This window comes from Bittarella massiliensis (ex Durand et al. 2017), from assembly GCF_009876955.1.
GTDB classification, from domain to species: domain Bacteria; phylum Bacillota; class Clostridia; order Oscillospirales; family Ruminococcaceae; genus Bittarella; species Bittarella massiliensis.
Genome location: NZ_WWVY01000002.1, coordinates 302,584 through 359,877 on the forward strand (window position 1 = coordinate 302,584; position 57,294 = coordinate 359,877).

Annotated in this window: 51 protein-coding genes (2 of these 51 cut by a window edge); 19 read left to right on the forward strand and 32 right to left on the reverse strand. The window is 64.3% G+C overall.

Annotation, left to right across the window (positions count from 1 at the left end; all coding sequences use genetic code 11):
• The 3 genes from GT748_RS02500 to GT748_RS02510 all read right to left on the reverse strand — a co-directional run.
• A protein-coding gene (locus GT748_RS02500; RefSeq protein WP_021660441.1) for a YjdF family protein crosses the window boundary here: on the reverse strand, positions 1-286 show its 5' portion. The gene continues 137 nt to the left of window position 1, outside the view; 286 of the gene's 423 nt are visible here — the first part of the coding sequence; its start codon is at positions 284-286; its stop codon lies off the left edge, out of view.
• A gap of 239 nt (positions 287-525) precedes the next feature.
• Positions 526-1,965 (reverse strand): MATE family efflux transporter, encoded by a 1,440-nt coding sequence (locus tag GT748_RS02505; RefSeq protein ID WP_021660442.1) that lies wholly within the window; start codon positions 1,963-1,965, stop codon positions 526-528.
• A 159-nt stretch (positions 1,966-2,124) separates the two neighbouring features.
• On the reverse strand, positions 2,125-3,879 hold the full coding sequence (locus GT748_RS02510) for a hypothetical protein (protein WP_161213272.1): 1,755 nt from the start codon (positions 3,877-3,879) through the stop codon (positions 2,125-2,127).
• Between the two features lie 376 nt (positions 3,880-4,255).
• Here GT748_RS02510 and GT748_RS02515 point away from each other — a divergent pair, with 376 nt between their 5' ends.
• The 5 genes from GT748_RS02515 (at position 4,256) to GT748_RS02535 (ending at position 9,740) form a co-directional block, all read left to right on the forward strand.
• A complete protein-coding gene (locus GT748_RS02515) occupies positions 4,256-4,531 on the forward strand; it encodes a DUF1294 domain-containing protein (protein WP_021660446.1) in 276 nt (91 codons plus the stop codon).
• Between the two features lie 111 nt (positions 4,532-4,642).
• A complete protein-coding gene (locus tag GT748_RS02520) occupies positions 4,643-7,015 on the forward strand; it encodes an ABC transporter permease (RefSeq protein WP_021660447.1) in 2,373 nt (790 codons plus the stop codon).
• A gap of 15 nt (positions 7,016-7,030) precedes the next feature.
• Complete coding sequence (locus GT748_RS02525) at positions 7,031-7,786, forward strand: ABC transporter ATP-binding protein (RefSeq protein ID WP_044993023.1); 756 nt, start codon at positions 7,031-7,033, stop codon at positions 7,784-7,786.
• 28 nt (positions 7,787-7,814) lie between these two features.
• Entirely contained in the window at positions 7,815-8,498 is a 684-nt protein-coding gene (locus GT748_RS02530; protein ID WP_021660449.1) for a response regulator transcription factor, read from the forward strand.
• Positions 8,499-8,606: 108 nt separating this feature from the next.
• Entirely contained in the window at positions 8,607-9,740 is a 1,134-nt protein-coding gene (locus GT748_RS02535; protein WP_021660450.1) for a sensor histidine kinase, read from the forward strand.
• A gap of 128 nt (positions 9,741-9,868) precedes the next feature.
• On the opposite strand, the gene GT748_RS02540 is transcribed toward GT748_RS02535, so the two are convergent.
• The 28 genes from GT748_RS02540 to recJ all read right to left on the reverse strand — a co-directional run bounded on the left by GT748_RS02540 (position 9,869) and on the right by recJ (position 42,764).
• Positions 9,869-11,098: a DUF1015 domain-containing protein gene (locus GT748_RS02540; protein ID WP_044993185.1), complete on the reverse strand. Its 1,230-nt coding sequence runs from the start codon at positions 11,096-11,098 to the stop codon at positions 9,869-9,871.
• A gap of 24 nt (positions 11,099-11,122) precedes the next feature.
• Positions 11,123-12,115 carry a biotin--[acetyl-CoA-carboxylase] ligase gene (locus GT748_RS02545; protein WP_021660884.1) on the reverse strand — a complete coding sequence of 331 codons (993 nt, stop codon included), beginning with the start codon at positions 12,113-12,115 and terminating at the stop codon, positions 11,123-11,125.
• Positions 12,116-12,211: 96 nt separating this feature from the next.
• On the reverse strand, positions 12,212-12,925 hold the full coding sequence (gene sigK, locus GT748_RS02550; RefSeq protein ID WP_021660885.1) for an RNA polymerase sporulation sigma factor SigK: 714 nt from the start codon (positions 12,923-12,925) through the stop codon (positions 12,212-12,214).
• A 155-nt stretch (positions 12,926-13,080) separates the two neighbouring features.
• Entirely contained in the window at positions 13,081-13,410 is a 330-nt protein-coding gene (locus GT748_RS02555) for a hypothetical protein (protein ID WP_021660886.1), read from the reverse strand.
• 37 nt (positions 13,411-13,447) lie between these two features.
• Entirely contained in the window at positions 13,448-13,936 is a 489-nt protein-coding gene (locus tag GT748_RS02560) for a GNAT family N-acetyltransferase (RefSeq protein ID WP_044993189.1), read from the reverse strand.
• A 199-nt stretch (positions 13,937-14,135) separates the two neighbouring features.
• The gene (locus tag GT748_RS02565) at positions 14,136-15,038 is read right to left on the reverse strand and encodes a ribokinase (RefSeq protein ID WP_021660888.1); all 903 of its coding nucleotides are present in this window, start codon (positions 15,036-15,038) and stop codon (positions 14,136-14,138) included.
• A 105-nt stretch (positions 15,039-15,143) separates the two neighbouring features.
• On the reverse strand, positions 15,144-16,094 hold the full coding sequence (locus GT748_RS02570; RefSeq protein ID WP_021660889.1) for a zinc dependent phospholipase C family protein: 951 nt from the start codon (positions 16,092-16,094) through the stop codon (positions 15,144-15,146).
• Positions 16,095-16,665: 571 nt separating this feature from the next.
• The gene (locus GT748_RS02575) at positions 16,666-18,324 is read right to left on the reverse strand and encodes a hypothetical protein (protein WP_021660891.1); all 1,659 of its coding nucleotides are present in this window, start codon (positions 18,322-18,324) and stop codon (positions 16,666-16,668) included.
• A gap of 135 nt (positions 18,325-18,459) precedes the next feature.
• Positions 18,460-19,572: a THUMP domain-containing class I SAM-dependent RNA methyltransferase gene (locus GT748_RS02580; protein WP_021660893.1), complete on the reverse strand. Its 1,113-nt coding sequence runs from the start codon at positions 19,570-19,572 to the stop codon at positions 18,460-18,462.
• 105 nt (positions 19,573-19,677) lie between these two features.
• Positions 19,678-20,193, reverse strand: coding sequence for a ribosome hibernation-promoting factor, HPF/YfiA family (hpf, locus tag GT748_RS02585; RefSeq protein WP_021660894.1), 516 nt, complete (start codon positions 20,191-20,193; stop codon positions 19,678-19,680).
• A 98-nt stretch (positions 20,194-20,291) separates the two neighbouring features.
• Positions 20,292-21,455: an amidohydrolase gene (locus GT748_RS02590; protein WP_021660895.1), complete on the reverse strand. Its 1,164-nt coding sequence runs from the start codon at positions 21,453-21,455 to the stop codon at positions 20,292-20,294.
• Between the two features lie 87 nt (positions 21,456-21,542).
• Complete coding sequence (locus GT748_RS02595) at positions 21,543-22,073, reverse strand: S1 RNA-binding domain-containing protein (RefSeq protein WP_073260993.1); 531 nt, start codon at positions 22,071-22,073, stop codon at positions 21,543-21,545.
• Between the two features lie 129 nt (positions 22,074-22,202).
• Positions 22,203-22,439, reverse strand: coding sequence for an FtsB family cell division protein (locus GT748_RS02600; RefSeq protein WP_021659067.1), 237 nt, complete (start codon positions 22,437-22,439; stop codon positions 22,203-22,205).
• 37 nt (positions 22,440-22,476) lie between these two features.
• The gene (gene yabQ, locus GT748_RS02605; protein ID WP_021659068.1) at positions 22,477-23,073 is read right to left on the reverse strand and encodes a spore cortex biosynthesis protein YabQ; all 597 of its coding nucleotides are present in this window, start codon (positions 23,071-23,073) and stop codon (positions 22,477-22,479) included.
• Positions 23,074-23,370 carry a sporulation protein YabP gene (gene yabP / locus GT748_RS02610; RefSeq protein WP_021659069.1) on the reverse strand — a complete coding sequence of 99 codons (297 nt, stop codon included), beginning with the start codon at positions 23,368-23,370 and terminating at the stop codon, positions 23,074-23,076.
• A gap of 140 nt (positions 23,371-23,510) precedes the next feature.
• Positions 23,511-23,750 carry an RNA-binding S4 domain-containing protein gene (locus GT748_RS02615; protein ID WP_021659071.1) on the reverse strand — a complete coding sequence of 80 codons (240 nt, stop codon included), beginning with the start codon at positions 23,748-23,750 and terminating at the stop codon, positions 23,511-23,513.
• Between the two features lie 96 nt (positions 23,751-23,846).
• Positions 23,847-24,149, reverse strand: coding sequence for an HU family DNA-binding protein (locus GT748_RS02620; RefSeq protein WP_021659072.1), 303 nt, complete (start codon positions 24,147-24,149; stop codon positions 23,847-23,849).
• Positions 24,150-24,236: 87 nt separating this feature from the next.
• Positions 24,237-24,923: a MazG family protein gene (locus GT748_RS02625; protein WP_052537626.1), complete on the reverse strand. Its 687-nt coding sequence runs from the start codon at positions 24,921-24,923 to the stop codon at positions 24,237-24,239.
• Between the two features lie 116 nt (positions 24,924-25,039).
• Complete coding sequence (locus GT748_RS02630) at positions 25,040-26,770, reverse strand: putative polysaccharide biosynthesis protein (RefSeq protein ID WP_044992316.1); 1,731 nt, start codon at positions 26,768-26,770, stop codon at positions 25,040-25,042.
• A gap of 1,131 nt (positions 26,771-27,901) precedes the next feature.
• Positions 27,902-31,084, reverse strand: coding sequence for a UvrD-helicase domain-containing protein (locus GT748_RS02635; RefSeq protein ID WP_073260995.1), 3,183 nt, complete (start codon positions 31,082-31,084; stop codon positions 27,902-27,904).
• 972 nt (positions 31,085-32,056) lie between these two features.
• Positions 32,057-34,177 carry a glutamine synthetase III family protein gene (locus GT748_RS02640; RefSeq protein WP_243147930.1) on the reverse strand — a complete coding sequence of 707 codons (2,121 nt, stop codon included), beginning with the start codon at positions 34,175-34,177 and terminating at the stop codon, positions 32,057-32,059.
• Between the two features lie 52 nt (positions 34,178-34,229).
• Positions 34,230-34,634: a zinc ribbon domain-containing protein gene (locus GT748_RS02645; RefSeq protein ID WP_021660512.1), complete on the reverse strand. Its 405-nt coding sequence runs from the start codon at positions 34,632-34,634 to the stop codon at positions 34,230-34,232.
• 289 nt (positions 34,635-34,923) lie between these two features.
• A complete protein-coding gene (locus GT748_RS02650) occupies positions 34,924-35,844 on the reverse strand; it encodes a uridine kinase family protein (protein WP_021660511.1) in 921 nt (306 codons plus the stop codon).
• A complete protein-coding gene (gene hemZ, locus GT748_RS02655) occupies positions 35,807-37,309 on the reverse strand; it encodes a coproporphyrinogen dehydrogenase HemZ (protein WP_021660510.1) in 1,503 nt (500 codons plus the stop codon). Before hemZ ends, GT748_RS02650 begins: the two co-directional genes overlap by 38 nt.
• A gap of 10 nt (positions 37,310-37,319) precedes the next feature.
• Positions 37,320-37,937 carry an MBL fold metallo-hydrolase gene (locus GT748_RS02660; RefSeq protein WP_021660509.1) on the reverse strand — a complete coding sequence of 206 codons (618 nt, stop codon included), beginning with the start codon at positions 37,935-37,937 and terminating at the stop codon, positions 37,320-37,322.
• A gap of 34 nt (positions 37,938-37,971) precedes the next feature.
• Positions 37,972-38,430: a D-aminoacyl-tRNA deacylase gene (dtd, locus tag GT748_RS02665; RefSeq protein ID WP_021660508.1), complete on the reverse strand. Its 459-nt coding sequence runs from the start codon at positions 38,428-38,430 to the stop codon at positions 37,972-37,974.
• A gap of 96 nt (positions 38,431-38,526) precedes the next feature.
• Positions 38,527-40,707, reverse strand: a complete 2,181-nt coding sequence (locus GT748_RS02670; RefSeq protein ID WP_021660506.1) for a RelA/SpoT family protein — start codon at positions 40,705-40,707, stop codon at positions 38,527-38,529.
• Positions 40,698-42,764: a single-stranded-DNA-specific exonuclease RecJ gene (gene recJ / locus GT748_RS02675; RefSeq protein WP_021660505.1), complete on the reverse strand. Its 2,067-nt coding sequence runs from the start codon at positions 42,762-42,764 to the stop codon at positions 40,698-40,700. Before recJ ends, GT748_RS02670 begins: the two co-directional genes overlap by 10 nt.
• Positions 42,765-43,268: 504 nt before the next feature.
• Between recJ and GT748_RS02680 the strand changes: the two genes are divergently transcribed.
• The 9 genes from GT748_RS02680 (at position 43,269) to GT748_RS02720 (ending at position 52,053) form a co-directional block, all read left to right on the forward strand.
• On the forward strand, positions 43,269-43,583 hold the full coding sequence (locus GT748_RS02680) for a hypothetical protein (RefSeq protein ID WP_021660503.1): 315 nt from the start codon (positions 43,269-43,271) through the stop codon (positions 43,581-43,583).
• 3 nt (positions 43,584-43,586) lie between these two features.
• On the forward strand, positions 43,587-44,633 hold the full coding sequence (locus tag GT748_RS02685; protein WP_021660502.1) for a V0D/AC39 family V-type ATPase subunit: 1,047 nt from the start codon (positions 43,587-43,589) through the stop codon (positions 44,631-44,633).
• Positions 44,634-44,684: 51 nt separating this feature from the next.
• Complete coding sequence (locus GT748_RS02690; protein ID WP_059004817.1) at positions 44,685-46,715, forward strand: V-type ATP synthase subunit I; 2,031 nt, start codon at positions 44,685-44,687, stop codon at positions 46,713-46,715.
• A 108-nt stretch (positions 46,716-46,823) separates the two neighbouring features.
• Complete coding sequence (locus GT748_RS02695; RefSeq protein ID WP_021660500.1) at positions 46,824-47,240, forward strand: ATP synthase subunit C; 417 nt, start codon at positions 46,824-46,826, stop codon at positions 47,238-47,240.
• Positions 47,241-47,259: 19 nt separating this feature from the next.
• Complete coding sequence (locus GT748_RS02700; protein WP_021660499.1) at positions 47,260-47,568, forward strand: V-type ATP synthase subunit F; 309 nt, start codon at positions 47,260-47,262, stop codon at positions 47,566-47,568.
• 10 nt (positions 47,569-47,578) lie between these two features.
• Positions 47,579-48,181 (forward strand): V-type ATP synthase subunit E, encoded by a 603-nt coding sequence (locus GT748_RS02705; RefSeq protein WP_021660498.1) that lies wholly within the window; start codon positions 47,579-47,581, stop codon positions 48,179-48,181.
• Positions 48,182-48,246: 65 nt separating this feature from the next.
• The gene (locus GT748_RS02710) at positions 48,247-49,995 is read left to right on the forward strand and encodes a V-type ATP synthase subunit A (RefSeq protein ID WP_073261001.1); all 1,749 of its coding nucleotides are present in this window, start codon (positions 48,247-48,249) and stop codon (positions 49,993-49,995) included.
• Positions 49,996-50,011: 16 nt separating this feature from the next.
• On the forward strand, positions 50,012-51,412 hold the full coding sequence (locus GT748_RS02715; protein WP_021660495.1) for a V-type ATP synthase subunit B: 1,401 nt from the start codon (positions 50,012-50,014) through the stop codon (positions 51,410-51,412).
• Positions 51,412-52,053, forward strand: coding sequence for a V-type ATP synthase subunit D (locus GT748_RS02720; RefSeq protein ID WP_021660494.1), 642 nt, complete (start codon positions 51,412-51,414; stop codon positions 52,051-52,053). The genes GT748_RS02715 and GT748_RS02720 overlap by 1 nt, the downstream gene beginning before the upstream one ends.
• 69 nt (positions 52,054-52,122) lie before the next feature.
• Here GT748_RS02720 and GT748_RS02725 read toward each other — a convergent pair whose 3' ends face one another.
• Positions 52,123-52,650 (reverse strand): AAA family ATPase, encoded by a 528-nt coding sequence (locus GT748_RS02725; protein WP_044993032.1) that lies wholly within the window; start codon positions 52,648-52,650, stop codon positions 52,123-52,125.
• 189 nt (positions 52,651-52,839) lie between these two features.
• Between GT748_RS02725 and mutM the strand changes: the two genes are divergently transcribed.
• The 5 genes from mutM to GT748_RS02750 all read left to right on the forward strand — a co-directional run.
• The gene (gene mutM / locus GT748_RS02730; protein ID WP_021660492.1) at positions 52,840-53,682 is read left to right on the forward strand and encodes a bifunctional DNA-formamidopyrimidine glycosylase/DNA-(apurinic or apyrimidinic site) lyase; all 843 of its coding nucleotides are present in this window, start codon (positions 52,840-52,842) and stop codon (positions 53,680-53,682) included.
• A gap of 5 nt (positions 53,683-53,687) precedes the next feature.
• Positions 53,688-54,416 (forward strand): class I SAM-dependent methyltransferase, encoded by a 729-nt coding sequence (locus tag GT748_RS02735; RefSeq protein WP_052537694.1) that lies wholly within the window; start codon positions 53,688-53,690, stop codon positions 54,414-54,416.
• Positions 54,417-55,184: 768 nt separating this feature from the next.
• Positions 55,185-55,532 (forward strand): PadR family transcriptional regulator, encoded by a 348-nt coding sequence (locus GT748_RS02740; protein ID WP_021660489.1) that lies wholly within the window; start codon positions 55,185-55,187, stop codon positions 55,530-55,532.
• A gap of 123 nt (positions 55,533-55,655) precedes the next feature.
• A complete protein-coding gene (locus GT748_RS02745) occupies positions 55,656-56,513 on the forward strand; it encodes a hypothetical protein (RefSeq protein WP_143161567.1) in 858 nt (285 codons plus the stop codon).
• Between the two features lie 192 nt (positions 56,514-56,705).
• A protein-coding gene (locus GT748_RS02750; RefSeq protein ID WP_161213270.1) for a helix-turn-helix transcriptional regulator crosses the window boundary here: on the forward strand, positions 56,706-57,294 show its 5' portion. The gene runs 14 nt beyond the window's last position; 589 of the gene's 603 nt are visible here — the first part of the coding sequence; the start codon lies at positions 56,706-56,708; its stop codon lies off the right edge, out of view.

The window sequence follows — 57,294 nt, forward strand, 5'->3', positions numbered from 1 at the left end:
GGGCCTTGGTGCCGTTCCCCCGCCCTTCCAGCGCGCGGCGGATGACCCGCTGCATCCGCTTGGGGTTCACCCGTCTGTCACCCGCTGGGTCCTCCCCCGCGACCGGGGGGCTGAAGCGCAGCCGGTCCCACCCCGCGAGCATCCGCTCGTAGACCTGGTAGTCTTTGGGCTCGGCGCCGAAGGTGATCTTGCAGACCTCCACCCGGCCGTCCTCCCACCGCTCGTAGAGCCCGACCCAGAACGGGTCCTCAAAGTACACGGTCAGTTTCGCCCTTGTCTGTACCACAGACGATCCCTCCTTTAAAGAGAATATCCTGCGGGGCGCCTGTCGGCGCACCCAGCGGAGAAGGGACAACCAAAGGAGGCAGGTTACTGACGGCTTGCGCCGCGCCTGGACTACCCGACCAGGCCGTGTTTTTATCCCCGCAAGGCCATTCTACACCCTTTTAGGGGGGAGTCAAGGGCAAACAGGAGCGCCCCGACTGCTATCCGTCGGGGCGCTCCTGTTTGTTTTCGTGTGGCGGGTCAATCGGCCTTCTGGGGCTGGGGTGCGGGCTCTCCCTGCGGAGAAGCCGCCCCCTCTCGGGGCATGGCGGCGATCTGCGCGTTTAACTGCCGGAAGAAGAGGAGGACGATCGGCACGCAGGCCAGGGCGGTCACCAGGTCGGCGATGGGCTGGCTGCACTGCACCCCCAGCACCCCGATGAGGGAGGGCAGGGTGTAGATGAGGGGGAGGAAGAACAGCCCCTGCCGGGCCACCGAGATGAAGGTGGCCTGCCGGGGTTTGCCCAGGGACTGAAAGAGCATGTTGCTGATGACGATGAAGGAGTGCAGGGGCAGGCTGCAGCACTGCAGGCGAAAGGCCAGGGCGCCGATGGCGATGACCACGGGGTCGTCCCGGCGGAAGACGGCCATGATTTTGGGGGCGAGGGCAAAGCCCGCTGCCGAGAGGACCAGCAGCCCGCAGAAGCCCACCTTCAGGCAGAAGAGGTAGGCCTTTTTCACCCGGTCATAGCGGCCTGCGCCGTAGTTGTAGCCGCAGACCGGCTGAAAGCCCTGCCCAAAGCCCAGCATGGCCGAGAGGATGAACATGAACACCCGCCCCACCACCGACATGGCGGCCACCGCCGGGTCGCCGTAGGCCCGCGCCGCCACATTCAGGGAGATGGAGGCAAAGGAGGCCAGCGCCTGCCGGAAGAAAGAGGGCATGCCGGTGACCACGATTTTTGGGTAGAGGTCCCAGCGCAGGCTCACCTTGCGGATATGGATGCGCACGGTGCTGCGGCGAAAGAGGTAGTTGGAGAGAAGGATGCAAAAGCTGATGCACTGGCTGAGCAGGGTGGCGATGGCCGCCCCCGAGATGCCCATGTCGAAGACAAAGATGAAGAGGGGGTCCAGGGCGATGTTGAGCACCCCGCCGGTGGCGATCCCCACCATCGAGAGGACCGCCTTCCCCTCGGAGCGCAGGTCGTTGTTCATCACAAAGGAGGCGCACATGATGGGCGCGCCGAAGAGGATGTAGCGGGCGTAGTCCTGCGCGTAGGGCAGAATGGTCTCGGTGGCGCCCAGCAGCCGCATCAGGTTTTTCATGGACAGAAGGCCGATGACCGTGATGCAGAGCCCCAGGAGCAGGGCGGTAAAAAAGGCGGTGGAGGCCACCCGGTCGGCCTCGTCCTTCTTCTCCTGCCCCAGCAGGCGGGAGATGTTGCTCCCCGAGCCCATGCCCAGAGTAAAGCCCACTGCCTGGATGATCGCCATCAGGGAGAACACCACCCCGACGGCGCCGGTGGCGCTGGTGCCCAGTTGGCTGACAAAAAAGGTGTCCGCCATGTTGTAGATGGAGGTCACCAGCATGCTGATGATGGTGGGGACGGCCAGTTTGCCGATGAGCCGTCCCACCGGTTCGGTGGTCATCTTGAGGAGTTGGGCGCGGTCCTCGGTCGCGCCGGAAGGTTCGCTTGCCATGGGTCCATCACCTGTCTTTCTCGCTGTAACGTATTGTTCACATGTATTATAAGACCCCGTTTTTCAAATGTAAAGCGCCCTCCTCCCCTGTTTTTGCGCAAAAAGAGAAGGGGGACGGCCGTCCCCCTTCTCTCTTTTGGCTCTCTGTCTGTCCGCTCCCTAGCGGGCGCTGGCCTTCCGCTTCTTCAGCACCACCAGGGCCGCCGCGCCGAGGGCGGCTGCCAGGCCGGCCCCCAGCAGGATAGCGCTGTCGCCGGTGGTGGGGGTGTCGGCCTTCTCCCCCTCGCCGGGCTGCTCCTCCGGGGTGTCGCCGGGCTCCTCCTCGTCCGGCGGGGTGGTCTGGGAACCGGTGGCGGGGATCTCCACCGCCGCCCGGGCATAGCCGCAGACGCTGCACACCTCGTGCTTGTTGCCGGCCTCGGTCTCGGTGGCCTCTTTGTCGAGCACCCAGACAAAGGTGTGGGCGGCGCGCTCGCTCTCGGCGCCGCACTCGCAGCTCTTCCAGTGCTCGGCCTCATCGCTCTGCCAACTGCCGTACTGGTGGCTGTGCTCTACAAACTGGCCGTTCTCGGGGTCCAGCAGCAGGCCGCCGTTTTCCGGGTTGACAATGGCCTCGCTGGGCTTGGTGGTGGCCAGTTCCAGGTAGACAAAGGGCTTTTCCTCCGCCGCCTTGCTCTCGTAGCTGACCGCCGCGCCCTCGGCGAAGGTGAGGGTGGCTTTGCCGTATCTGTCGTCCAGGTTCACGCCGTACCAGGAGTGTTCCCCGGTCACGGCCCGGAAGGTCCCCTCAATGGTCACGTTGGAACTGTTGTTGACCAGCGGCGCCCCCGTCTTGGCGGCGCTGTGGTCCAGCTCCACATTGCGCAGGGTCACCCCGTCGGCGCCCCAGATGTCCAGGGCGTGTTTGTTGGCCGCGGTGGCCACCAGCTGCAGATCCTCCAGGGTCACGCCGTCGGCCTCCACCTTCACGAGGTTGATCTGGCCGTGGCTCCCCATCTGGAAATTGTCGGCCGCGGTGATGGTGTGACCGCTGCCGCGGATGCTCACCCCGTCGGCACGGAGGTAGACCATCTCGCTCACGGCGATGTCCTCAGTCAGCTCCACGGTGGTGCCGGGGCGCAGGTTGTCCGAAATCTGCTTGACAAAGTTCGACTTGTTGTCGACCTTGATGGTCAGCCCCTCCAGGGACACCTTGTCCCCGCTCACGCCGGGGTTCCAGGCGTAGCCGTACACCTCGTCGGAATAGCCCGCATAGGTGTTGTCGGCAAAGTCCTGGGTCACGTTTTTCACCGTCACCGAGCCCGAGGTGACCGACTTGGCGCTGATCCAGGAAGCCATCTCCACCCCTTCGATGACGGTGTTGCCCGCATCGGCGCTGCTGATGTAGATGGAGCCGCTGCTGACAGAGCCGTCGGAGGCTTGGAGCGTGCCCAACACAATGTCTTTCAGGGTCAGGTCCTTGCCGCCCATCAGCTCGATGGCCTTGTTGCACTGGCCGTCGTAAAAGCTGTTGGGGTTCCCCTTGAGGGTCAGGTTCTCCAGGGTGACGCCGTCGCCGCCGACGGTGACGAAGTTCTGCCCGGCCCAGTTGCCGGTGGCGGGGTCGTACGAGCTGATGATCGAGACCTCGCCCTCGCCGCGGATGCTCAAATCATTGGCAAAGAGGGGGAACACAAACCCCTTCTCCACCCCATTGATGTTTGCCACAACGTCCAGACAGTCGTCTCCCAGGTCGTAAAGACCCGCTTCCAGCACCCAGGTCTGCCCGTCTTTCTGGTTGTGGATGGCCTCCACCAGCTCCTGCGAGCTGGAGATGCGGACCGTCTCCTCCCCTTTGGCCAGGGTCTGGGCGGGGACCGCTGCCACCACCAGTCCCAGGCTCAACAGGACCGACAGCACTCTCTTCATCTTCATGGTTTCCCTCCTGTAAAATGAGTTTGTTGGCGGGGGCAGCCGCAGTGGCCGCTCCCTGCTAAAAAGGTGTAGGTTGTCGTTCGCCCCGCCGTTTTGGCTGAAACAAACAAAAAAACCAACCTGTGACGAACACAAGTTGGCATACAAAAATAAACAAAATACATTTATATTCAGAACGAAAACTTACACTTTTGCACAATCACCATACCTCTTTTTGAAGATTTTGTCAAGATAAATGGACAAATATTCCTCTATCACCAAATGGTTCCTTCCCCGTCCCTCCGTGCGCCGCTGCCGGTATTTCCCCCTTGTCCCCCTCTCCCCCCTCTGGTATACTTGTAAAAAACCATCTCTTTTATAAAGGAGGGCGAGCGCCGTGCCGGTCTTTTTTTGGTGGTATCTGGCCGCCGTCAATCTGGCGGCCCTCTTTGCCTGCCTGGCGGACAAGCGCGCCGCCGTCAAGGGCCGCTGGCGCATCTCCGAGCGGTCGCTGCTCACCCTCTGCGCGCTGGGGGGCGGGCCCGGCTTCTATTTGGGGATGCACTGGTTTCACCACAAGACCCGCCACAGAAAGTTCACCTGGGGGGTCCCGGCCCTCTGTCTGCTCTGGCTGGCGGGGATGGCCGCCTGGCTGTGGCTGGGCCGGGCGTAAAGGGGGGAGGGCGATGCCGCCCTCTTTTTTTCTGTCCTTTTTGGATTTAAGGATTCTTTAATATCTTTTGCCCTATACTCGGTCTTACCGAGAGCAGAAAGGGGCTTTTTCATGTACCTGCACATCTTAAAAAAGGACCTGCGGCGCAAAAAGACCATGAACGCCATCCTCCTCGTCTTCATCGCCCTGGCGGCGACCTTCATCGCCAGCAGCGCCGGCAACTTGATCGCCATCTCCACCGCCCTGGACAGCTATTTTGACAGGGCCGGTCTGGGGGATTTTACAGTCGTCACCGCCAACAACGGCGGGAATGACGGCGAGTTGATCGACTTTTTAAACGAGAGCGAACTGGTGGAGAGCTGGGGCCGCAGCGAGCACCTCTACCTGGGGCAAAACCTCTGGCGAAACGGCGAGGCGCTGGAACTGCAAAACACCGGCTTCCTCAGCTCCCTCGACGCCCAGCTGACCTTTTTCGACAGCGGCGATCGCCCCCTCACCGCCATCGAGGACGGGACCATCTACCTCCCCCTCAAGGTGATGGAGGACGCCGGTCTGGTCCGGGGCGACACCATCACCCTGCGCACCGGGGCGCTGGAGATGGATTTCACCGTCGCCGGCAACGTCAAAGACGCCTTTCTCGGCTCTTCCATGATGGGTTCCTCCCGGCTGCTCATCAGCCAGGGCGACTACCAGACCCTTGCCCGGGAGGGCGACTGGGACAACCAGACCGGCGCCATCTACTCGGTCAAAACCGGCGACGCCCCGGCGCTGCAGCGGGCGTACAACCGCCTGGGCTTTCCCGCGGTGGTGGCCTGCGACCGCTCCCTGGTGGCCACCACCTATGTCATGGACACGGTGGTCGCCGCGGCCCTCTTGGCCGTCAGCGCCTGCCTCATCCTCATCTCCCTGGTCATCCTCCGCTTCACCATCACCTTCACCCTGGAGGAGGAGTACCGCGAAATCGGCATCATGAAGGCCATCGGCATCCCCGCCCGCAAGATCCGCGGCCTCTACCTGGTCAAATATCTGGCCATCGCCCTGGCGGGGGCGACCGCCGGCTTCTTCGCCAGCATCCCCTTCGGCAACCTCTTTTTGGAGCGGGTGGGCAAAAACATCGTCCTTCCCGCCGCCGGGGGCGGCAGGGTCCTCCTCCACCTGCTCTGCTGTGTCCTCATTGTGGCGGTGGTCGTCTCCTTCTGCTCCCTCTGCACCCGGCGCATCGGCTCCCTCTCCCCCATCGACGCCATCCGCAGCGGGAAGAGCGGCGAGCGGTTCCACCGCAAGGGGGCGCTGCGCCTCTCCCGCGGGCGGATGCCGGTCCTCCCCTTTCTGGCTCTGGGAGACATCCTCAGCGGCTTTCGCCGCTTTGCGGCCCTGCTGGTCACCTTCACCATCGGCATCGTCCTCATCATCGTGCCGGTGAACACCGTCAACACGCTGGGCAGCGGCCATCTCATCGACCTGTTCGGGATGGTCGAGAGCGACCTCTACCTAAACAGCGACGAGCGCACCATGGAGTTTTTGGTCCCCGGCGGACGGGAGAAGCTGCGCGCCCACCTGCGCCAGACCGAGGAGACGCTGGCCCAGGAGGGGATGTCCGCCGACTGCTGGGCCGAGACCATCTTTCGCTTTCGCATCTCCCTGGGGGAGGAGAGCACCTCCGCCTTTGCCATTCAGGGCACCGGCGTCGACGCCGGCCGCTACACCTATTCCAGTGGCAGCGCCCCCGCCGGGCCCGGCGAGGTGGCCCTCACCCACATCACTGCCGACGCCGTCGGCGCCCAGATCGGCGACCGGGTCAAAATCAAGATCGGCGGGGAGGAGAAGTCCTTCCTGGTCACCGCCATCTACCAGTCGATGAACAATCTGGGCGAGGGCATCCGCTTCTCGGAAAAGGAGGATCTCGACTACCACTACGGGTTCGGCGGCTTTGCCACCCAGGTGGCCTTTCGCGACCACCCCGGCGAGGGGGAGATCGCCGCGCGGGCCCAGCGGCTGAAAGAGCTCTTCCCGCGCGAGCGCATCTACACCGGGGCCGGATACGTCAGCTATATGATCGGGGACACCGCCGAGCAGGTCGACCAGGTCAAGCAGCTGATCGTGGCGGTCATCCTCGCCATCAACGCCCTGGTGGCCCTGCTGATGATGAAGAGCTTTCTCACCCGGGAAAAGGGCGAGATCGGGATGCTCAAGAGCATCGGCTTTCGGGACGAGGCCATCCTCGCCTGGCAGGTGCTGCGCATCGGCATCATCCTGGCGGCGGCCACCCTGTTGGGGGCGGCCCTCTCGGGGCCCATTGCCCAGCTCTCGGCGGCCAAGGCCTTTGAGATGATGGGGGCCAGCCACATCGAGTTCGTCGTCCACCCGCTGGAGGTCTACCTGCTCTACCCTCTGCTGGTGCTGGCCGTCACCCTGACCGTCAGCGCCCTGGCGGCCCTCCCCATCCGCCGCATCTCCCCCCGCGAGACCAACAACATTGAATAAAAGGAGCGAATGACCATGGCTACTGCGCTGCAAACCAAAGACCTCTGCAAGACCTATATTGTCAACAAGCGGCAGAACAACGTCCTCAAAAACGTCGACCTCACCGTGGAGGAAGGGGAGATGGTGGCAGTGATGGGCCCCTCGGGCTCGGGCAAGTCCACCCTCCTCTACGCCGTCTCGGGGATGGACCGGATCACCGCCGGCAGCGTCTCCTTTTTCGGGCGGGAGCTGGCGGGGATGCGCCCCCGGGAGCTGGCCGACACCCGGCTCGAGGAGATGGGCTTCATCTTCCAGCAGATGTACATGCTCAAAAATCTGACGGTGCTGGACAACATCATCCTCCCCGCCTGCCAGTCCAAGGAGCAGCGGGCCCCCCGGCGGGAGATCGTGGCCCGCGGGGAGGGGCTGATGCGCAAACTGGGCATTGTCGAGACCGCCGACAGCGACATCAGCGAGGTCTCGGGGGGGCAGTTGCAGCGCGCCTGCATCTGCCGCAGCCTCATCAACCGGCCGAAGATGATCTTTGCCGACGAGCCCACCGGCGCCCTCAACCGCGCCGCCTCGGACGGGGTGATGGAGAAGTTGGAGGAGATCAACCGGGAGGGGACCACCCTCCTGCTGGTGACCCACGACGTGAAGGTGGCCTCCCGCTGCGGCCGAGTGGTCTACCTCGTTGATGGAAACATCAAAGGGGAGTATACTTTTGAGGAGAGCCTGCCCCGCGCCAGAGAGCGGGCGCTGAGCAACTGGCTCATCGAGATGGGCTGGTAAAACCCCGCAGAAGAGAGGAGGGCGCGCCGTGATCGACGTGTTGGTGGTGGAGGACAACCGGGAGCTGGGGGAACTGCTCTGCGACTTTTTAAAGGCCGAGGGCTACCAAACCGCCCTCGCCTCCACCGGGGAGGAGGGGCTGGCCCTGGCCCACCGGGAGGGGGCCAGGCTGGTGGTGCTGGACGTCATGCTCCCGGGGATGGACGGCCTTGCCGTCTGCCGCGCCCTGCGACAGGAGGGGGACCTGCCCATCCTGGTGGTGAGCGCCCGGTCGGAAAAGGAGGACAAACTGGCCGGGCTGCGCCTGGGGGCGGACGACTACATCGAAAAGCCCTACGACGTGGACATCCTCCTGGCCAAGATCCGGGGCATCTTTCAGCGGCGGTACGAGCGCACCGCCCTGCGCGACGGCGACCTCGCCCTGGACCGGCAGCGCCGCGCCGCCACCCTGGCGGGAAGGCCCCTGGCCCTCACCGCCAAGGAGTTCGACCTCCTCTGGCTGCTGGTGGAGCACCGCGGCAAATCCCTGCGCAAGGAGTGGATCTTTGACCGCATCTGGGGAACAGACAGCTTCAGCGAGCCCCAGACCCTGACGGTGCACATCCAGTGGCCGCGCCAAAAAATCGAGCGCGACCCCAAACACCCCGCCCGCATCCTGACGGTCTGGGGGGTGGGCTACCGCTTTGAGGGGGAAGCCGATGAAGCGCTTTAGCCGCCTGTTTTTCGCCGTTGCCCTGGGGTTGGCCGCCCTCATTCTGGGCGTCAACCTGGTCTTCCTCCTCCCCGCCCGGGAGGGGGCGGCGGGGCGCGCCCCCACCAGGTGGAGATCAGCCGGCTGGCGCGGGCGATCACCGCCGGGGGCGAGGGGGCCATCGACCTCACAGACTGCCGCTACGTCACCCGGGTGACCCCCCTGCTGCCCGGAGAGGACGCGTCCGCCTTCTTTGCCGGCGAAAACCTGGACGCGGCCGTCCGCCAGATCGGCGACACCTGCTACCGCTTCGACTACCGCCTCCCCACTGGCGGCGACAGCACCCTCTTTTGGGCCGCCAACGGGGGGATGATCGCCATGGCGGTCCTGGTGCTGTCCCTCCTTTTTGTCGTCTGGCGGCTCGTTTTGCGGCCCTTTGAGCGGCTGCGCGAACTGCCCTTTGAGCTGGCCAAGGGCAATCTGTCGGCCCCCCTGCCCGAGAGCCGGGGCCGCCTCTTCGGGCGCTTTCTCTGGGGGCTGGACCTGCTGCGGGAGGAGCTGGAGCGGCGGCGGGCGGCGGAACTCTCCCTGCAGCGGGAGAAAAAGTCCCTCCTCCTCTCCCTCTCCCACGACATCAAGACCCCTTTGAGCGCCATCAAGCTCTACGCCAAGGCCCTGCGCCAGGACCTCTACGGGCCGGAGCGGCGGGGGGAAATCGCCGGGCGCATCGGCCAAAAGGCGGACGAGATCGAGTCCTTTGTCTCCCAGCTAGTCACCGCCTCCAGCGAAAACCTGCTGCAGTTGGAGGTGCGTTCAGGCGAGTTCTACCTCCGCCAACTCGTCGGCGCGCTCACCGCCTACTACCCGGACAAGCTGGCCCTGCAAAAGACCGACTTTCGGGTGGGCCCCTGGAGCGACTGCCTTTTGAAAGGGGACCTGGACCGGGCGGTGGAGGTGGTGCAGAACCTGCTGGAAAACGCCATCAAGTACGGGGACGGCGGTTGGGTCGCCCTCTCCTTTGATTGGGAGGAGGACTGTCTCCTTCTCACCGTAAAAAACAGCGGCTCCCCCCTGCCCGAGGGGGAGTTGCCCTATCTCTTCGACAGCTTCTGGCGGGGCTCCAACGCCGCAGACCAGCCCGGCAGCGGGCTGGGGCTGGCCATCTGCCGCCAGCTGATGGCGAAGATGGACGGCGAGCTCTTCGCCCAGGTGGGGGAGGGGGAGATGGCCTTTACCGCCGTCTTTCGCAAGCCTGGCGGGTAAGTCCCCCTCCCGGCCCGATTAGCTCCCCTCTCCCCTTCGCGGCAAAAGACTTCTGCGCAAACAAAGCCAGGGGGCGAGACCCGGTGCACCGGGTCTCGCCCCCTGGCTTTGTCCCTTCGATCTGCCATCTACCCCGCGGCGATGGGGCGGCACTCCAGGTAAAACCGCTTGTCCCACGCCTCGCCCATGGAAAAGGTCTTGCGGGGAAGGGCGCCGTCCGCCGCCACGGCGGGGAAGAGCGACTCCTTCTCCATCCCCTCCAGCAAAAAGCCGACACACCCCTCGTCTCGGGCCAGACGGCGGACCACCTCCGCCCCGTGGATGTAGTCCACCCGGCCCCCCTCTCGGGCCAGATACCCGTCCAAAAAGGCCTGCAGGGTGCCCACCGACAGGTTGGCCAGCTGTCTGCCAAAGGCAAAGCGCTCCTCCCGCTCTCCCAGGCAGAGGGTGACGCCCTGGCCCCCATCGCCGGGGGCGGCGGCTAGCTCTTCCCGCAGGGCGGCCAGCAGTTTTTCGTCGTCGACATCGAACACCACCCGGTGGATGGGCTCAAAATCCAGGGCCGGGTCGTGGAGGTTGACCACCTCCGCCAGGGCGTAGCGGGCCGGATGCATCGCCGCCTCCCCGGCGGGCAGGGACCGTTTGATCTCCTCGTAATGGGCCTTGGCAGCCGCCAGAGAGTGGTTGCCGTCCCCCACGGCAAAGAGGAAGGGGGATTTCAGCGACAGGGCCCGCAGGGCGCCCATCACCCGCACCGCCTCGTCGTCATCGCAGAGGAAACCCTGCAGGTGGCCGCTGTCCTCCATCAAATCGAAGTCGTAGACCTGGCTCAAGTCCCCCAGCCGCCGGGCCGTGGGCTCGATCACCGTCCCCTCCGGGTCGTCCACCAGCAGCATGATGTGGGGACATTCCAGCAGGGCTTGCCGCCGCACCGCCACCCGCGGGGGGATGCGCTCGAGCACCGTGCCCTCGGTGGCCCGCACCGGGCACTGTGCGCCGGGGCGGTAGTCGTACTGCTCCAGATCCAAAAGCCCCACCAGTCCCTGGCGCACCCGGCCGGAGCGCAGGGTGCGGCGCAGGTAGACAAAGCCGGTGGCGGCCCGAAAGACCCCCTCCTCCACGTACCGGCGCATGGCGGCGGCCGTGGCGGCCACCCGCTCCCCCTCCTGCGGGGTGCCCAGGTAGCACTCGGGGACGATCATCCGCAGGGCCGAGGGGGCATCCCCCACCCGCTTTTCCACCCGCTGCCAGTAGTCGGGCTGGGCGGTGTACTGGTCACAGGCCACCACGCTCCACTTCTCCATCTCCTCCACAAGGGGGAAATAGATGTCCCCCGGGTAAAATCCCAATCCAGCCACAGCTGCCGCTCCTCTCTCTTTCTTCTATCTCTTTTTGAGGCGGATCTCCCCGCTGGAGAGCGCCTGCACCTCCCCGCCCGTTTGCAGCAGGGCGCGGCCCTCGCCGTCGACCCCCCCAAAGACCGCCCGGTACCGCTCGCTCCCCCGCGCGACCTCCACCGTCTCCCCGACCCAGAGGAGCCGGGCGCGGTACTCTTCCAGTAGCGACTGGCTCCCCTCCCCTTGCAGCAGCTGGTCAAAGGCCCCTTCCAGCCGCTGCAAAAGGGCGGCCAGCAGGGCCGCCCGCGCCGGAGAGGGGCCGCCCAGCGCCTCTTCCAGGGAGACGATTTCCCCCCGGAGCTCCGACGGGCAGGGGGTGGCGGCGCAGTTGAGCCCCGCGCCGCAGACGGCGTATTCCAGTTCGCCGCTCTCCCCCACCAGGGAGCACTCGGTGAGGATGCCGCCCAGCTTCCTTCCCCCCCAGTAGAGGTCGTTGGGCCACTTGATGTCCACCTGCAGACCGCAGCAGTCGGCGATCCCCTCGCAGATGGCCACCGCAGACGCCAGGGTCAACAGCCGCAGCGCCGAGAGGGGGAGGGGCTGTTGCAGGGCCGCCGAGAAGTAGAGGCCGCCCGGGGGCGAATAGAAACTGCGCCCGCCCCGGCCCCGGCCGCCGGCCTGTTCCCCCGCCACCGCCACCAGCCCGTGGCAGCGTTCGCCCCCAGCAGCCAGCGCCTTGAGGTGGGCACTGGTGGACTCCATTTGGGGCTGGCAACAGAAGGTGCGCCCCAGCCAGCGGGTGGCAAGGTGACGGGCGATCTCCCGCTCGGACAGCACGTCCGGCTCCCCCTCCAGGGCGTAGCCCTCCCCCGTGACCGAGCGGATGGGGTAGCCCTCCTCTTTCAGGGCGACCACCGCCTTCCAGATGGCGGCCCGGGTGACCCCCAATTCCTCGGTGAGGGCGGTGCTGGAGAGAAACTCCCCGCCCTGCCGGCGCAGGGCCTCCAACACCACATAGCGCGTCTGCCTTTTGGCCATCGGCCGCCCCTCCCCTCTCTTTTCAGTCTGTGACGATGATACCATATTTCCGGGGGAATGGAAAGGGAGGGCCGGACCGGCCCTCCCTTTTTCCCTTTACCCCTCTTCCCTCTCCCCCCGTTTTTTGAGGGCCCGCTCCAACTTGCCGAGGGCCTTTTTTTCGATGCGGGAGACGTAGGAGCGGGAGATGCCCAGCAGCTTGGCGACCTCCTTCTGGGTTTTGGGGCGCTGGTTGTTCAGCCCGTAGCGAAGCTTGACGATGATGCGCTCCCGGGGGGTGAGGGCGGTGTTGACCCCCTCGATGAGGGCGGCCGAGCGCAGCCCCAGGTCGATGGTGTCCACAATGTCGGTGGAGTCGGCCACCACGTCCAGGTAGGTCAGGGAGCTGCCGTCCCCGTCGGACTCGATGGTGTCGTTGATGTAGAGGGTCCCCGCCGTCTTCTTCTGGGAGCGAAAATTCATCAGGATCTCGTTCTCGATGCACTTGGCGGCATAGGTGGCAAAACGGATGCCCTTGTCGCAATTGAAGGTGCTCACCGCCTTGATCAGCCCAATGGTGCCGATGGAGACCAGGTCGTCCTGGTCCACCTGCCCGGCGGCATAGTACTTTTTGCAGATGTGGGCCACCAGCCGCAGGTTGTGCTCGATGATGGTGTTGCGCGCCTCCAGGTCGCCGGTGGCGGCAAACTTGTGAAACAGCTCGGTCTCCTCCTCCTTGTCCAGGGGCTTGGGAAAAGTCCCCTGTGAGGAGATGTGGAGCGCAAAGTACAAGAGGTTTGCCAAAACCAGACAAACCAGTGCAGTATACATGAAAAAGCCCCCTCCTGTTCGATGAGATGGCGGCAAACGGGCCGCTTTTCCATCTATATGCGGGGGCGGATTGTCCGTATTTGGCCCACAGGGCAAAAAAAGGAGCCGGGGTGCATACTGCGCCGTCCGACCCCTGTCCAGTCAATACTATTTTTCTACTTTTTCTCCCCCAGTCCGGCGGTGTAGCCCACCGGCACGCAGAAGAGGACCGCCGTATCGGGGTCTGAGAGGTCGCCCACCACCTCGGTGAGCACCCGCTCCACCAGAGGGACCTGCTCGTCCGGCACCACCGTGAAGATGGTGCGGTTTTCCTCCCGGTCGGGGATGTAGAGGTGCAGGCTCTGAAAGAAACGGCCGCCCTCCCGGCCCAGCACCTTGGCCATTCCACTGGACTCGACGACGGTGGCGCCCCGCACCCCCTCCTCTGCCAGACAAAACAGCAGTTCCTCCAACTTTTCAAAGCGGCTGAGAATGATGATCGCCATCTGCACGGTCGTTTCCCCCTTTTTGGTCAGGCGGCCCTCACAGGGCCCGATTGAAGATATAGGTGTCCCGGTACTCGCCGGTCCTGGCCCGGAAGGCCTTGGGCACCCGCCCGATGCAGGTGAAGCCCAGCTTTTCGTAAAGGGCGATGGCCCGCTCGTTGGTCACCACCACCGCGTTGTACTGCAGCCGCAAAAAGCCCGCTTCCCTGGCCCGCTTCAGCGAGTCCTCCACCAGCCGGCGGCCGATTTTCTGCCCTCGGCGGTCGGCCTTGACCGCATAGGAGCAGTTGGCCACATGGCCGCAGCGCCCCTCGCTGTTGGGGTGGAGGATGTAGAGCCCCACCACCCGGCCCCCCTCGTCCAGGGCGCAGACCGTGTCGGTCTGCGCGGCGAAAAAGGCCTGGGCCGAGGCCGCGTCCAGTGGGGTGTCCTGGGGGAAAGAGTCCCCCTGTTCCACCACCTGGTTCCAAATCTCTATCATCTCCGGCAGGTTCTCCGGCCGGTAGCTGCGAAGCGTCAAATCCATTCTCCTCATCCCTTCTCCTACACACTCTTTCCCCTTTAGTTTACTACAACGCTCCCCTTTGTACAACCCTTAGCAGATTTTAAAATCTGTACTTTTTAGCTCCCTCTTGCAGACTCCCCTGCCCAAACACAAAGCGGCCGCGGAGGGAGAAAAACTCCCTCTCCGCGGCCGCCAAAAGGGCAGTGGGAGATGTGCCGCCTTACAGGTTGAGCGGCTCGATGTCGGTGGTGTCCACCTCCTGCCGGGTGGGGATGGAGGGGGCGGCCCCCGGGCGGCCCACGGCGATGGAGGAGGCCTTGGACGCCTTCTCCAAAATCACGTCGATGGAGAGCCCCTCGGCCAAACAGGCCAGGAAGTAGCCGGTGAAGGTGTCGCCGGCAGCGGTGGAGTCCACCCGCTTCACGTCGTAGATGCCGTGGGTGGCCTTGGTCTCGGCGTCTTTGTACATGACGCCGTGTTTGCCCAGGGTCAGCACCACCTTGCAGCCGGGGTACTTTTTCAGCAGCGCGTCACAGATGGCCTCGGGATCCTTCTGGCCGCCGGCGATCTCCTCGCCCTCCACCTCGTTGAGGATGAAGTACTCCACCTTTTCCAGCGGGGCCTTGGTCAGGGCCTCGTTCATGGGCGATGGGTTGAGGACGATGCGCATCCCCTTCTCGGCAGCGCAGTTGATGATGGTATCGGTCAGATTCAGCTCGTTTTGCAGCAGCAGGATGTCCCCAGCCTCAAACTGGTCGATGACCCAGCGGATGTACTCCTCGGTGTTCTGGTGGTTGGAACCGCCAAAGAGGAGGATGCAGTTCTGCCCGCTCTCGTTGACCTGGATGATGGCCCGGCCGGCCGGCGCGTCGATCTTCTTCATCAGGGAGACGTCGACCCCGCTCTCCCGCATGGTCTCCACCAGGAAGTCGGCCCCCTCGCCCACCATGCAGGCGTGATAGACCTCGGCCCCAGCCCGCGCCAGGGCGATGGACTGGTTGAGCCCCTTGCCGCCGCAGTTCTTGGCGTACCCCAGGGTGGACATGGTCTCGCCCGGGCGGACAAAGTGATCTACCTGAAAGACCTCGTCGATGTTGATCGAACCAAAATCCAATATTTTCATAGTACGGCTCCTTTACCCAATCATTGATGATTCTAGTTTACCCGATGCCCCAGGGGATTGCAAGAGAGCAAACTGCCGGATTCCCCGCGCAAAAAATGGGGATAATCACCGGGCCAGCTCCCGCTCCTCGATCGCCTGCCGCAGGGTCTTTCGCTCCGGGTGACCGTTGTCGAAGGTCTCGTCCCCGCAGATGGCGCGCGGGCGCATCCGCTCCACATTTTGGCAGAAGGCGGCGATCATCTCCACCGCCTCGTCCCGGGCGCGCTCCATCAGCTCGGGCACGCTCTCCCGGCTCTTTTCCACCGGGCGCTGCAGGTTGCACCAGCGCCGATGCCGCAGGTTGAGGCAGTCCCAGTCGGCCCGCTCCTGGCGCATGTAGCCGGAAAAGGCGTACCGGCGGCCGGTGAGCTTGTCCAATCCCAGCCCCACCCTGTGGGAGAAGGCCGCCTTCCCCACAAAGAGGGAGATGAAGAAGTCGTCACAGAGAAAACTCTGCTCCACCTTCTCCACCGAGGTCTTGGCCCCGTAGACTGCGCGCAGCAGATAGCTCAAATAGAGGGCAATGGCCTTGGTCACATGGGGGGCGAACATCGACTGGGGGATGGCGTACTCCCGCACGCTGCGGCCGGTGAGGCGGCGGTAGAGGGCGGTGTCGATGTCCGACTCGATGCGGTTGTGGGCGCCGGAACTGACCCGCGGGTCCTCCTGAAAGGCCACCTGCACGCAGTAAACGTAGGGGTGGCAGGTCTTGTCCAGGGCGTAGTGGCACAAAAAGCCCAGGGCGTATGCCAGCTGTGCCTCGAAGAAGAGACCCTGCCGGGTGCGGATGAGGTAGCGCTGCATGGCGGCAAAGTTCTCCTTCACCTTTTTGTGGTGCATCACCGAGCCCCAGAGGGGGAGCACAGTGGAAATTTTATTGAAAAAGAGGATGTCCGGCCCCTGGGCCCCCCACAAAAAGGCGTCGTAATTGCGGCGGACAGCCGTTTTGGCCTGCCCCTCGGGCAGGGCGTGAAACACCTGGTCGGCAAAGAGGTGATGGGTGACAAATGCGGGCATGAGCGCGTTCCTCCTCGTTGGGCGGCAGCTTGTCGGGGCGCCTTTGCACTGCCGCGCCGTCTCGCCCTCTCCCCGAGGGCGGAAAATAGTGCCCGCCCTTTCGCGGGCAATTGACTACGGTACTATCATACCAAAAAAGGGGCCGCCAATAAACCCGCGGGGGAAGAAGATTTCAAAAATCACAAATTCTTTCTACCGGGCCGCAAGTGTCCGGCCTGCTCTGTGCTGCAACAGCGGAAAAGGAGGATAGATGGAAGATCTCGCCGCTGTAAGCCTTCCGCATTCGGCCGGCCCCCTTCTTTCCCCCTCCCACTTTGTGCCATAGAGGGCGAGGAGAGAGTCACGCCGCTAGAGGCCCTTCCACATATGGCCGTCTCTTTCTGCCAACCCTCCACTCTGCTCCGCAGACGGCAGGGAAAAAAGCGGAGAGTTCCGCCACAATAAGCCTCCCGCACCCGGCCGCTCCCTCCCCCGCCCCTCCTTTTGTCCCCTCAGACAAAACAGCCCCGGGCCTTTTGCCGACAAAAAACGGGGGGAAGCCATTCGGCCTCCCCCCGTTTTGCGCATTTATTTAGCCGATGGCCTTGTTGTCAAAGCCCACCACGGTGACCACATTGTCCACCTTGCCGGAGAAGGTGACCTCCACCGCGTCGCCTGCGCTGGTGAGGGCCAGCTCCTCGCTGACATTGGCGGAGCTGATGTACATCGTCCCCGCGCTGGTGTCCAGCAGGAACTTGTAGGTGGTCTGCCCGTCCTTCACCTCAGAGGCGATGCGGGTGACGGTGCCGGAGACCTTCTCCTCCTGGGTCGTCTCGTCCCCCTTCAAGTCCTCGGACCCGGCGGCGGTGAGGCCGCTGACATAGTCCTTCTGGGCCGCGGAGATGGTCTCGCCCACGCCGACGATCTGGTAGTTTTTCACCGAGACGAAGGCGTATTGCTTGATCAGCCCCTCGTTGTCCTTGAGGGTCATGAAATAGGTGGGGGTGTTGTTGATGTTGATGATCAGCGGAAAGGAGGCGTAATAGCCGTACTGCTGCACCTTGCCGGCAGCCGATTTCTGGGCCGCCTCCTCGGTGGCGCCGCCGCCCAGGTTGTACTGGTAGCTCTCCTTGGTGACCATGTCCACCATGATAAAGCCGATGGTGCTGTCGTCCGCCCCCACCGAGGTCAACCCGGTGAAGAGGTAGCAGTTGCCGTCGTTGTAGACGATGATGTGTCCGTCGGAGGCGGTGAACTTGTCTTTGTTGGAGAAGTTGAGGAAGCCGCGGACGTATTCGCCCCGGTTGTTGATCTGGTTGAGGACGAAGCTCTCGGGCTGCACCCGGTCCACCCACTCGGGCACGTCGGCCAAATCGTAGTGGTGGGACTCGCCGGTGGTGGCGTTGACCAGGATGGCGCCGGTGGCCTCGGGCAGGGCGAAGCCCCGCAGGTTTTTATAGGTGGTGATGACCCAGAAGGGGTTGCCGTCGTCGTCCAGCTCGAAGGAGTAGTCGGTCATCCCGGTGAAGAGGCCGCCGCCGAAGAAGCGGGTGTGCCGCTCCAGGTCGTCAAAGAGGTAGCAGTCGGGCTGGTACTTGATCTTGTGCCCCTCCACCAACTGCACATCCTGGGTGTCGGTGGCCGAGACGATGATGTAGCCGGGAGTGCCGTCCAGGTTGGACAGCCATTTGAACAGCCCCGAGTGCTGCAGGGGCACCGCCCAGATCAGCTTGCCGTTCACCTGCTGGATGGTGGGGGTGCCAATGTGGGTCTGGCTGCCGAGGGAGGGGTTCTCGCCCAGCTTCTTCTCGGCCAGCTTCTTGGCCAGCTCCTTGTCCACGATGGGGATGTTCGCCAGATCCATGGGCTGGATGTCGTCGGTGAACTCGCCCACGATCGGCTCGGTCATCTGGTTTTTGTAGGCGTTGACGTTGAAGATGACGCTGGAGGCGATGGTGACCACGATCAGAAAAGCCCAGACCGCAATCAGCAGCCATTTGGCCCACTTGGGGAACTTCTGGTTGTCGCCGAACTGCACGTTGACCCGGGGGCTGTTTTCATCCCGCACAAAGTGCATTCCGCCCAGCTTCAAAACACCCCAGGCGCCCACGTAGAGGGTGATGACCACCGCGTAAAACAGGGCGCTGCCCTGGTAGAGGGGGTTTAGGTTGACGTTGTTGATGAGGACGTAGAGGATCACCAGCAGGGTGATGCCGGCATACGTCCACACCTTGTGTTTGGTTTTGACCATGATTTACCTCGCTTTTCAAACTCTTTTCTCGCTCTGTTATCTACTATACGGGAGCGGAGAGGGCAGGTGTGAACAATCTGTAAATTGTCCCCTTTTCAGCCCTTTTCTTCATGCCATTTTTATGCCCGCCCCGCCCTATTTGTAGTACATGTACAGCTGGCACTTGAGCTCGCCGTTGTAGAGCTTGCGGCGGCGGTCGGCGGTCTTGCCGAACTGCTCTTCAAAGTGGGGGGCGCTGGTGATGATGTAGGACTTGAGGTTGTTGTAGCGGTGCATCTTCCCCAGTGCCTGGTGGATGGCCTTCACCTGGGCCGGGCCCAGCATCCGCTCGCCGTAGGGCGGATTGGAGAGGAGGATGCCCCCCGCGTCCTGCAACTTGTGTCTGGTGATGTCCTCCACCCGGGCACTGATCTTCTCCCCCACCCCGGCCAGCTTGGCGTTTTGCAGGGTCAGTTCCACCGCCTGGGGGTCGATGTCAAAGCCGTAGCCCTCGAAATCGCCGCCGGGATCCGCCTCGTCCAGGGCCTGTTGGCGGGCCAGGGAGAAGGCCTTCTGGTCAAAGGTCTGCCAGCGCTCGGCGGCAAAGGTCCGCCGCAGCCCGGGGGCGATGTTCAGCGCCCGCATGGCCGCCTCGACGAGCAGGGTGCCCGAGCCGCAGAGGGGGTCGTAGACGATGTCCCCCTCGCGGATGCGGGCCAGGTCGACGATTCCCGCCGCCAGGGTCTCTTTGATGGGGGCCTCCCCCGCATGGGCCCGGTAGCCCCGCTTGTGCAGCCCCTCGCCCGAGGTGTCCAGCAGGATGGAGACCTGGTCTTTGTGGATGGAGAACTGGATCTGGTAGCGCTCCCCCGTCTCCTCAAACCAAAAGACCTGGTGGGTCTGTTTGAGTTTTTCCACCACCGCCTTTTTGACGATGGCCTGGCAGTCGGGCACACTGGCCAATTGGGAGGCAAGGCTCCACCCCTTGACCGGGAAGGCCCCGTTTTTGGGGATGTAGGCCGCCCAGTCCACCGCCAGCACCCCTTGAAACAGCTCCTCAAAGCTGCGGGCCGGAAAGGCCGCCACCTCCACCAGCACCCGCTCGGCGCAGCGCAGGCCGATGTTGGCCCGGGCCACCGTCAGGGCGTCGCCCCGACAGCTGACCTTGCCGTTTTCCACCGAGATCTCCTCTCCCCCCAGCCGGCGCAGCTCAAAGCCGACGATCTTTTCCAGCCCAAAGATGCAGGGGCAGACCAGCTTGTACTCCATCTCTCTTCTCCCTTTCCACTTCCGTCCCCCCGCTTTCGCGCAGGGGGGGATGACACAAAAAAGAGGGCCGCGGCCCTCTGTGCCGCGGCTCTCCCAAAATGATCTCTATTCGGGGACGATGACACCGTATTTTCCGTCACGTCTAACATATACGAGATTGATCTCGTTGTTAACCGCGTCCCGGTAGAGGAAGAACTGGTGTCCCAGCATGTTCATCTGCAGGATGGCCTCCTCCACGCTCATGGGTTTGACCGAGAAGGACTTGCGCCGGACGATGTCGATCTCCTCGGCAGGGAGGATCTCCTCCTCGTTGAATTCGGGGAAGGAGACCTTCATCTTCCTTTCCAGCCGGTCTTTGTTGCGGACGATCTGGTTGAAGAGAACATCGACCACCAAGTCCAGGGCTTCTTCCATTGCCTTTGCCGTCCGCTCGGCCCGGAAGAGCATCCCGTCCGCCCGGATCATGACCTCGACGGTCTGGCGGTCTTTTTCGACCGTTACAGTGACTGTGGCGCTGGCATCTTCGTGGAACAGGCGGCTGAATTTGGCCAACTTCTTGTCGACCCGCTCTTTGAAGCTGTCTTTGAGATTGACTTTGCGCCCGATTACTTCGATATTCATTCCAACAACCCCTTTGTTTATAAGCTGGAAAGCCAGCCTATCTGATGACTTTAGTATAGCACAGGATGCCTAAAAATAAAAGGGGATGACCTCTGTTTTTATAAATTATTCACGATTTCGCCATCAATAAAGACATGGCGCGGGGTCTCGTAGACCGAGAAGGGGTCGCCGGAAAAGAGGGCCAGATCGGCATCCTTCCCCACCGCCAGCGAACCCACCCGCCCCTCGAGCCCGCAGATGCGCGCAGGGGTGAGGGTGATGGCCCGCAGGGCGTCCTCTCGGGCCATCCCCTCACGGACGGCCAGCCCCGCCTCCAGCGGCAGGTACTGGATGGGGATCACCGGGTGGTCGGTGCAGAGGGCCACCTCCACCCCCGCCGCCGCCAGCACCCCCGGGGTCTTGGGGGTCAGGTTGCGCAGTTCCGGCTTGGAGCGGTCACAGAGCAGGGGGCCGCAGATGACCGGCGCCCCCTCTTCCCGCAGGGCCTCGGCGATCAGGTGCCCCTCGGTGCCGTGGACGATGGCCGGGCGCAGCCCGAACTCCCGCGCCAGCCGCAGGGCGGTGAAGATGTCGTCGGCCCGGTGGGCGTGAAAGTGGGCGCCGATCTCCCCCCTCAGCAGGGGGAGGAGGGCCTCGCACTTCATGTCCCAGTCGGGCTCGTCAAAGTCCTCGTCCTCTGCCGCCCGATCCCGGTCCTCCAAATACCGCTGCGCCTTGTAGAGCTGCTCGCGGATGATGGCGGCGGTGGCCATCCGGGTGATGGGGGCCATCTCCTTGTCGTTGTAGACGGTCTTGGGGTTTTCCCCCAGGGCGAACTTCATGGCCGCCGTCTGCCGCAGCACCCCGGTGTCGATGCGGCTCATCCTGGTCTTGACAGCGCAGAGCTGCCCGCCGATGCAGTTGGCGCTGCCTGGCCCGGTGATCACGGTGGTCACCCCGGCGGCCCGGGCCTCGGCAAAACAGCGGTCCCGGTGGTTGACCGCGTCGATGGCCCGCAGCTGGGGGGTGGCGGGGTCGGTCTCCTCGTTGCCGTCGGCCCCCTCAAAGCCCAGGCCGTCCTCCCACATCCCCATGTGGGTGTGGCAGTCGATAAAACCCGGGTAGACGGTGAGACCCGAGCAGTCCATCACCTCTTCCCCCGCGGTGGGACCCAGCTCCTCCATCGGGCCGAGGGCGGCGATCTTTCCCTCCTCGATTTTCAGATAGCCCCTCTCGACGGCCGGGCTCTCCACCGGCACCAGGGCGGCATTGACAAGTATCACGGGCAATTCCCCTCTCTCTTCACAAAAGACACGGCGGCGCTTCCCGCGCCGCCGTGCTCTACGGTCTCTTTCTGATGGGGCCGGTCTCTACCGGGAGCGGCCGCCGCGGGAGTACCCGCCGCCCCGCTTGCCGTCCTGCGAGCGCTTGAGATCGGACATCCGCTCGTCGCTGGACTGCTTGAACTTGGCCATCATGTCCTCAAAGGTGAGGGGTTTGTCGCTGCAGGGCTTGAAGCCGCCGGAGCGGCCGCCGCCAAACCCGCCCTGGCGGGGACCGCCGGTGCGAGGCGCGCCGCCTGAGCGGGGAGCGCCCCCGGGGCGACCGCCCCGGGGCTGCCCCTCCCGGGGGGCATAGTCCCGGCGGGGGGGGCGCTGCTGCGACTGGGGCAGCGCCTGTTTCATGGAGAGGGCGATCTTGCCGTCCTCGCCGATGGAGAGGATCTTGACCTTGACGGTCTCCCCCTCCTTCACGTAGTCTTTGATCTCCTGAACAAACGCAGCCGCTACCTCCGAAATGTGCACCATCCCGGTCTTTCCCTCACCCAAATCGACGAACGCGCCGAATTTTGTGATGCCGGACACTTTGCCTTCTACAATCTTTCCAACTTCGAGCTGCATAAAAAATGAATCCTCCCCGCAGTTTCCTGCTTCTGTGAATATTGTGAAATCTATCCGATCCTGCCTGCGGCCCCGCGGGGCCGAAAAACAAAAGGGGGCAGGCGGCTGTTCCGCCTGCCCCCCGGCTCGCTATTGATTGGCGCCGGACGCGTCGGAAAAAATTCTCTCACCCGGTGCGGCGTAGCCCAGCTTTTCCCGGGCGATCCGCTCGATGAACTCGCTCTCCTGGTCGCTCTCGAGGACCCGCTTCATCTCCTCGTTCTCCTGCTGGGTGGCGGTGATGGCGTTTTGCACCTGTTCCAGCTCGTTTTTGCGGGAGACGATCTGCATCTGGGTGGTGATGAGGGACACAGCAATATAGACCATCACTGCTGCAATGGCCAGATGGACAAGAACGCGCGGTTTATTGGCCCGCTTTTTTGCGGTTTTTGCGCCTCGGCTTTTTTTCATTGCTCTGCTCTCTCTTTGGTTTCTGGTTGGGTGGAGAATGTTTTAATAAATTATACAATAAAACGCGCCTGTCTTTCAAGTGGAATTTTCTCTTGTTTTCCGCCTTTTTGGCCCCGGAAGCAACTTTTTTCCCCAACTGCTTCCCCTTTGCCCCCAACCGGCGGGCCAATTTGACCACCGGCGCGCAGAAAATCTTGTAGAGAAAGTGCAGGAACCGGCTCACCAGCGAGAGGATCCCCTGGGTCAGAGAGCGGATGAGCCGCCCCAGTGTCAGCAGGTAGAGGGCGGCGCCCAGCCCCTCGCCAATCAGGGCGTAGGCGCGCACCTCGCCGTTTGTGAACTGGATAAAAAAGAGAAAGGTCGCCACCCCGCAGACCGACCAGTAGAGCACGTCCTGCAGGGCGATGACCAGCGCCCCCCACCAGGGAAAGACCGCCCGGAGGATGCGAAAGACCTCGTAAAACAGCCCCAGCCCAAACCCCAGCGCCAGGGAGTAGCAGAAGACCCGAAACTGAAAGGGAGCCGAGACCGTCAGCTGCAGGGCGCCCATCTACTTGAATATCCGGGCGAAAAATCCCTTTTCCCGCGGCTGGGAGTCGTAGTAGGTCAGCGACTCGATCTCCCCGTCCAGGGTCAGTTCCCCCGTGTCCACGCTGAGCTTGCCCAGGTGCAGGTCCCGCCCGGTGACGCTGAGCTCCCCCAAATCGGTGTAGAGGACGATGCCGTCCTCACTGAAGCTGTCGATATCCAAAACCCCGGACACCGTCATGTGCTTGCGGTTTTCCATGATGACGTTGTGGGGCACCTGCCCTTGGCCTTGTCCCGCGGGCTTTCTCTCCTCTTGCATTGCATTGCCCTCCTTTGTTTTACTACAGTCTATGAGGGCCTGTTTTTAAAAAGAACCGGACAATCCCTCCCACAGATAAAAGGGGGGCCGCACCGCCGGTGCAGCCCCCCGCTCGGCCCTCCCCTCTTGAGGGGCGGGCGCTAGAGGATCTCGTAATAGTTTTTCGCGTCGTCCTTGAGGGTGTGTTCCACCACCTCCAAAACCCGCACCTTCAGCGGGTTTTGGCCCAGGTCGATCTCGATGACGTCGCCGGGCTTGACGTCGTAGGAGGCCCGGGCCGGCCTGCCGTTGACCGACACCTTGCCCGCGTCGCAGGCCTCGTTGGCCACGGTGCGCCGCTTGATCAGCCGCACCACCTTCAGATACTTGTCCAACCGCACAAAAACACCTCCTCTCGCCCATCGGCGGGCACGTGGCCCGCCTGCAAAAAAAGGAACTGGCTCACACCAGTTCCTTTACAGTCCGATCTCGGAAGCTTACTTGGCCACCGCGTCTTTCAGGGCCTTGCCGGCTTTGAAAGCGGGCAGTTTGGAAGCGGGGATGGTGATCTCCTCTTTGGTGCGGGGGTTGCGGCCCTTTCTCTCGGCGCGCTCGCGCACCTCAAAGGTGCCAAAGCCAACCAGCTGGACTTTATCGCCGGCGACCAAAGCGGCGGAGATGGCTTCGATGGTGGCGGTGACAGCCTTCTCGGCGTCTTTCTTGGACAGCTCAGCCTGCTCCGCTACTTTTGCAATCAGATCGGTTTTAGTCATGTTGCGTTCCTCCAATAATTTCGTCATTTATTTTGACAGAATTCCCAGCCGACGGCTGGGAGGGCGGAAAGTCGCCCGGCAAAAAAGAAGGGGTCCTCTCGAGCACTCACACGCTCACTGGCCCGCTTCCCGCTCGGAATCGGCCTGGATGTACCGGTCGCAGGTCTCGGCCAACAGTTCTTCGCAGTCGATGCCGCTCTGACGGCCCACCGCGACGGCTGCAAAGAGCACATCCCCCAATTCTTCTTTCACATTATCACAGTTTTGCCCGCCTTTGTCAAGCCGCTCCACCGCACTTTTTAGGGCGCAAACCGCATTCTCAGGCGACTTTGAGGAAAACATTGCCAACCCCAGACGCTTTTGCACCTTTTTTGCACGCATCAGGGCCGGCAGGCAGCGGGGGACCGCCGCGGCGTGTGCGGCGGCCGAGGTCACGCCCCCCTTTTCCCTCTTGATCTCCTCCCAGTCCTTTTTCTCCCCGCCGAAGAGGTGGGGGTGGCGCTCCACCAGCTTTTTGCAGATGCCGTCGGCCACGTCGTCAAAGGTGAAGCCGCCCCGCTCCTCCTCCATCGCCGCGTGCATCACCACCTGCAAGAGCAGGTCCCCCAGCTCCTCCTGCAGGTGGGGGGCATCCTCCTGGTCGATGGCGTCGCAGACCTCGTAGGTCTCTTCGATGAGGTTGCGGCGGATGGACTGGTGGGTCTGGGCCGCGTCCCAGGAGCAGCCGCCCGGCGCCCGCAGAAAGGCCACCAGCGCCCGCAGATCCTCCACCCCGTACCGCTCTTTTGTGGAAAACTCCATTTCCGCACTTCCTTTCGCCGCTCTTTTTGCCATTGTACCCCCCTGCGGCCGGCCCGTCAATTGCCCGCGCCAAAAAGCGGCCCCCGCATCTGCGGGGACCGCTTTGCCGGGCCGCCCTAGAGCAGCCCCCATCTGGCCAGCCGAGGGACCAGCTTCTTCCCCCCGGGCAGGGCCAGCAGGTCCCCCTCCTCCAGCGAGCCGGTGCAGAGGAGGGTCACCAGGTAGATGGCCGCCCCCAGCAGGATGGCGGGGAGGGCGGCCATCCGCCCCAGCCCCAGGCGGGCGAAGAGGGGGCAGCTCAGCCGGGCCCCCACCGCGCAGAGCACCCCGCCCAGCAGCGGCCCGAAGAAGGAGCGGCCCCAGCCCAGGGAAAAGCCCACCTGCCGGGTGAGGATCACCAGGGCCGCCGCGGCGATGAAGAGGTAGCACAGCAGGGTGCCCAGGGCGGCCCCCTTCAGGTTGTACTGGGGCAGCCGGCAGAGGAGCAGGTTGCACCCCAGCTTGATGAGGGCCCCCACCCCCATCAGTTTGACCGGCACCTCGGCCCGGCCCACCCCCTGCAACATGCTGTAAACGGGGGCGGTGTAGCCCAGAAGGGCGCCTGCCAGCCCCAGCATGGTCAGCGAGGGGGCCACCGCCGCGATCTCCTGCGGCCGGCCGGCATAGAGCAGCTCCAAGATGGGGCGGGAGAGGGCCGCCAACCCCAGCCCGGCGGGGATACAGAGGACCGAGGTCATCCGAAAGACCGAGCGCACCCCCTTCTTCAGCGGCTCTCCTCCGCCCGAGACATAGGCGGCGGTGACCGCCGGCAGGGCGCTGGTGGCAAAGGTGGCCGTCAGGGCCGGGATCAGGTTGTAGAGGGTCACCCCAATGCCCGAATAGGCCCCGTAGAGAAAGGCCGGTATCTGGCCGGCGGGGAGGGAGAGGCCGTACATCCGGTTGATGAGGTCGGCCCCCGAGGCGGCGGCCGCCTCCAGGCTGTTCATCACCGAGAAGAGGTCGATGACCGAGGTCAAGCTCACCGCAAAGGTGCCCAGGCAGACCGGCAGGGCGATCTTGGCCAGCCGGCGGGCGATGGAGCGGGCGCTCTCGCTGCGGGGGGCGGCTCGCATGGCCGCCGGGGAGATGGTCTCCCGCCCGAACTTGTACTTGCACCCCAGGTAGACCGCCGAGGCTAGGGTCGAGAGGGCCACCCCCAAAATCGCCCCCGCCGCCGCATAGGGCATGGCCAGCTCCTTGGCGGCGGCCAGGTTCGCGGCCGGGCGGCCGAAGACCGCGCCGGTGTCGGCGTAGCCCTGCAGGGCGTAGACAAAGGTGCCGTAGCACAGGCCGATGCCCAGCACCAGCTTGGCCACCGCCTCCACCACCTGGGAGACGGCGGTGGGGATCATGTTGCGCATCCCCTGGTAGTACCCCCGCACCGCCGAGGTGACACAGCCGAAGAGGAGGCTGGGGGCCAACATGGCCACCGCCAGCCTGGCGTCGGGGTTGCCCACCAGCCGGCACAGCAGCCCGCTGCCGAAGAAGAGGAGGCAAAACCCCACGCCCCCCACCGCCAAAAAGAGCCAGACCGACAGCCGGACGATCTTGCGGGCGTCCCGGTAGCGGCGCTGGGCCGCGCTCTCGCTCACCAGGCGGGAGACCGCCGCCGGGAACCCGGCGATGGAGAGGGCGTAGATGGGGTTGAAAATCTCGTAAGCGGTCATGAAATAGGCCATTCCTGTCCCGCCCAAGAGGTTCATCAGCGGCACCTTGAAGAGGGCGCCGATGGCCTTGACCACAATGGTGCTGACGGCCAGGATGACCGCCCCCTCCAAAAACGACTGCCGCTTGCTTTTGCTGCCCATCCGCCTTTTCCCCCCGTCCTCTTCGCACTGCCTTCTCCCCCTTTTATATGCCCTGGGGGGGAGGGATATGCGGCACCGCTCCCCCGTCCAAAGGCGCAAAGAGAGCGAGCGCCCAAAGGCGTTCGCTCTCTTGTTCTGCAGGGACACCGCTTCACACATTGGACCAGTACCGACTCACGGGACTCCCTCTTTTCAGGCGGTGCATGGCCTTCACCAACGCCGCAGAGAAAAGGGCAGCTGGCAGCTCCGGGCTTCCTCTCTCCCCGGCAGGCGGGATGGCCTATCGCTTCGGCAGGTTCGACCTCGGCCCCGCTTCCGTGCCGGCCCTTCTCTGAGAAAACACCGTTCCACGCACTGGGCCGACGCCGACTCACGGGGCCCCCTCTTTTCAGGCGGCACAGAGCCTTTTCCACCATCACAGAAAGGGGTTGGCTGGCAGCCCCAAACGATTTTCTCTCTCCCCAGCCGACAAGAGGGCCTCCTGCTTTGGCAGGCTCGGCCTCGGCCCGTTTTCTTCGCTGACCGTTCTCTGCGAAGAAACTCCCCCCCGTATTGGGGCAATGCCGTCCCTCGAGGCCCCCTCTTTTCAACCGATACAGGGTCTTTGTCACCGCCACAGAGAAGGGCAGCCGACAGCCCCAAATGGGGCTCTCTCCCCGGCAGGCGGGACGACCTACCACTTCGGCAGGTTCGGCCTCGGCCCTGTTCCCGCACCGACCGGTCGAGGGCGGGTTGCCCCTCTTCCCTACAGTGGGCGCTCCCGCCGCTCACCCGGTCGAGAGACCGGCTGTCACACCGTTCCCGGCGGAGGGAGACCGGTTCGTGAAAGGGGGATACCTCTCCCCCAGGGCACTGCTCTCCTTTTCGGTATACCGCCTGCTCCCCTCGAACCTGCCCGCCAGGCAGCAGGGAGTACGGAGCTTTTTTCTTCTTTTGACAGGCAGGGCAATCGACCGGTCCTCCCCGTCGAGAAAGGAGCTGATTGCGAGTTGGCGATCTGTGGGCTTCTCCCTTCGGCACGGCGCGCTCTCCCTGCCACCAGCAGCTTGCCACAGGGCCGCCACGCGGCATCTCACCCGCTGTGGCAACACCTGAACTTTACACACAGCAGCCCATCGCCGCCGTCACGACTCAAAACAGGGTCATCTGCTTGGCGGCGGGGGCCTCCCCAACCGTCTCGATTTGGCAGGCCCCGGCGGGCAGCTCCTTTTCAAAGGGGGAGGGGTCGCCCCAGCCGGCGAGGATCAGCTCCTCCTTGGCGCGGGTCATCCCCACATAGCACAGCCGCCGCTCCTCCTCCCTATCCACCGGGCCCCGGCCCGATTCCAGGGGGATGGAGCGGTCTTTGAACCCGGCCAGAAAGACCACCGGGAACTCCAGCCCCTTGGCCCCGTGCAGGGTCATCAGGGAGACCGCGCCCGAGGCGTATTCCCACCCCGAGGCCCGCTTCAAGTCACCCTCCCTTCCCAGGAGGAGGGTCTCCAAAAAGGCGGGCATGGTGGGGGAGAAGACGGCCATGGCCAACAGCCGCTCCACCGCCTTCTCCCCTCCGCCCGGGCAGAGGGCGACCCACCGCTCCAGCAGCTTGCGGGGCTTCTCTTTGGCCGCCCGGGGCAGCAGCTCCTCGGCGGCCGCCAGCCAGCCGTCGACCCAGCTCTGACCGCCGAAGGCGGCCCTCAAAGCGGGCAGGTCCCAGGCTCCCGCCTCCCCCAGCTGGGCGGCAACGGCCGCTGCCAGGTCGGCCGGACAGCCAAAGCCCAACTGCAGCCCCGCTACGGCCGAGAGGGCGTCTCCCGGTCCCAGCAGGGAGCGAAAGAAGCCCAGCGCCCCCCGCACCCGCTCGTCCTGCAAAAAGTCCTCCCGCCCCGCAATCACACAGGGGATGCCGTCGTGGCGGAGGCACTCCTCCACCGTCTCCAGCTGGCGGTGGGTGCGGCAGAGGATCGCCATCTCCGAAAAGGCGCGCAGCCGCTCCGGCTCCCTTCCCCGGGTCCCGGCGGCGAGCATGTCCATCCCCCCGGTCATCCGCCCAATCTCTTTAGCCAGGGCGATCCCCTGGGAAAACTCGCTCCCCGCCCGCAGCAGCCGCACCGCCGGCCCGTCGGGGCGGGTGGCCTCCAACCGCCGCGGGCCGCCCGGGTTGTGGGCGATCAGGGGGAGGGCGCAACCCAGCACCTGGGGGGTGGAGCGGTAGTTTTTCACCAGGGCGATCTCCCGCAGGGCCGGGCACTCCGCCCGCAGCCGCTCAAAGCAGCGCCCCTCGGCCCCCCGAAAGCCGTAGATCGACTGGTCAGGGTCGCCGATGACAAAGAGCCGTCCTCCCTGGCTCCACTTGGCCACCAGCCGGTACTCCAGGTCGCTCACGTCCTGGAACTCGTCCACCAGCAGGTGGTGAAAGCACCGCTTGCCGGCGGTGTCCAGCGCCAGGGCGTCCAGCAGCAGGTCGTCAAAGTCCCGCAGACCGGCCGATCGCAATCGGCGGCCGTACTCCTCGAAGAGGGAGGGGGGCACCCCCGCGCTGGCAGGGTCGCTTCCCCCCTTGATGCGGGAGATCCCTTCCAGCACCTTGCGGGGGGCGATCTTCAGCCCCATCTCCCCGGCGATTTGGGCGCACAGGGCCAGCGCCTCCCCCTCGCCGATGAGGGCGGCGCCCCCCAACAGCTCCCGGCAGATGGCGTGGAAGGTCCCCACCGTCAGCCCCCGCAGGGCCCGTTTGCCCCCCAGACGCCCCTCCAACCGGGCCCGCAGTTCGGCCGCCGCCTGGTTGGTAAAGGTGACGGCGGTGATCTCGGTGGGGCGCACCCCCCTTTTTTCGATCAGGTGGGCGATGCGGGCCACCAGGGTGCCGGTCTTGCCGGTCCCCGGCCCGGCAACCACCGCCACCGTTCTCTCCCCTGCTTCCACCGCCTGGCGCTGCTGCTCGTTGAGGGCCGGGCCATCCTGCACCAGCGGCGCGGCGGCTGCCATTCCGTCTCCCTTCTGGGGTCTGGAGAGCCGCTTTGCCTCCCCGGTCGCCGCCCTCTTGCGGCTCCCCGGTCGGGACGCGCCAAAGAGGGAGACCTGGCCGCTGAGCACCTCGATCTCCGAGGGGGAGAGGAGGGTGATTGTTCCGAACTGGCCGTCAAAGCCGGGGACGCGCTCCACCTCCCCTGCCCGCAGGCGGCGGATCCCCTCCCCCACACAGGGGCCGGCAGCCAGCCCGATCTGCGAGAGGGGCACCTCCCGCAGGATGGCGAACTCGGGGCCCAGCTCCGCCAACATCTCCATGTACTGGGCCTGCACCCGCTTCCCCGCCGCCGACGCGCCGACGCTGGCGGCAATCACCTCGGGCAGGGGGCAGATGCTCTCGAAGGGCTTGGCCCCCTGCCGGGCCGCGCCCCGGGGCCGGTCGGCCAGCTCCTCCACCCGGTGCTCCACCCCGATGGTGATTTTCTTACCGCAGACCGGGCAGACCCCGCCCAGGGCGATGGTCTCCTCCGGCGAGAGGCAGAGGCCGCAGTTTCGGTGCCCGTCCAGGTGGTACTTCCCCTCCTCCGGAAAAAATTCCAGCGTTCCCGCCAGCCCCTCGCCGGTCTGGATGGCGCGGGCCATCCCCGCGAAGGAGAGGGGGCCTTCTATCAGGGTGCCCTCCCGCCCCAGCTTCTGGGGGGAGTGGGCGTCAGAATTGGAAATCAGCTGCAGCCCATCCAGGGCCGAGACCCGCCAGTTCATGGGCGGGTCGGAGGAGAGGCCTGTCTCCACCGCATGGATGTGGGGGGTGAGCTCGCCAAAGCACTCCTCCAGGGTGTCAAAGCCCGAAAAGGCCCCGAAGAGGGAGAAGTGGGGTGTCCAGATATGGGCGGGGACAAAGACCGCCTCCGGGCAGACCTCAAGGGTGATTTCCAGCAGGTCGTGGCTGGAGAGGCCCAAAATCGGCCGCCCGTCGGAGTGGACGTTGCCGATGGCCTCCAGCTTCTGGGCCAGCTCTTCGGCCGCCTCCAGGCTGGGCAGCAGGATGCAGTTGTGCACCTTGCGGGTCTTGCCCCCCTGCTTGTAGATGGAGCTGATCTCCCCCGACAGCACAAACCGCGGCGGCTCCCGCACCCCGGCGGTGTCGTCGGGCAGGCGGTATTCCGCCTTGAGGGTGTAAAGCCCCTCCTCGGCCGGCTCCAGACACTCCTTTAGAGATGCCCGCCAGACTGGGTGGGTGAAGTCCCCGGTCCCCACCAGGCCGATCCCCTTGCGTCGGGCCCAGAGGTCCAGGTGGGGGGCGTCGCAGTCGGCGCTGGTGGCGCGGGAGTACTTGGAGTGGATGTGCAGGTCGGCGATATACATAAAGCCCCTTCTCTCGTCTTTTTCCCCTATTTTACCCCTTTTTTTGCCCCCGGAAAAGGGGCAAACGAAAAGAGGGCCGGGATTCCTCCGCCCCTCTCCCCTATTTTGTCATACCGTTGCCCCCCGCCGGCGCTAAAAGGGAAGGATGTGTCTCTCTGTCCGTCGGGCGGGAACCGTCTTCGGAAAGGTGTTTTGCCCGCTGTGAGGCAAAGGGAGGTACCCCCAGGCAGGCAGTCATCATCTCGCACAGCACCTCCATCTGCCGCCCCATTCCCGGCCAAGCAGCGCCCACCTCCCCTTTTTCCGCCGGGCGGACGCGCAATGCCGTGCGGCTTTTGTTCCCCTTCACCCCGCGCCGGGTAGAGGGCGGTTTTGCGAAATCCTTCCGCCCACCTTCCCTGTGTTGGACAGACGGCAATTTTGCACAATGCTCTCCTCCTTTCACCAAGTCAGCTGTCAGACAGCCGCGCAAGGCGCGCCTGTCACTCCCAGACCGGACAGACGATGGTTTTGCGAACGCAAAATGCCGCAGCGGTGCTGCGGCAAATCGGATGTCAAACAGCCGCGCAAAGCGCGCCTGTCACCCCCAGGCCGAACAGACGACGGTTTTGCGAATGCAAAATGCCAGGGCTGTGCCCTGGCAAGTTGTATGTCAGACAGCCGCGCAAGGCGCGCCTGTCGCTCCCAGGCTGGACAGACGATGGTTTTGCGAACGCAAAATGCCAGGGCTGTACCCTGGCAAGTTGTATGTCAGACAGCCGCGCGGAGCGCGCCTGTCCCCTCCAGGCCGGACAGACGACGATTTTGCGAATGCAAAATGCCGCAGCGGTGCTGCGGCAAATCGGATGTCAAACAGCCGCGCGAAGCGCACCTGTCCCCCCCAGGCCGGACAGGCGATGGTTTTGCGAACACAAAATGCCGCAGCGGTGCTGCGGCAAATCAGATGTCAAACAGCCGCGCAAAGCGCGCCTGTCAGGCCTGCTCGTCAAAGAGGATCTCGTCGTAGGTGGGCAGGGGCCAGAACCGCTTGTCAACCACCGTCTCCAGGTAGTCGGCGGTCTCCCGCACCGCCCGCATGGCGGGGATCAGCACGTCCCGGCAGTAGGCGGCGGTGGCGGGGTCCTCATAGGCTCCCAGCTGGGCCACGGCGTTGCGCAGCACCGCCGTCTGGTCGTTGAGCTGGCGGCAGTTTTCGTCCAGGTCATAGATGTGCTCGCGCAAAAAGCCGCTCTCCAGCTCGGCCTTCCCCAGGGCGACAAACTCGTTGGCCTGTTGGGCCAGATAGGCCCGCACGGCGGGCAGCAGCTGGCGGTTGCACATCGAGAGCATGGTCTTTGCCTCGATGGCGCACTTTTTACTGTAAGTCTCCAGGACGATCTCATAGCGGGCGTCCAACTCCACCCCGCTGTGGACGGAGAACTTCTCAAAGACCTGCCGCACCTCCGGCTCCTTGAGGACCTCGGCGGCCTCCACCGTGTCCCGTACACACCGCAGCCCCCGGGCCCGGGCCTCTTTCTCCCAGTCCTCCCCATAGCCGTTGCCGTTGAAGAGGATCCGCCCGTGCTCCCGGTAGATTTCGCTGATGATCTGCTGCACCTCGGCGTCAAAGTCCTGGCAGCCCTGCAGCCGCTCGCCGATCTCCGAGAGGACGTCGGCGCAGATGGTGTTGAGCACCGTGTTCACCCAGGAGATGGACATGGACGCCCCCAGCATCCGAAACTCGAACTTGTTGCCGGTAAAGGCAAAGGGCGAGGTGCGGTTGCGGTCGCTGGAATCGGCGTGCACCCGGGGCAGGGTCGCCACCCCCATGTCCATGATCTTGCGGGGGCAGCCCTCTCTGTCCCGGTTGCCGTCGGCGATCTTCTGCAAGATCTCGTGGATGTCGCTGCCCAGGTACATGGAGAGGATGGCCGGCGGCGCCTCGTACCCGCCCAACCGGCAGTCGTTGGTGTAGCTGGCGGTGGAGAGGCGCAGCAGCCCGCTGTATTTGTCCACCGCCTTGATCATGGCCGAGACGAAGAGGAGGAACATCATGTTGTCGTAGGGGGTCTTCCCCGGCTCGAAGAGGTTGATCCCGGTGTCGGTGGTCAGGGACCAGTTGTTGTGCTTGCCCGAGCCGTTGATGTACTCAAAGGGTTTTTCGTGCAGCAGGCAGCAGAGCCCGTGGCGGGCGGCCACCTTGTGCAGCGTCTCCATGATGATCTGGTTCTGGTCGGCGGCAATGTTCACCGAGGAGTAGACCGGCGCCAATTCGTGCTGGGAGGGGGCGGCCTCGTTGTGCTTGGTCTTGGCGGTGACCCCCACCTTCCACAGCTCGTTGTCCAGCTCCTTCATGAAGTAGGAGATCTTCTCGTTGAGGTTGCCGTAGTAGTGGTCCTCCAACTCCTGGCACTTGGGGGGGCGGGCGCCGAAGAGGGTCCGCCCAGCGAACTTGACGTCCAGCCGGGAGTTCAGGTACTTGCGGTCGATGAGGAAGTACTCCTGCTCGGCCCCCACCGAGGGGGTGACCTTTTTCACATCGTAGAAGCCGAAGAGGTTCAAGATCTTCAGCGCCTCCTCCTCCACCGCCTTCAGGGAGCGCAGCAGGGGGGTCTTTTCGTCCAGCGCCTCGCCGGTATAGGCGCAGAAGGCGGTGGGGATGCAGAGGGTCACCCCCGATTTATCCTCCTTCAAAAAGACCGGGGAGGTGCAGTCCCACATGGTGTAGCCCCGGGCCTCAAAGGTGGCCCGCAACCCGCCGGAGGGGAAGCTGGAGGCGTCGGACTCGCCCTTGATGAGCATCTTCCCCGAAAAGGCGGTGATCACCCCGCCGTCCCCGGTGGGGGAGATAAAGGACTCGTGCTTCTCGGCGGTAAAGCCGTTGAGGGGCTGGAACCAGTGGGTGTAGTGGGTGGCCCCCCGGGAGATGGCCCACTCCTTCATGGCGTTGGCCACCACGTCGGCCAGCTGGGAATTCAGCGTCTGGCCCTTTTCGATGACGCTCTTGAGCTCCAGATAGGTCTTGTGGGGGATGTATCGCTGCATCACCTCGTCGTCAAAGACGTTCTCGCCGAAAAAGTCGATGGGGTAGTTTTTTGCCCGTTCCATGCTCATAAAGGTACCTCTCTCCCTGTCTTCTCTCTTCTTCTCTCTTTTGCCCGCCGCCTTACTCCTCGGGGGGCTGGGGTTCCTTCTCGCCCTCGTCCTCCTGCAGTTTCTGCCCGCAGGAGACGCAGTAGAGGGCGTAGTCGGCGTTTTCAAAGCCACAGCGGGGGCAGTAGATCTTCTTGCTGCCGCCCACGCTGTCGTACTGGCTGCGGGCCTCCCGCAGCTGGTCCACCAGGGCGTCGATCTGCCCCATGCACTCGTCCAGCAGGGGGGCGTTCTCCTTGCCGGCCTTCTTCAGCCCGTAGACCAGGGCCCCCAGCTTCCGCTGCTGCTGGCGCAGCTGGTAGCTGAGCTTTTCGATGCGGTACTTGAGCTTCCCCTTCTGCACCAACTCGTCGGCCTTGTTGCCGGTGTAGTCAAATACCTGTTTGGTGGTGTCGGCAAAATCGTCCCAAAATCCCATGGTCGCAAACCTCCTGTCGCGTCTTTCAAAATGTGCGGGCGTATCAGTTTAAACCAGTCAACCTGGTTTCAAACACTCTATTTTTTTCCAGCTCTCGTCCCCGTTCTCCCCCGCGGGGGGAGACAGAGGGGGGCCAGGGGGGGCGGGAGAGGGCGCAGTCCCCTCCCATCCGTCCCGCAGGCGGACATGTGCCGCCGGAGGGACACCTCTCGCGGGTTCCGCGGCGGAGCGGAGCCCGTGCAAGAGGGGAGTCCATGAGGGGGGCGGTAGCCCCTCTCATGCTTGGGTACTACCCGATAAACTCCTGCACCATGGCGTCTTTGGACACCAGCGCCGGGTCGATGGGGACAAACCGCTGCAACTTGCGCAGGATGTGCCCCACCTTGCCGGTCTGGGGGATGTCCCCCATCCCCTCTAAAATCGCCCGCAGGTAGCCGGCGTAGATGCCCGGCTCGTAGCCGAAGGCGGTGTTGACGTAGTAGTCGCACTCGGACCGGTAGGGCTTGATGTAGATGAACTCCCCGTCGCAGACGTAGGGCCAGATGTCCACCGTCTCGGCGCCGGAGATGTTGCGGTGCCGGCAGTCGCGGACGATGCGGCGGCAAAAGCGCAGGTCGTTGGTCTTGAGCACCACGTCGTCTCCCACAAACCGGTCCATGGCGGTGGCGTAGACCCGCTTCACCCGCCCCTCGATCCCACGGGTCAGCAGGGGGTTGAGCCCGTGGATCCCCTCGATGATCAGGGCCTGGTCCTTCCCCAGGGAGATGTGCCGGGTCTCCTCGGCGCGCTGCTTGACCTGAAAGTCAAAGATGGGGAACTCCGCCTCCCCCTCGGCCAGCAGCTTCTCCATGCAGGCGGTAAAGCAGTCCAGGTCCAGGGAGTGGACCGTCTCGTAGTCCTCGGTGCCGTCCTCCCGCTTGGGGCAGAAGCCCCGCCCCCGGTAGAAGTCGTCCAGGGAGATGACCCGCGCCTCCACCGAGCGCCGGCCAAAGGCGGCGGCCAGCTTGTGGGCGGTGGTGGTCTTGCCCGAGGCCGAGGGCCCTGCCAGCATAAAGACGTTTTTCTGCCCCAGGGTCTCCAGCGCGTCGCCCACGATGGCGGCCAGGGCACTCTCGTAGCGGTGGTCGCAGGCGGCGATAAACGCCGTTGGCTCCTTGGCCCGGAAGTTTATCTCATACAGCGGGATGTTCCGCTTCTGAAAGACAGCCATAAAATTCCTCCAAACTCCCCTTGCGCTCCAACACAGTGGCAAACTGGCGGATGTACTCCTGCGGGTACTTGTAGTTGAAACTGCGCTCGATGGGGCGGGTGCCCCGGCCCACCAGCTTGGTCACCGATCCGGCGCCGCAGCCGAGGATGGTGTGCAGCTCCTCCATCATGTAGATGTTGTAAAGCCCCTCGGACCCCGGCTTGGCATAGCCCACATTTTCCAGGTTGGCGAGGGTGTTTTTCTGCCGGTAGAGGTAGTAGGGGTCGTACCCGGCCGCCCCCAGGGTGGCGGCGGCGTAGTCCACCATCCGCTCCACCGGGGCGTCGGCCGCCGCATAGCGGACCATCGCGGTGCTCTTCAAATCGGCCGCCCGCTTGACCGAGAGGGTGTGCACCGTCACATTTTCGGGGTCCAGCGCCACCACCCGGTCCAGGGTGGAGACAAAGCCCTCGTAACTGTCCCCCGGGAGCCCGGCAATCAAATCCATGTTGATGTTTGCAAAGCCCGCTTCCCGGGCCTGGTAGAAGCTCTCCACCGTCTGGGCGGCGGTGTGGCGGCGGCCGATCCTCTCCAGCACCGCATCGTTCAGGGTCTGGGGGTTGATGTTGATCCGGCTCACCGGGTACTGCCGCATCGCCCGCAGCTTCTCCCGGTCGATGGTGTCCGGCCGCCCGGCCTCGACGGTGAACTCCTCCAGCGGGGTTTTCACCAGGGAGAAGAGGTGCTCCAGCAGCCGGTCCATCTGCCCGGCGGTGAGGATGGTGGGGGTCCCCCCGCCGATGTAGGCGGTGCGCAGCCGCAGCCCCAGCCGCTCCACCAGGTCAAAGGTGGCGCTGATCTCCTGCAGCAGCAGCTCCAGATAGGGCTCCACCAGTTTATGCGTCTTCTCCACCGAGTGGGAGACAAAGGAGCAGTAGAGGCAGCGGCTGGGGCAGAAGGGGATGGAGATGTAAAGGCTCACATCCTGCGGCCCCGCCGGGGGGAGGGGGGCCAGGGCCCGCTCCTGCACCCGGGCGGTCTGCAGGGCCAGGTCAAACTTCTGTTCGCTGACGCGGTACTCCCCGCAGAAGAGGCGGCGCAGACCCGCCTCATCCATCCCCCCGTCCAGCCGGCGGCGGATGTTCTTCACCGGCCGCACCCCGGTGAGCACCCCCCACTTGGGGCGGTAGCCGGTCACCTGGGAGAAGAGGCGGTAGAGCAGCTCGCCAAAGGCCATCTCGCAGCGCTGTTTGTGGCCCGGTTCCCCCGGCGCCACCGCGCAGTGGGCCCGCAGGGTCTCGCCGCCCTCCCCCAGCCGGCAGAGGACCAGCAGCCGGGTGGCGCCCCTCCCCTCCCGCAGGTAGGTCAGCACCTGCCAGTCGGGCTGTTTTTCAAAGGCCGTCTCCACCCGCTCGCCGGGGAAGAACAGCCCCACCAGGTTCTGCACCTCGTACTGCAGGCGGTGGCCCAATACCAATACCTTCATCGCCTCGCCCCTACGCCATAAAGGCGGGGTTCTGCCGCCGCTCCGCGTCCAGGTTGGTCACGTCCCCGTGGCCGGGGTAGACGGCGTAGTTGCCCTCCAGCGCGGCCAGCCGGGCCAGGGAGGTCTCCAGCCAGGGCAGGCTGCCGCCGGGCAGGTCGGTCCGCCCCACGTTGCCGCAGAAGAGGGTGTCCCCGGTGAAGAGGGCCTTCCCCCCCAGCAGGCAGATGCTCCCCTCGGTGTGGCCCGGGGTGAAGAGCACCCGGAAGAGCAGGTCGTCCACCTTGATCTCGTCCCCGTCGTGCAGCAGCACGTCGGCCCGGGGCTGGGCCTCGCAGGGCATGCCGAAGAGGGCGGCCTCCCGGTCGGCCCGGGGCAGGCGGTAGGCGTCCTTCTCGTGGATGGCGATCTGCGCGCCGGTGAACGCCTGCACCTGCCGCAGGGCCCCGATGTGGTCGAAGTGCCCGTGGGTGAGGACGATGTACTTCACGTCCACCCCCTCGGCTTTGATGCACTGAATGATGGTGTCGCCGCTGTCCGCCGGGTCGATGAGGATGCCGGTCTTCTTCTCGCCGTACACCAGGTAGCAGTTGGTGCCCAGGGCACCCAGGGTCATCATCCCAATTTCCATGTGTTCCTTCCTTTCGCGGGGCAGCCCCGCCCTCTCACTGTTTGACGATCTCCGCCGAGTCCAAGATCAGGGTCACCGGCCCGTCGTTGACCAGGTCCACCGCCATGTCAGCGCCGAACTGGCCGCAGACCACCTCCGCCGCCCCGGCCGCCCGCAGCCCCGCCGCCAGCGCGTCGAAGCAGGCGGAGGCGAAGTTGGGGCGGGCCGAGCGCTCAAAGGAGGGGCGCCGCCCCTTTTTGCAGTTGGCGCAGAGGGTGAAGTTGGGCACCGCCAGCACCGAATACCCCTGGTCCAGCAGGGAAAGGTTGAGCTTCCCCGCCTCGTCGGAGAAGATGCGCAGGTGGACGATCTTCTGCACAAAGGCGTCCACGTACTCCTCCCGGTCGCCCTCCTCCACCCCGAACAGGACCACCAGGCCGGGGCCGATGCCCTGCCGGGGCCCGCCGTCGATGGCCACCCCGGCCGAGGTGACCCGCTGCAATACCGCTTTCACCGCGCTCGCTCCTCTCTCTTCTTCCCGGCGGCGGATGGCCCGCCCGCCGATTTTTCACAAGTATACCACCCCGCCGGGCCACCGTCCACCGGGGATCTATTGGCTGCTTCTCTGCACACTCTCCACGCCCTGGATCTTCTGCAGCCGGGCGATGATGCTCGTCAGGTGTTCCACGTTGGAGATGCCGATGGTGATCATCACGTCGGCAAAGCCATTTTGCAGGCTGCGGGCGTTGATGGCAAAGATGGGCACCCGCATGGCCGAGAGGGCGATGGAGATGTCGGCAAACAGCCCCTGCCGGTCCAGCCCCACCAGCTGCAGGGTGGACTTGAAGGAGTCCCGGCTGGAGGCGCTCCACTTGACCTTTACCCAGCGCTCGCTGTTCTCCTCCAAATTCTTGGCCGCCAGCACGTTGGGGCAGTCGGCCTTGTGGACCGAGACCCCGAACCCGCGGGTGATGAAGCCGACGATGCTGTCCCCCGGCAGGGGGTTGCAGCACTTGGCAAACTTCACCAGGCAGTTGTCGATCCCCTCGACCTCCACCCCGCCCGAGGAGGTGTGTTTGGACTTGGTCAGGGGCACCTCCTCCTTGGTGAGGGGGGCCGGCGGGAGCGCGGGGTTGACCATCTTGGAGTAGGCCTCTTTGATGCGGGGCATCAGCCGGGTCAGGTTGATGCCGCCGTAGCCCAAGGCGGCGTAGAAGTCGTCCAGGCTGCCCACCTGGTACTTCTTCCCCACCCCCATCAGCAGCTGTTCGAGCTGCTCGTCGTTGACGGCGATCTGGTTGCGCTTGAACTCCCGGTCCACCTCGATCTTGCCCTCGAGGATGTTCTCCTCCCGCTGGGTCTTTTTGAACCAGTTGCGGATCTTGTTGCGGGCCTCGCTGGTGTGGACGATCTTCAGCCAGTCGCGGCTGGGGCCGCGGTTGGGCGACTTGGTGGTGATGATCTCGATGATCTCGCCGTTTTGGATCTGGTAGTCCAGCGAGACGATCCGCCCGTCCACCTTGGCCCCCACCATCGAGTTGCCCACCCCCGAGTGGATGGCGTAGGCGAAGTCGATCACCGTCGAGCCCTTGGGCAGGCTCTTCACATCCCCCTTGGGGGTGAAGGCGTAGACCTCCTCAAAGGTCAGATCGCTCTTGATGTTGGTGATGATGTCCCGGGCGTCCTCCGAGTCCTTCTGGGCCTCCAGCAGCTGGCGCACCCAGGCCAACTTCTCGTCGAGCTTGTCGCTCCCCCGCACCCCGGCCTTGTACTTCCAGTGGGCGGCGATGCCGTACTCGGCGGTGTGGTGCATCTCGTAGGTGCGGATCTGGATCTCAAAGGGCATCTTTTCCTTGGAGATGACGGTGGTGTGCAGCGACTGGTACATGTTGGGCTTGGGGGTGGAGATGTAGTCCTTGAACCGGTTGGGGATGGGGCGGAACAGGTCGTGCATCAGCCCCAGGATATTGTAGCACTCGTTGACGGTGTTGCAGAGGATCCGCACCGCCACGATGTCGTAGATCTCGTCGAAACTGCGCCCGCTCATGAACACCTTGCGGTAGATGCCGTAGATCGACTTGACCCGGCCGGAGATCTCGATGACGTCCTCGTAGTCCTTGAGCCGCTCCCGGATCCGGCCGGTGACGATCTCCAAAAAGTCCTCGGTGTCCACCTTGCGGCTGTTGAGGTACTCCTGGATCTGGTAGTAGCCGAAGGGGTCCAGGTACTTGAGGGCCAGGTCCTCCAGCTCCTCCTTCACCGAGCTGATGCCCAGCCGGTGGGCGATGGGGGCGTAGACCTCCATCACCTCCAGGGCCTTGTCCCGGCGGTGCTGCTCGGGCATCACCTCCAGGGTGCGCATGTTGTGCAGCCGGTCGCAGAGCTTGATGAGGATGACCCGGATGTCCTTGGACATGGCCAAAAGCATCTTGCGGATGTTTTCGGCCTGCTCGTCCTCCTTGGTGGTGAACTGGATCTTGCCCAGCTTGGTCACCCCGTCCACCAGCAGCGCCACGTCGGGGCCAAACTGCTTGGAGACCTCGTCCAGAGAGGTGGGGGTGTCCTCCACCACGTCGTGCAGCAGCGCCGCCACCACGCAGTCGGTGTCCATCCCCAGCTCCCAGAGGAGGGCGGCCACCTGTACCGGGTGGGTGATATAGGGCTCGCCCGAGCGGCGCTTTTGCTCGCCGTGGGCATCGTAGGCCAGTTGATAGGCGCGGTCGATGACCGCCAGGTCGTACTTGTCGCCGGCGGCCAGCTTCTCGCGCAGCTGTTCGTAGCTTAAATACATAGTGCAGCAGTCCTTTTCGCAGTCAATTCTCGCAGGATGCGGGAGGCGTTCAGGTCGGCCTTCTGCCCCCTGTTGACCAGGAGCACGACCTTCCCCTTCTCCCGCTTGACCGTCAGGATACCCAGTTCCGCCAGGACGTTGAGGGCCAACATCATCTGGCAGTAGGTGATGGGCTTGCCGGCCATCTTGTTGTAAAAGAGGACGAAGTCGCCGACGGCGGGGCCGAAGTAGAGGGCGGCCTTGTAGCACAGGGCCACCTGCTCCCGGGTGAGCATGGCCCGGGCGAACTCCCCGTCGTCCAGCGGCTCGCCCAGCTCGATTTTCTGGTAGAGGGCCATCTCGTCGTAGATGGCGGGGGAGAGTCCGGCCGGGTGGATGTCCTTGACTTTAATGGAGATGTTTTGCTCCCCCAAGTACTGGTACAGGTCCAACGTCACCACCACGTCCACCCGGTCCCCCGGGGCGTACTTGAACTCCTGCGAGGAGACCCGGAAGTAGACGGCAAAGAGGGTGGCCCCGCCCTTTTTCAGCTTGAGGCGGACGTGCCGGTCGTCGGAGATGGGGTAGACGCCCTCCACCTGCACCCCCTGCAGCAGGAAGTTGGGCTTGGGGTTTTCGTGGCCGTAGGGGCCCAGCTCCTCCAGCGCCAGCACATTTTCCAGCGTCAGCTCGCCGAAGTCGGCCGCCGCGTCGATGCGCAGGGTGGGCAGGGGCATGGTGGGGTGGGTCCTGCGGGCGTAGTCGTTGATCCGCTCCCGGAACTCGTCGATGCGCCCCACCGGCAGGGAGAGGCCGGCGGCCAGCTTGTGCCCGCCGTAGCGGCTCAGGCAGTCGGCGCAGCTCTCCAACGCCTCGTAGAGGGAGAAGTCGCCGAAACTGCGGCCCGAGCCCTTGGCCTCCTCCCCGTCGGGGACCAGGAGGATGCAGGGCTTGGCGAAGCGGTCCACCACCCGGGAGGAGACGATCCCCACAATGCCCTTGTGCCAGCCCTCCCCCGCCAGCACGATGACCCGCTGGCCAAAGTACTCGGGGTGCTGGGACTGCATCTGGCGGATCTCCTCGATGATCTCGCCCTCCACCTGCTGGCGCTGGGCGTTTTTCTCGCAGAGGTCGTCCACCCACCGCTCGGCCTCGCCCTCGTCCAGGCAGGTCAGCAGCTTGACGGCGCTCTCGGCGCTCTCCATCCGCCCGGCGGCGTTGATGCGGGGCACCACCGTAAAGGCCAGGGTCTGGGCGGTGATCTCCCCGCCCTTGGTGCAGCGGGCGATGAGGGCGGTCAGCCCCGGGTTGTCGTAGTAGGGCAGGGCGGCCAACCCCTCCTTTACATAGAGGCGGTTCTCCCCCTTCAGGGGCATCACGTCGGCCACGGTGCCGATGGCCACCAAGGGCGCGAACTCGTCGAGCATCACCCGGGGGTCCTGCTCCTCCAGCGCGCAGACCAGCTTGAAGGCCACCCCCACCCCCGCCAGGCACTTGAACTGGCTGGGGCAGTCTCTGCGGTAGGGGTCGATGACCGCGCAGGCCCGGGGCAGCTCGGCCCCCGGCTGGTGGTGGTCGGTGATGACCAGGTCCATCCCCAGCTCGGCGGCCCGCTCGGCCTCCCGGCAGCAGGCGATGCCGTTGTCCACCGTCACGATGAGCTGCACCCCGTCGCGGTGCAGCGCCTCCACCGCCGAGAGGCTGAGGCCGTAGCCGTCGGACTCCCGGGAGGGGATGTACCAGCGCACATCCGCCCCGCAGATGTCCAGGTAGGAGTAGAGGAGCACGGTGGAGGTGATGCCGTCGGCGTCGTAGTCGCCAAAGACGCAGATGCGCTCCCCCTCCTCGACGGCTCGGCGGATCCGGGCCGCCCCTCGCTCCATGTCGATCAGGCGCAGGGGATCCTCGATCTCGCAGGGGTCATTCTGGTAGTGCTCCACCTTCTCGGGGGTGTCGATCCCCCGGGCGCAGAGCACTTTGCAGCAGAGGGGGGCTAGCCCCGTCTGCGCCGCCACGGCAGACCATTTCTCCGCCGGGGTGTTGGGTAAAATCCACTGGTTCATACTCAAAGTTGCCATCCACTTCCATTCGGGCCGCCGGGAAAACCCGGCGGGATGCAGAAAATCAATATCAGTTTATTTTATCACCTACCGCCGCCCGGCGCAAGTTTCCCCGCCGCCCCGGTCGCGCCCGGCCCTGTCCCGGGGGTGACGACAACTATATATAAGAAGAAATATCCCCTTTTCTCCCGCCGCGCCCCGTTTGGGGGAATAAACGCCCCTCTTTTTTCCGATCCTATCGCATCGGGAACAGCCGCAGACCCGTCTGTCAAAAAGCGGCTTTCTCGCTCCGCTTTTCGTCAAACCGGCCGCACCGCGCCCCCTCCCCTTTTCGACAAAATCAATCTCGGCTAAATTTTTTGGGCAGAATGCTCAGTATTCCTCCCCTCTTTTGTGCCGTCTGCTCAAAAAAGCTTTTTTCCAGCTTTCGGTTTTTATGAGTTGCAACATTGCGGAGCCATCAAAAAAGGAGTAGGATTATCCGTGGAACGTTCACTTCACACGGGAAAGGAGGCAGGTTCTATGGAAGATTTGATCCATAACCTATTGGAGATCGACCGGGGCGCCCAAAAAAAGCTAACCGACGCCGAGACCCAGCGAAACCAGATCCTCGACTCGCTGGAAGAGCAGCAGCAGGCCCTCAGCGACGAGATCCTGGCCACGGCCAAGGCCGAGGTGGCCCAACTGCAAAAGGACAGCGACGCGCGGGTGCAGGCCCGGTCGGAGGAGCTGAAAAAACGGTACGCCGACGCGGTGCAGGCGCTGGACGAGAGTTACCAGCAGCGAAAAGACAGTCTGGTGGATGCTATCGTGCAGCGCTGCGTGGGCGGTGAGTAGGGCATGTTCACGACCTTCTCTCAAAACGCCATCCTCGCCAAGATCAAGGCCATGTACGGCAAGCGGATCACCCCCTCCCAGTACGGGGAGATGCTGCACAAGACCTCTTTGAGCGAGCTGGCGGCCTACCTCAAAAACAGCACCCACTACCAAGACGCCATGGACACAGTCAACCCGGCGGCCCTGCACCGCGGCCAGCTGGAAGCCACTGTGAAAAAAGACCTGTTTTACTCCCTGCTGCGGCTGGTGCGCTATCTGCCCGGCCGCAAGGAGCGCGAGCAGTACGTCAGCTTCTTCATCGGCCAGATCGAGATGGACCAACTCATCGGCTGCATCAACCGGCTGGACGCCGAGGGCGAGACCCACTTTGTCCCCGAAGTGCCCACCTTCCTGCTGGACTACCTCTCCTTTGACGCGGTGGCCCTGGGCCAGGCGGAGACCGGGCGGGAGCTGCTGGAACTGCTGGAAAAGACCCCCTATTACAAGACGGTGGAGCCCTTTGCCCTGGCCCCCGGCGAATTCGATGTCAGCAGCTGTGTCATCGCCCTGCGCCAGCAGTACTACAACCGGCTGTTCTCCCTCATCGAGGAGACCTACAAGGGCAAGACCCGGCAGGAGATGATGGACATCGTCTCCACCAGCCTGGAGCTGCAAAACATCACCAACCTCTACCGCCTCAAGGTGTATTTTCACTACAAACCCGAGGAGCTGGACCGGTTCATCGTCCACAACGAGTACTCCCGCCTCTCCGACAGGTTTTTGCAATCCCTCGCCGCGGCCCCCAGCGGGGACGCCTTCATCCGGGAGATTGCGCAGAGCAGCTACAAAAACTACTTCGACAAAGACGATTTTCTCTATATCGAGTACCACACCAGCTACATCAAGTACCACCTGAGCCGCCGCCACATCAGCTTTGCCACCAAGGCGGCCACCGCCTTTCTGGCCTATGTGACCCTGGGCACAGTGGAGTGCGACAACATCATCCACATAGTGGAGGGGATCCGCTACGGGGTGCAGCCGGAGGACATTCAGAAGCTGCTCATCATCTAGGCGGCGCCACCGCCTGGAGAAATGCCTGACGCGAAAGGAGAATCACGCACTATGGCAATACAAAAGACGACCCTGGTCAGCCTGATCGGTCGCCTGGAAAATTTGGACGAGGTGGTCTTGCGGCTGAGCCGGCTGGACTACTTCCACCCGGAGGAGATCACCTCCAAGAGCGGGGCGGTCTCCAAGGCCGCCTCCGCCGAAAACCCCTATACCGAACTGGCCGACGCCCTGCGCTCGGCCTGCACCGACGCCGGGCTGACCCCGGTGGCGGTGCCCGGCGACCAGCTGGAGCGCAGCAGCCACGACCTGAACCTGGCGGATGTCCGCCGGTTCGTGGAGTCGTTCCGGCAGGGGTTCGACGCGGCCGACCAAAAGGAAAAGGAGATCGCGAAGCTGGTGGAGGAACACCGCCTCAACCTCTCCCACCTGGACATGATCCGCAGCTTTCACACCAGTTTTGACGAGCTGTTCAAGGCCAAGTACCTGAAGGTGCGCTTTGGGCGGCTGCCGCTGGAAAACTACAAAAAGCTGGAGCACTACCAGGACAAACCCTTCTTCCTCTTCACCTTTTCCAGCGACAAAAACTACCAGTGGTGCCTCTACCTGACCGGGGAGCAGCACGCCGCCGAGGTGGACTCCATCATGGAGGCCCTCTACTTCGAGCGGGTGCGCATCCCCGACTACCTCCACGGCGAGCCGGAGGACGCCGCCGCCTACCTGGAGGAAAAGCTCGCCGAGGAACAGGCGGCCCTGGAGGGCTGCAAGGGCGAGCGCGACCGGCTGGTGGAAGAGGGGCGGGAGACCCTCCTCTCCTACTACGCCACCGTCCAGTTCATGCAGGAGACCTACGGCGTGCGCCGGTTCGTGGGCACCAGCTTTGACAAGTTTGCCGGCGGCGACTACTTCGAGTTCGCCGGCTACGTCCCCGCGGGGAAGGAGGGCGACTTCGAGGCCCTCTTCGGCGACCTGCCCACCGTGGTGGTCACCGCCGAGAAGTCCGACGACGGGGCGGTCCCCATGCTGCCCGGCCTGGTGACCCACTCGATGAAGGAGGCCCACGAAAAGGGCACCCGCCCCGAAAAGCCCACCAAGCTGAAAAACAACTGGTTTGCCCGCCCCTTCGAGATGTACGTGGAGATGTACGGCGTGCCCAGCCACCGCGAGATCGACCCGACCCCCCTGGTGGCCTTCACCTACACCCTCCTCTTCGGCATCATGTTCGGAGACGTGGGCCAGGGGCTGCTGATCGTGCTGGGCGGCTTCCTCTTTGCCAAGTGGAAGAAGTCCCGCCTGGGCGAGATCATCATGCGCATGGGCATCAGCTCCACCCTCTTCGGCTTCCTCTACGGCTCGGTCTTCGGTTTTGAACACGCCCTCGACCCGCTGTACCGGGCCATCGGCTTTGCCGAAAAGCCGGTGGAGGTGATGAACGCCCAGACCATCAACGTGCTGCTCATCGGCGCCGTGGCCCTGGGGGTGGTGCTCATCCTCACCTCGATGGCCCTGAACATCTACATCGGGCTAAAAAACCGCGATTACAGCAAGGCCCTCTTCTCCCAAAACGGGGTGGCCGGCTTTGTCCTCTACGCCACGGTCATCAGCGCCATCGGCCTGCCGATGCTGGGGGTCAGCTTCTCCCTGAACCTGCCCATCATCCTCATCTGCATCGTCATCCCCATCATCTGCATCTTCATGCGGGTACCCCTGGGCAACCTCCTGCTGAAAAAGGACGCCTTCCCCGAAGGGGGCTTTGGCGCCTACGCCCTGGAAAACATCTTTGAGATGCTGGAGATCGCCATCTCCTTTGTGGCCAACACCATGTCCTTCCTCCGCGTCGGCGGCTTCATCCTGAGCCACGCGGGGATGATGAGCGTGGTCTTCACCCTGGCGGGGATGTTCGGGCCGGTGGGCTATGCCGTCACCGTGGCCCTGGGCAACCTCTTCGTCATCGGGCTGGAGGGCCTGGTGGTCGGCATCCAGGTGCTGCGCCTGGAGTTTTACGAGATGTTCGGCCGCTACTACTCGGGCGAAGGGGTGCCCTTCACCCCCATCAGCCAGATCGTGCACGAGCACGCCAACTGAGCCGCTCTGCGCGCCACTCCCCACCGGGAAAGGCGGGCCGCCCTGTTCTAGGGCCGCCCGGAGAAACATAAATACGTTTGACAATTTCTAATTGGAGGTTTTATCACTATGGATATCCTGCTTCTGACCGCGGCCACCGCCGCCATCGCCGCCCTGTTTTTCTACCTGTTCAAAGCCCGCAAAGCCGGGAAGAAAGCCCCCTCGATGATGAAGAAACAGCTCATCGCCTTCGGCGCCACCTGCCTGGGCTCGGTCCTTCTGCCGGTGGTCAGCTACGCCGCTGAGGCCCCCGCTGCCGCCGCTTCCTCCTCCGCCGCCGGCATGGCCTACCTGGCCGCCGCCCTGGTGACCGGCCTGGCCTGCATCGGCTGCGGCATCGCCGTCGCCGCCGCCGCCCCCGCCGCCATCGGCGCTGTCAGCGAGAACGACAAGACCTTCGGCAAATCCCTGATCTTCGTGGCCATGGGCGAGGGCGTCGCCATCTACGGCCTGCTCATCTCCATCATGATCCTCAACAAAGTCTAAGCCAAAGAAGGCATCTGCAATGAAATTTTTTGTGATCAGCGACAACAGCGACACCTATATGGGCATGCGTCTGGCCGGGATGGAGGGGACCGTCGTCCACCAGTACGACGAGACGGTGGCCGCCCTCAAAACCGCCATGGAGGATCCCGACATCGCCGTGGTGCTGATGACCCAGAAGCTGGTCTCCCTCTGTCAGGACCTGGTCTACCAGTACAAACAGCAGAGCAAGACGACCCTGATCGTGGAGATCCCCGACCGGCACGGCTCCTCCCACCTGGAGGAGAACCTGGCCCGGTACATCAAAGACGCCATCGGCGTGAAGATTTGAGGTGGCTTAGATGCTTTCAAACGAAGAAAAACTGGAACTCATCCGCAAGGAGATCGAACAGACGGTGGAGGAGCAGGCAAGCGCCATTTTGAAGTCCGCCTCGCAAAAGCGGATCTCCGCCCTCTCCAACGCGGAGGCCAAGGCCAACGAGGACGCCGCCCGCCATGTGGAAAAGGCCAAAAAGGACATCCACACCCGGGAGACCACCGCCATCTCCAAGGCCACCCTGCAATACCGCACCGAGCTGCTGCAGCGCAGCGAGGGCTATGCCAAAGAGATTTTTGAGGCCGCCCGGGCCCGGCTGGTGGCCTTTCACCAGTCCCCCGAATACGCCGCTTACTTAAAGGCCCGGCTGACGGCCGTGGCCTCCGATCACTCCTTTGCCTCTGTCACCGTTCGCCTCTCCCCCGCCGACAAGGCGCTGGAAGGGCTCTGCGGCGAGGCGTTCTCCGTCCCCTGCCGGGTGGAATACGACGACGCCATCGCCGTGGGCGGCTTTGTCGCCGAGAACCTGGACGAGGGCTACGCCTGCGACGAGACCCTGGACAACGCCCTGGAGGAGCAGCGGGCGTGGTTCTACGCCAACTCGGGCCTGGTCTTAAAGGCCATTTAGGCCCTTTGCGGGGCAATGGGCCCTCCTCTGCCTGCCCAACCAACTTCTAAGGGGGTACGATATTTTTGAACACCATTTATTCCATCAACGGCCCGGTGGTGAAGGTGCGCGACACCAAGGACTTCTCCATGGGCGAGATGGTCTATGTCGGCCAGAAGCGCCTCATGGGCGAGGTCATCATCGTCAACGATGCGGCCACCACCATCCAGGTCTACGAAGAGACCTCCGGCCTGCGGCCCGGGGAGCCGGTGCTGGGCACCGGCAGCCCCATCAGCGTCACCCTGGGGCCGGGCATCATCTCCAACATCTACGACGGGGTGCAGCGCCCCCTGGGAAAGATCGAAGAGCAGGAGGGCGCCTTCATCGGCTCTGGCGTGGAGATCCCCTCCCTCGACCCCGAGCGGGAGTGGGACGTCACCGTCCTCGCCAAACCGGGGGAGCTGGTCTCGCCCGGCCAGATCATCGCCACCTGCCCTGAGACCTCCCGCATCGAGCACCGGGTGATGGTGCCGCCCCACCTGAGCGGCACCGTCCTCACCGCCGCCGAGAGCGGTCCCCACCGGGTGGAGGACGTGCTCATCACCGTCAAGGACGAGCGGGGCGCCACCCACGAGGTGAAGATGTGCCAGAAGTGGCCCATCCGCACCCCCCGCCCCACCAAGACCCGCCTCCCCATCTCCCAGCCGCTCATCACCGGCCAGCGGGTCATCGACACCATGTTCCCCATCGCCAAGGGCGGCACCGCCGCCGTGCCCGGGGGCTTTGGCACCGGCAAGACCATGACCCAGCACCAGATCGCCAAGTGGTGCGACGCGGACATCATCATCTACATCGGCTGCGGCGAGCGCGGCAACGAGATGACCCAGGTGCTGGAGGAGTTCGGCTCCCTCATCGACCCCAAGACCGGCCGGCCCCTGACCGACCGCACCGTCCTCATCGCCAACACCTCCAACATGCCGGTGGCCGCCCGCGAAGCGTCCATCTACACCGGCATCACCCTGGCCGAGTACTACCGGGACATGGGCTACCACGTGGCCATCATGGCCGACTCCACCTCCCGCTGGGCCGAGGCCCTGCGCGAGATTTCCGGCCGCTTGGAGGAGATGCCCGCCGAGGAGGGCTTCCCCGCCTACCTGCCCTCCCGCATCGCCACCTTCTACGAGCGCGCCGGATACATGGTCAACCTAAACGACAGCGAGGGCTCCATCTCCATCATCGGGGCCGTCTCCCCCCAGGGCGGCGACCTCTCCGAGCCGGTGACCCAGAACACCAAGCGGTTCGTCCGCTGCTTCTGGGCGCTGGACAAATCCCTGGCCTACGCCCGGCACTACCCGGCCATCAACTGGACCACCAGTTACAGCGAGTACCTGGACGACCTGGCCGGCTGGTACAACGCCCACCTGGGCGAGCGCTTCCTGCGCTACCGCAGCCGGATGGCCCAGATCCTGCAGGAGGAGAGCCAGCTACTGGAGATCGTCAAGCTCATCGGCGCCGACGTGCTGCCCGACGACCAGAAGCTCATCATCGAGGTGGCCAAATTGGTCCGCACCGGCTTCTTGCAGCAAAACGCCTTCCACAAAGAGGACACCTATGTCCCCCTGGAGAAGCAGCTGGAGATGATGCGCACCATCTGGTACCTCTACAAAAAGGCCCTGATCGTGGTGAACGAGCGCCAGATCCCGGTCACCACCATCGCCGGCAGCGGGCTGTTTGACAAGATCAACAAGATGAAATACGACATTGAGAACGACCGGCTGGACAAATTTGACAGCCTCCGCCAGGAGATCGACTCCACCCTGGCGGCCATGAATTAGAGAGGGGGCGGCGAGTTTGAGTTTACAGTATGTAGGACTAAAAGAGATCAACGGCCCCCTGGTGGTGCTGGACAAGGTGCAGGGCGTCAGCTTTGACGAGATCGTCGAGATCCGGCTGGACAGCGGCGAGACCCGCACCGGCCGCATCGTCGAGATTGAGGGCGAGCGGGCGGTCATCCAGGTGTTCGAGGGGACCGAGGGCCTCTCGCTGAAAAACACCAAGACCCGCCTCACCGGGCACACCATGCAGATCCCCCTCTCCCCCCAGATCCTGGGGCGGATCTTCTCCGGCGCGGGCCGTCCCATCGACAACTTGGGCGAGATCCACGCCACCGAGTTTGCCGACGTCAACGGCAAGCCCATCAACCCGGTCTCCCGGGTCTACCCCCGAAACTACATCCAGACCGGCATCTCCTCCATCGACTGCCTGGCCACCCTGATCCGTGGGCAGAAGCTGCCCATCTTCTCCGGTTCGGGAATGAGCCACAACAAGCTGGCGGTGCAGATCGTCAAGCAGGCCAAAATCGGCGACGGGGAGGACTTCTGCATCGTCTTTGCCGCCATGGGGGTGCAAAACGACGTGGCCGACTACTTCAAGCGCAGCTTTGAAGAGGCCGGCGTCATGAGCAACGTGGTCATGTACCTCAACCTGGCCTCCGACCCCATCGTCGAGCGGATCATGACCCCCCGCTGCGCCCTGACCGCGGCCGAGTTTTTGGCCTACGAGCTGGGCAAGCACGTGCTGGTCATCATGACCGACATGACCTCCTACTGCGAGGCGGTGCGGGAGTTCTCCTCCTCCAAGGGCGAGATCCCGGCCCGAAAGGGCTTCCCCGGCTACCTCTACTCCGACCTGGCCAGCCTCTACGAGCGCGCCGGCATCATCAAGGGGAAAAACGCCTCGGTCACCCAGATCCCCATCCTCACCATGCCCAACGACGACATCACCCACCCGGTGCCCGACCTGACCGGCTACATCACCGAGGGGCAGATCGTTCTGGACCGGGGGCTGGACAACCAGGGCATCTTCCCGCCGGTCTCGGTGCTGCCCTCCCTCTCCCGTCTGATGAAGGACGGCATCGGCGCCGAGTACACCAGAGAGGACCACTCCGCCGTCTCCAACCAGCTGTTTGCCTGCTACGCCCAGGTGCAGGACGCCCGCAGCCTGGCCTCGGTCATCGGCGAAGAGGAGCTCTCGGACACCGACAAGAAGGTCCTGGTCTTTGGGCGGGAGTTTGAAAAGCGCTTCCTCAACCAGGGGGAGGACGGCGGCCGCACCATCGACGAGACCCTGGACCTGGCCTGGGAACTGCTGAGCATCCTGCCCCGGCAGGCCCTGGACCGCATCGACAACAAGCTGGTGGACCAGTACTACCGCCCCGAGGTCTTTGAGGCCTTCAACAAGGAGAACGGCTGATGGCCGGGCAGGTATTCGCCACCAAGGCCAACCTGATGGCCACCCGCAAATCCCTGGACCTGTCCAGCCTGGGCTTTGACCTGCTGGACCGCAAGCGCAACGTCCTCATCCGCGAGCTGATGCAGCGGGTGGACGAGGCCAAGGCCATCAAGGACGAGGTGAGCGCCACCTTCCGCCAGGCCTACTTTGCCCTGCAGCAGGCCAACATGTCCCTGGGCAAGATCGACCACCTGGTGGGCAGCGTCCCGGTGGACGACAGCTTGCAGATGACCTCCCGCAGTGTGATGGGGGTGGAGATCCCCCACCTCACCTATGAGGACGCCGACCCCCGGCCGGTCTACGGCTTCGAGCTGTCCAACTCCAAATTCGACGACGCCTACCGCAAGTTTCAAAAGGTCAAGGAGCTGTCGGTCCGCCTGGCCGAGGTGGAGAACAGCGTCTACCGGCTGGCCGGGGCCATCCGCAAGACCCAGAAGCGGGCCAACGCCCTGGAGCACATCATCATCCCCGACCTGAAGGCCACCGAAAAGGCCATCACCGAGGCCCTGGAGGAGAAGGACCGGGAGGAGTTCTCCCGCCTGAAGGTGATCAAGGCGCAGAAGGAAAAAGCCGCCCAGGCGGCCGATGACCGACCCGCTTGACCGCCCCCACGGCCCCAGATAAAAAACAGGCGAGCAGCTTGCCCGCCTGTTTTTTTGCGCCCTATTTTCTCAGAGCCCCGCTCCCCCGCTGTGCTGCAAAATGGACTCCACCGTCTCCTCCGGAATCTGCTCCGAGCTGTCGAGCCAGAGGCCGAGACGAGGGGTCTCGCGCAGGAAGTCGGCGCAGAGCCGCTCCACCGCAAAGCCGGTGTAGCCGGTCTTGCCCCGCCCGGCCTCCCGCCGCCGCACCACCTCTGCCCGCGGGCAGAGCACCACCGGGAAGATGGAGTATCCCCGCAGCAGCTCGATCATCTCGGGCAGCGCCCGGCCGTAGTAGTTGTCCTGCAAAACCACCGTGAAGCCGGCCTCACAGTATGTCTTGGCCGCCTGGGCGGCCAGGCGGTAGCGCAGGGCCAACTGGTCGAGGGCCCCCTGGGTGGGGGTCTCGCTCATCTCCTCCCTGCCGGCGACGATCATCCGCCGAAAAACATCCCCCCGCAGGTGCACGCCCCGCGCCATCCGCTCGGCCAGCAGCTGGGCCACGGTGGACTTGCCCGCCGCCATCACTCCGGTGATGAGATAGATCCTCCCCGCCATCGCCTGTTCCTCCCCTTTGACATGTGGGGCGGCCCGCTTGGACGCGCCCCTCCCTGGCCACCAGTATACCGCCCCGGGGCCGGTCGCCGCAACCCCTTCCCCCACCCCCAATCGACAAATGGGGACAAAGATGCTACACTGAACAGGTCAAACCGGCCCACTGCGGCCACCAGAAAAGAGGAGAGCGCCATGCCAGAACTGCCAGAAGTCGAAGCCGTCAAGCGGGTCGTCGAACCCCAGATCCGGGGCCGCCGCATCCAGCGGGTCACCGCCCACAACCCCAAAGTCATCGCCCGCCCGGGGGCGGAGGAGTTTTGCCGCCTGGTGCAGGGGCAGACCTTCTCCACCGTCGACCGGCGGGGCAAATTCCTCACCCTGCACCTGGAGAGCGGCGACCGCTTCGTCCTCCACCTGCGGATGACCGGCAACCTCCTGCCCACCCCCGGCGGCCACCCCCAGGAAAAGCACACCCACCTGGTCTTCACCCTGGACGACGGCAGCGAGCTGCGCTACATCGACCTGCGCCGGTTCGGCCGCTTCTGGCTCCTGCGGGCGGGGGAGGAAGACTGCTTTACCGGCATCGACCGCCTGGGGCCGGAGCCCTTTGACCCCGCCTTTGATGCCGCCTACCTGGCCGGACAGCTGGCGCGGCGCAAAAGGGCGGTCAAGGAGTGCCTTCTCGACCAGTCCATCGTCGCCGGCATCGGCAACATCTACGCCGACGAATCCCTTTTTGCCGCCCGCATCTGCCCCACCCGCCCGGCAAACACCCTCACCCAGGAGGAGGTCGCCCGCCTGGCCCGGCAGATCCCCGCCATCCTCCGGGCCGCCATCCAGGGCAAGGAGACCTCGCCCGAGGAGTACCTGGCCAGCGGGGGGCGCAACTACCGGGGCAGCTCCTTCTTTCAGGTCTACGGCCACGGGGGGGAGCCCTGCCCTGCCTGCGGCGCACCCCTCTGCCGAACCGTCATTGGCGGGCGCAGCAGCGTCTACTGCCCCTGCTGCCAGCTCCCGCTGACAAAAGAAAGGTGATTTCAGTGCTCGTCAGCAAAACCCGCACCCCCGAAGAACAGGCCGCCTATCTCGTCGAACTGCGCAGCTGGCTGGAGGGGGAGCGGGATACCCCTGTCGAGGAGATGTCCTCCTTCTTCGCCCACCGGCTGGACCAGTACGAGGGCGTTCACCTGGCCCACTGGGCGGCCGAGTACGAGGCGCTGGCCGACTACCTGCCCGACGGCCTCTCCACCCTGCTGGACATCGGCTGTGGCACCGGGTTGGAGCTGGCCTCCCTCCTGCGCCGCTTCTCCGACCTGCGGGTCACCGGCATCGACCTCTCCGCACCCATGCTCGAAAAGCTGCGGCAGAACTACCCCTCTTCCCGGGTGGAGACCATCTGTGCCGACTACTTCAGCTATCCCTTTGAAGGGCGGCAGTACGACGCCGCCCTTTCTTTTGAGACCCTCCACCACTTCCCCTACCAAAAAAAGAGGGAGATCTACCGCAAACTCTACCGGGCCGTCCACAGCGGCGGCTGCTATCTGGAGTGCGACTACCTGGCCTGCTGCCAGGAAGAGGAGGACCTCTGCCTGGCCGAATACCACCGCCGCCGGCAGGCAAGCGACCTGCCCGAAGGGGCGTTTGTCCACATCGACATCCCCCTCACCCTCGCGCACCAGACCGAACTGCTGACCGAGGCGGGCTTCGCCCGCGTCGAGCTGCTCTACCAAAACGAGGGCACCGCCCTCCTGCGGGCGGAGAGAGAATAGACCGGCGCGCCTTTCCCCGGCGAGGCTGTGTCCCCGACAAAGGGGCGCCCCGCCGCACCTCCTGCCAAACGCGAAGTTCACCCATCCGACCTCTCTGCACAAGGGGGAACGGGCATCCGCCCGTTCCCCCTCTTTCTGTCGCCCCCTTTGGCCCCCCCGACCAGAGTCGCTTTCTTCCCAACGGCGCAGGGATTGGGACAGCCGCACCCCCTCCTTCTAAATACCCGCGTGGGGTGCGACCGCCGGTTACCATTCGGCTCCTTGCCGAGAAAAGCATTTCAGTTCATGCCTCCGCACGGGGGATGATGGGAGGAGGCGCACCCGTCCCCCGAAGCCGGCTTTATTTCAATCCGCATATCCTGCGTGGGGTGCGGAGCCGGTGTCCCGCCGGCCTCTACCTCACTGCCAGAGATTTCACTCCACACACCTGTGTGGGGGACGACCACTGTACACGCTGAGAATGAGGCTCTGGAAAAGTCCCATTTCGCCCCACGTAGGGTGAGTGGATTGAAATAAGAGAGGTCTGGCTTGCCCTACCTCAGCATCCAGGTCTCACGCCCGCGCGGGGTGCGACCAAGCAGGTGACCGCTCACTCCCGGCCGGCTTTATTTTGATCCGTATACCCCGCAGGAGGATGGATAGTCAAATAAAATCGCTCTTTTTTTATTTTTTGCTTGCAATAGTGTGTGATACACACTATAATGAAATTGCAAATACAGTGCATTGCTTATCACCGCCTGTCTGCCAGGCATCAAAGGGGGGATTTCAATGGGCAAAGACGATCTGTTGGGCAGCTTGGAGCAGGAGCTGCGGCGGGGGACCCTTGTTCTTTGCACTCTGGGGCTGCTGCGCCGCCCCATGTACGGCTACCACCTGGTCAGCACCCTGGCGCAAAAGGGCATCCCGGTGGAGGCAGGCACCCTCTACCCGCTGCTGCGCCGGTTGGAGGGACAGGGGCTCCTGCACAGCGTGTGGGAGACCGACGGGGCCAAACCCCGCAAGTACTACTCCCTCACCCCAGAGGGGGCTGTCGTCTACCGGCAGCTGCAAGAACAGTGGAAACAGCTCTCCCACAGCGTGGAAGAGATCGAAAAGGAGGCAAAAAATGACCTTTGAAACCGTCGAGCGCTACCTCTACGCCGCAACCAAGGATCTGCCAAAAAAAGCCGCGCCGACATCGAGCGGGAGCTGCGGGCCGACATTGCCGACATGCTGGACGCCCGCTGCCAGGGCCGAGCGGTGGAGGAGAGTGACATCCGCGCCGTTTTAGAGGGGTTCGGCCCCCCGGAGGCCCTCGCCCGCCGCTACGGCGCCCGCGAGGGGCGCGGCCTCATCAGCCCCCTCTGGTACGGCCCCTACAAGGCCGCCCTGGCCGTCTCCCTGGGCGGGTGCGCCGCCATCCACTTTGCCGTCTGGGGGATCGGCACGCTGATCAGCCTGCTAAAGGGCAGCGGCATTTCGGTCGCCCCCTCGCCCCTCTTCCTGCTGCGCTCCTTCTTCACCTGGGCCTTCCCCCTCTTCGCCGTCGTCACCCTGGTGGTCGCCCTTCTCGATCGCCTGGGGGTGCCGGGTAGGCGGGAACAGCCCGCGGACTGGATCTCCGCCCTCCCCCCCATCCCCACCGAGAAGGCCCGCATCAGCCGGGGGGAATCCATCGTCGGGGTGGTGGGGGCCGCCGTCATGGTGACCGTCATGCTCAACTTTTCTGCCCTCTCCGCGGCCGCGTTTGCCGGACAGGGGCCGATACAGCTGCTGTCCCCCCAGGCAGAGGGCCGATTCGTCGCCGGGGCGATCCTCCTCTTCCTGCTGGCGGGCGTCGTCCACCTCTTCGCCCTTGTCGAAGGGCGCTATTCCGTCCGCTATGCGGCGGTCTCCACCACCCTTCACCTCTTCACCGGCGGGATCGCCTACTTTTCGCTTCGCATCCAGCCCTTTTTCAGCGGCGAGCTGATTGCCCTGGTGGAGCAAAACACCCCCGCCGGCTTCCTTCCCCTCTTTCTCCACCTCAACGACATCGTCCTGGCCTGTATCCTCTTCTCCCTGGTCCTCGACACCGCCGAGACCCTCTACCGCACCGCCCGCTACGGCTGCCGGTAGCCACTCCCCACCTCCCCGAGAGAGGGGGCGAAGCAGGTTCGCGCCTGCCCCGCCCCCTCTCTCTGCCTTTTTCCGCTGCCATCGCCTTTGCGGGGGGCCTTTCAAGAAACAGCCCGCCGCAACCGATACTTGCCCCCCGGTTGCTGGCCCTTTGCCCCGGGGTGTGGTATCCTTGGAGCGAGGTGAGAAGAGATGTCCCTTTCAGAAAACATCCGCGAGGCCCGGCTGCAGGCCGGCCTCTCGCAAGAACAGGTGGCGGAGGCCCTGGAGGTGAGCCGGCAGGCCATCTCCCGCTGGGAGCGGGGCGCCAGCCGGCCCAGCACCGCCAATCTCGTCGCCCTGGCAGAGCTGTTTCACCGGTCGGTGGAACAGCTCACCGGCCGGTACGCCTCCTCCCTGCAGGTGGAGGAGGGGGCCAAGCGCATCTGCGATCGGTGCGGCCGGCGCGCCATCTTCTACGGCGACCCCGGGCGGGAGAGCGCCTTTTGCAGCGAGGACTGCCGGGCTGTCTACGGCCGGGAGATGGCGGGCATTCAAAAGCACCTGAAATGGTTTTGGGCGGGCATCGTCCTCTCCTGTCTCCTGATGGTGGGCGGCTCCCTTTTTCAGTCGCGCTTTCCCGTCAACTACACCGTTGGGGGCGGCATGACCCTGCTGGGGGCGACCCTCGTCCTCTTCCCCTTCTGCACCCCGCAGACCTATGCCAAGTTGGGCCTGCGCCGCGCCTCTATCCTGGGGCGGGTGCTGGGCTGTGCCGTCGAGCTATACGGCCTGTACATCC

Bases quoted from the DNA above. Each gene is read 5' to 3' on its own strand.
- GT748_RS02505 (WP_021660442.1), bottom strand. From the start codon at position 1,965: ATGGCAAGCGAACCTTCCGGCGCGACCGAGGACCGCGCCCAACTCCTC.
- GT748_RS02510 (WP_161213272.1), bottom strand. From the start codon at position 3,879: ATGAAGATGAAGAGAGTGCTGTCGGTCCTGTTGAGCCTGGGACTGGTG.
- GT748_RS02520 (WP_021660447.1), top strand. From the start codon at position 4,643: ATGTACCTGCACATCTTAAAAAAGGACCTGCGGCGCAAAAAGACCATG.
- GT748_RS02525 (WP_044993023.1), top strand. From the start codon at position 7,031: ATGGCTACTGCGCTGCAAACCAAAGACCTCTGCAAGACCTATATTGTC.
- GT748_RS02545 (WP_021660884.1), bottom strand. From the start codon at position 12,115: ATGGCCAAAAGGCAGACGCGCTATGTGGTGTTGGAGGCCCTGCGCCGG.
- sigK (WP_021660885.1), bottom strand. From the start codon at position 12,925: ATGTATACTGCACTGGTTTGTCTGGTTTTGGCAAACCTCTTGTACTTT.
- GT748_RS02555 (WP_021660886.1), bottom strand. From the start codon at position 13,410: ATGGCGATCATCATTCTCAGCCGCTTTGAAAAGTTGGAGGAACTGCTG.
- GT748_RS02560 (WP_044993189.1), bottom strand. From the start codon at position 13,936: ATGGATTTGACGCTTCGCAGCTACCGGCCGGAGAACCTGCCGGAGATG.
- GT748_RS02565 (WP_021660888.1), bottom strand. From the start codon at position 15,038: ATGAAAATATTGGATTTTGGTTCGATCAACATCGACGAGGTCTTTCAG.
- GT748_RS02570 (WP_021660889.1), bottom strand. From the start codon at position 16,094: ATGCCCGCATTTGTCACCCATCACCTCTTTGCCGACCAGGTGTTTCAC.
- GT748_RS02575 (WP_021660891.1), bottom strand. From the start codon at position 18,324: ATGGTCAAAACCAAACACAAGGTGTGGACGTATGCCGGCATCACCCTG.
- GT748_RS02580 (WP_021660893.1), bottom strand. From the start codon at position 19,572: ATGGAGTACAAGCTGGTCTGCCCCTGCATCTTTGGGCTGGAAAAGATC.
- hpf (WP_021660894.1), bottom strand. From the start codon at position 20,193: ATGAATATCGAAGTAATCGGGCGCAAAGTCAATCTCAAAGACAGCTTC.
- GT748_RS02595 (WP_073260993.1), bottom strand. From the start codon at position 22,073: ATGCAGCTCGAAGTTGGAAAGATTGTAGAAGGCAAAGTGTCCGGCATC.
- GT748_RS02600 (WP_021659067.1), bottom strand. From the start codon at position 22,439: ATGGTCTATATTGCTGTGTCCCTCATCACCACCCAGATGCAGATCGTC.
- yabQ (WP_021659068.1), bottom strand. From the start codon at position 23,073: ATGGGCGCCCTGCAGCTGACGGTCTCGGCTCCCTTTCAGTTTCGGGTC.
- yabP (WP_021659069.1), bottom strand. From the start codon at position 23,370: ATGCAAGAGGAGAGAAAGCCCGCGGGACAAGGCCAAGGGCAGGTGCCC.
- GT748_RS02620 (WP_021659072.1), bottom strand. From the start codon at position 24,149: ATGACGAAATTATTGGAGGAACGCAACATGACTAAAACCGATCTGATT.
- GT748_RS02625 (WP_052537626.1), bottom strand. From the start codon at position 24,923: ATGGAGTTTTCCACAAAAGAGCGGTACGGGGTGGAGGATCTGCGGGCG.
- GT748_RS02630 (WP_044992316.1), bottom strand. From the start codon at position 26,770: ATGGGCAGCAAAAGCAAGCGGCAGTCGTTTTTGGAGGGGGCGGTCATC.
- GT748_RS02635 (WP_073260995.1), bottom strand. From the start codon at position 31,084: ATGTATATCGCCGACCTGCACATCCACTCCAAGTACTCCCGCGCCACC.
- GT748_RS02640 (WP_243147930.1), bottom strand. From the start codon at position 34,177: ATGAGCATGGAACGGGCAAAAAACTACCCCATCGACTTTTTCGGCGAG.
- GT748_RS02645 (WP_021660512.1), bottom strand. From the start codon at position 34,634: ATGGGATTTTGGGACGATTTTGCCGACACCACCAAACAGGTATTTGAC.
- GT748_RS02650 (WP_021660511.1), bottom strand. From the start codon at position 35,844: ATGGCTGTCTTTCAGAAGCGGAACATCCCGCTGTATGAGATAAACTTC.
- hemZ (WP_021660510.1), bottom strand. From the start codon at position 37,309: ATGAAGGTATTGGTATTGGGCCACCGCCTGCAGTACGAGGTGCAGAAC.
- GT748_RS02660 (WP_021660509.1), bottom strand. From the start codon at position 37,937: ATGGAAATTGGGATGATGACCCTGGGTGCCCTGGGCACCAACTGCTAC.
- GT748_RS02670 (WP_021660506.1), bottom strand. From the start codon at position 40,707: ATGTATTTAAGCTACGAACAGCTGCGCGAGAAGCTGGCCGCCGGCGAC.
- recJ (WP_021660505.1), bottom strand. From the start codon at position 42,764: ATGGCAACTTTGAGTATGAACCAGTGGATTTTACCCAACACCCCGGCG.
- GT748_RS02680 (WP_021660503.1), top strand. From the start codon at position 43,269: ATGGAAGATTTGATCCATAACCTATTGGAGATCGACCGGGGCGCCCAA.
- GT748_RS02685 (WP_021660502.1), top strand. From the start codon at position 43,587: ATGTTCACGACCTTCTCTCAAAACGCCATCCTCGCCAAGATCAAGGCC.
- GT748_RS02690 (WP_059004817.1), top strand. From the start codon at position 44,685: ATGGCAATACAAAAGACGACCCTGGTCAGCCTGATCGGTCGCCTGGAA.
- GT748_RS02695 (WP_021660500.1), top strand. From the start codon at position 46,824: ATGGATATCCTGCTTCTGACCGCGGCCACCGCCGCCATCGCCGCCCTG.
- GT748_RS02700 (WP_021660499.1), top strand. From the start codon at position 47,260: ATGAAATTTTTTGTGATCAGCGACAACAGCGACACCTATATGGGCATG.
- GT748_RS02705 (WP_021660498.1), top strand. From the start codon at position 47,579: ATGCTTTCAAACGAAGAAAAACTGGAACTCATCCGCAAGGAGATCGAA.
- GT748_RS02720 (WP_021660494.1), top strand. From the start codon at position 51,412: ATGGCCGGGCAGGTATTCGCCACCAAGGCCAACCTGATGGCCACCCGC.
- GT748_RS02725 (WP_044993032.1), bottom strand. From the start codon at position 52,650: ATGGCGGGGAGGATCTATCTCATCACCGGAGTGATGGCGGCGGGCAAG.
- mutM (WP_021660492.1), top strand. From the start codon at position 52,840: ATGCCAGAACTGCCAGAAGTCGAAGCCGTCAAGCGGGTCGTCGAACCC.
- GT748_RS02740 (WP_021660489.1), top strand. From the start codon at position 55,185: ATGGGCAAAGACGATCTGTTGGGCAGCTTGGAGCAGGAGCTGCGGCGG.